The sequence below is a fragment of the Hymenobacter sp. UYCo722 genome (assembly GCF_040547115.1).
In the GTDB taxonomy this organism is placed as follows: Bacteria; Bacteroidota; Bacteroidia; order Cytophagales; family Hymenobacteraceae; genus Hymenobacter.
This window is the reverse complement of the sequence record NZ_JBEPPC010000001.1, coordinates 1,082,572-1,140,242: the sequence shown is the minus strand read 5'-3', so window position 1 is coordinate 1,140,242 and position 57,671 is coordinate 1,082,572. Positions and strand designations below refer to the sequence as shown.

47 protein-coding genes (2 of these 47 only partly in view) are annotated in these 57,671 nt (G+C 61.5%); 14 read left to right on the top strand and 33 right to left on the bottom strand.

Annotated elements, in window-relative coordinates:
- Positions 1-3,659, top strand: partial view of a putative type IX secretion system sortase PorU2 gene (porU2, locus tag ABIB44_RS05055; protein ID WP_354583529.1) — the 3' portion only. It extends 1,516 nt beyond the left edge of the window; only the last 3,659 of its 5,175 coding nucleotides appear in the window; the start codon falls outside the window, past its left edge; the stop codon is at positions 3,657-3,659.
- A gap of 83 nt (positions 3,660-3,742) precedes the next feature.
- Here porU2 and ABIB44_RS05050 read toward each other — a convergent pair whose 3' ends face one another.
- From ABIB44_RS05050 to ABIB44_RS05035, 4 genes are all read right to left on the bottom strand, one after another.
- Complete coding sequence (locus tag ABIB44_RS05050; protein WP_354583528.1) at positions 3,743-4,234, bottom strand: dihydrofolate reductase; 492 nt, start codon at positions 4,232-4,234, stop codon at positions 3,743-3,745.
- A gap of 43 nt (positions 4,235-4,277) precedes the next feature.
- Entirely contained in the window at positions 4,278-5,810 is a 1,533-nt protein-coding gene (locus ABIB44_RS05045) for a DUF6056 family protein (protein WP_354583527.1), read from the bottom strand.
- Between the two features lie 10 nt (positions 5,811-5,820).
- Positions 5,821-6,768 carry a methionyl-tRNA formyltransferase gene (fmt, locus tag ABIB44_RS05040; protein ID WP_354583526.1) on the bottom strand — a complete coding sequence of 316 codons (948 nt, stop codon included), beginning with the start codon at positions 6,766-6,768 and terminating at the stop codon, positions 5,821-5,823.
- Between the two features lie 156 nt (positions 6,769-6,924).
- Entirely contained in the window at positions 6,925-8,172 is a 1,248-nt protein-coding gene (locus tag ABIB44_RS05035; RefSeq protein WP_354583525.1) for an exo-beta-N-acetylmuramidase NamZ family protein, read from the bottom strand.
- A gap of 109 nt (positions 8,173-8,281) precedes the next feature.
- Here ABIB44_RS05035 and ABIB44_RS05030 point away from each other — a divergent pair, with 109 nt between their 5' ends.
- Positions 8,282-9,508 (top strand): ABC transporter permease, encoded by a 1,227-nt coding sequence (locus tag ABIB44_RS05030; RefSeq protein WP_354583524.1) that lies wholly within the window; start codon positions 8,282-8,284, stop codon positions 9,506-9,508.
- Between the two features lie 365 nt (positions 9,509-9,873).
- On the opposite strand, the gene ABIB44_RS05025 is transcribed toward ABIB44_RS05030, so the two are convergent.
- Entirely contained in the window at positions 9,874-10,566 is a 693-nt protein-coding gene (locus ABIB44_RS05025) for a peptidoglycan DD-metalloendopeptidase family protein (RefSeq protein WP_354583523.1), read from the bottom strand.
- Between the two features lie 210 nt (positions 10,567-10,776).
- On the opposite strand from ABIB44_RS05025, the gene ABIB44_RS05020 reads away from it, so the two are divergent.
- Both ABIB44_RS05020 and ABIB44_RS05015 read left to right on the top strand, forming a co-directional pair.
- On the top strand, positions 10,777-11,880 hold the full coding sequence (locus tag ABIB44_RS05020) for a 2Fe-2S iron-sulfur cluster-binding protein (protein WP_354583522.1): 1,104 nt from the start codon (positions 10,777-10,779) through the stop codon (positions 11,878-11,880).
- Between the two features lie 235 nt (positions 11,881-12,115).
- Entirely contained in the window at positions 12,116-13,858 is a 1,743-nt protein-coding gene (locus tag ABIB44_RS05015) for a M3 family oligoendopeptidase (protein ID WP_354583521.1), read from the top strand.
- Between the two features lie 82 nt (positions 13,859-13,940).
- Here ABIB44_RS05015 and ABIB44_RS05010 read toward each other — a convergent pair whose 3' ends face one another.
- From ABIB44_RS05010 to ABIB44_RS04980, 7 genes are all read right to left on the bottom strand, one after another.
- On the bottom strand, positions 13,941-14,108 hold the full coding sequence (locus ABIB44_RS05010) for a hypothetical protein (protein WP_354583520.1): 168 nt from the start codon (positions 14,106-14,108) through the stop codon (positions 13,941-13,943).
- Positions 14,109-14,206: 98 nt separating this feature from the next.
- Positions 14,207-14,830, bottom strand: coding sequence for a hypothetical protein (locus tag ABIB44_RS05005; protein ID WP_354583519.1), 624 nt, complete (start codon positions 14,828-14,830; stop codon positions 14,207-14,209).
- Positions 14,831-14,867: 37 nt separating this feature from the next.
- Positions 14,868-15,365: a 1,2-phenylacetyl-CoA epoxidase subunit PaaD gene (gene paaD, locus ABIB44_RS05000; protein ID WP_354583518.1), complete on the bottom strand. Its 498-nt coding sequence runs from the start codon at positions 15,363-15,365 to the stop codon at positions 14,868-14,870.
- Positions 15,366-15,378: 13 nt separating this feature from the next.
- Positions 15,379-16,128 (bottom strand): 1,2-phenylacetyl-CoA epoxidase subunit PaaC, encoded by a 750-nt coding sequence (paaC, locus tag ABIB44_RS04995; protein WP_354583517.1) that lies wholly within the window; start codon positions 16,126-16,128, stop codon positions 15,379-15,381.
- A 4-nt stretch (positions 16,129-16,132) separates the two neighbouring features.
- Positions 16,133-16,795 carry a phenylacetic acid degradation b gene (locus ABIB44_RS04990; protein WP_354583516.1) on the bottom strand — a complete coding sequence of 221 codons (663 nt, stop codon included), beginning with the start codon at positions 16,793-16,795 and terminating at the stop codon, positions 16,133-16,135.
- A gap of 82 nt (positions 16,796-16,877) precedes the next feature.
- Complete coding sequence (gene paaA / locus ABIB44_RS04985; protein ID WP_354583515.1) at positions 16,878-17,876, bottom strand: 1,2-phenylacetyl-CoA epoxidase subunit PaaA; 999 nt, start codon at positions 17,874-17,876, stop codon at positions 16,878-16,880.
- A 97-nt stretch (positions 17,877-17,973) separates the two neighbouring features.
- On the bottom strand, positions 17,974-18,564 hold the full coding sequence (locus ABIB44_RS04980; RefSeq protein ID WP_354583514.1) for a TetR/AcrR family transcriptional regulator: 591 nt from the start codon (positions 18,562-18,564) through the stop codon (positions 17,974-17,976).
- Positions 18,565-18,776: 212 nt separating this feature from the next.
- Here ABIB44_RS04980 and ABIB44_RS04975 point away from each other — a divergent pair, with 212 nt between their 5' ends.
- The 4 genes from ABIB44_RS04975 to ABIB44_RS04960 all read left to right on the top strand — a co-directional run bounded on the left by ABIB44_RS04975 (position 18,777) and on the right by ABIB44_RS04960 (position 22,429).
- Positions 18,777-19,937, top strand: coding sequence for a T9SS type A sorting domain-containing protein (locus tag ABIB44_RS04975; RefSeq protein ID WP_354583513.1), 1,161 nt, complete (start codon positions 18,777-18,779; stop codon positions 19,935-19,937).
- Between the two features lie 211 nt (positions 19,938-20,148).
- On the top strand, positions 20,149-21,180 hold the full coding sequence (gene thiL, locus ABIB44_RS04970; protein WP_354583512.1) for a thiamine-phosphate kinase: 1,032 nt from the start codon (positions 20,149-20,151) through the stop codon (positions 21,178-21,180).
- A 142-nt stretch (positions 21,181-21,322) separates the two neighbouring features.
- A complete protein-coding gene (locus ABIB44_RS04965) occupies positions 21,323-21,838 on the top strand; it encodes a YMGG-like glycine zipper-containing protein (RefSeq protein WP_354583511.1) in 516 nt (171 codons plus the stop codon).
- Positions 21,839-21,961: 123 nt separating this feature from the next.
- Positions 21,962-22,429, top strand: a complete 468-nt coding sequence (locus tag ABIB44_RS04960; protein WP_354583510.1) for a YybH family protein — start codon at positions 21,962-21,964, stop codon at positions 22,427-22,429.
- Positions 22,430-22,573: 144 nt separating this feature from the next.
- Here ABIB44_RS04960 and ABIB44_RS04955 read toward each other — a convergent pair whose 3' ends face one another.
- The 6 genes from ABIB44_RS04955 to ABIB44_RS04930 all read right to left on the bottom strand — a co-directional run bounded on the left by ABIB44_RS04955 (position 22,574) and on the right by ABIB44_RS04930 (position 31,908).
- The gene (locus ABIB44_RS04955; RefSeq protein ID WP_354583509.1) at positions 22,574-22,948 is read right to left on the bottom strand and encodes a hypothetical protein; all 375 of its coding nucleotides are present in this window, start codon (positions 22,946-22,948) and stop codon (positions 22,574-22,576) included.
- Between the two features lie 9 nt (positions 22,949-22,957).
- On the bottom strand, positions 22,958-23,374 hold the full coding sequence (locus ABIB44_RS04950; protein WP_354583508.1) for a hypothetical protein: 417 nt from the start codon (positions 23,372-23,374) through the stop codon (positions 22,958-22,960).
- A 17-nt stretch (positions 23,375-23,391) separates the two neighbouring features.
- Positions 23,392-24,819, bottom strand: a complete 1,428-nt coding sequence (gene rlmD, locus ABIB44_RS04945; RefSeq protein ID WP_354583507.1) for a 23S rRNA (uracil(1939)-C(5))-methyltransferase RlmD — start codon at positions 24,817-24,819, stop codon at positions 23,392-23,394.
- 148 nt (positions 24,820-24,967) lie between these two features.
- Complete coding sequence (locus ABIB44_RS04940; RefSeq protein ID WP_354583506.1) at positions 24,968-29,212, bottom strand: PKD-like domain-containing protein; 4,245 nt, start codon at positions 29,210-29,212, stop codon at positions 24,968-24,970.
- Positions 29,213-29,323: 111 nt separating this feature from the next.
- Entirely contained in the window at positions 29,324-31,597 is a 2,274-nt protein-coding gene (locus tag ABIB44_RS04935; RefSeq protein ID WP_354583505.1) for a GEVED domain-containing protein, read from the bottom strand.
- Positions 31,598-31,668: 71 nt separating this feature from the next.
- Positions 31,669-31,908 (bottom strand): hypothetical protein, encoded by a 240-nt coding sequence (locus tag ABIB44_RS04930; RefSeq protein WP_354583504.1) that lies wholly within the window; start codon positions 31,906-31,908, stop codon positions 31,669-31,671.
- Between ABIB44_RS04930 and ABIB44_RS04925 the strand changes: the two genes are divergently transcribed.
- Positions 31,907-32,713, top strand: a complete 807-nt coding sequence (locus ABIB44_RS04925; protein ID WP_354583503.1) for an SDR family oxidoreductase — start codon at positions 31,907-31,909, stop codon at positions 32,711-32,713. The genes ABIB44_RS04930 and ABIB44_RS04925 overlap by 2 nt on opposite strands.
- An 89-nt stretch (positions 32,714-32,802) precedes the next feature.
- On the opposite strand, the gene ABIB44_RS04920 is transcribed toward ABIB44_RS04925, so the two are convergent.
- Positions 32,803-34,458 (bottom strand): S8 family peptidase, encoded by a 1,656-nt coding sequence (locus tag ABIB44_RS04920; RefSeq protein WP_354583502.1) that lies wholly within the window; start codon positions 34,456-34,458, stop codon positions 32,803-32,805.
- Positions 34,459-34,704: 246 nt separating this feature from the next.
- The gene (locus tag ABIB44_RS04915) at positions 34,705-35,310 is read right to left on the bottom strand and encodes a transposase (protein ID WP_354583501.1); all 606 of its coding nucleotides are present in this window, start codon (positions 35,308-35,310) and stop codon (positions 34,705-34,707) included.
- A gap of 249 nt (positions 35,311-35,559) precedes the next feature.
- Between ABIB44_RS04915 and ABIB44_RS04910 the strand changes: the two genes are divergently transcribed.
- The 5 genes from ABIB44_RS04910 (at position 35,560) to ABIB44_RS04890 (ending at position 43,480) form a co-directional block, all read left to right on the top strand.
- Entirely contained in the window at positions 35,560-38,133 is a 2,574-nt protein-coding gene (locus ABIB44_RS04910) for a PIG-L family deacetylase (protein WP_354583500.1), read from the top strand.
- Between the two features lie 94 nt (positions 38,134-38,227).
- Positions 38,228-39,604 carry an aspartate kinase gene (locus tag ABIB44_RS04905; RefSeq protein ID WP_354583499.1) on the top strand — a complete coding sequence of 459 codons (1,377 nt, stop codon included), beginning with the start codon at positions 38,228-38,230 and terminating at the stop codon, positions 39,602-39,604.
- A 174-nt stretch (positions 39,605-39,778) separates the two neighbouring features.
- On the top strand, positions 39,779-40,417 hold the full coding sequence (locus tag ABIB44_RS04900) for a phosphatase PAP2 family protein (protein WP_354583498.1): 639 nt from the start codon (positions 39,779-39,781) through the stop codon (positions 40,415-40,417).
- An 81-nt stretch (positions 40,418-40,498) separates the two neighbouring features.
- Positions 40,499-41,386 (top strand): glycerophosphodiester phosphodiesterase, encoded by an 888-nt coding sequence (locus ABIB44_RS04895; protein ID WP_354583497.1) that lies wholly within the window; start codon positions 40,499-40,501, stop codon positions 41,384-41,386.
- A gap of 156 nt (positions 41,387-41,542) precedes the next feature.
- A complete protein-coding gene (locus ABIB44_RS04890; protein ID WP_354583496.1) occupies positions 41,543-43,480 on the top strand; it encodes a CocE/NonD family hydrolase in 1,938 nt (645 codons plus the stop codon).
- A gap of 195 nt (positions 43,481-43,675) precedes the next feature.
- Here the strand turns inward: ABIB44_RS04890 and ABIB44_RS04885 are convergent, their stop codons facing one another.
- The 13 genes from ABIB44_RS04885 to ABIB44_RS04825 form a co-directional block, all read right to left on the bottom strand.
- Entirely contained in the window at positions 43,676-44,560 is an 885-nt protein-coding gene (locus ABIB44_RS04885) for a DUF2911 domain-containing protein (protein ID WP_354583495.1), read from the bottom strand.
- A 93-nt stretch (positions 44,561-44,653) separates the two neighbouring features.
- Complete coding sequence (locus ABIB44_RS04880) at positions 44,654-45,280, bottom strand: hypothetical protein (protein WP_354583494.1); 627 nt, start codon at positions 45,278-45,280, stop codon at positions 44,654-44,656.
- A 93-nt stretch (positions 45,281-45,373) separates the two neighbouring features.
- Positions 45,374-47,218, bottom strand: a complete 1,845-nt coding sequence (locus tag ABIB44_RS04875) for an ABC transporter ATP-binding protein (protein WP_354583493.1) — start codon at positions 47,216-47,218, stop codon at positions 45,374-45,376.
- A gap of 219 nt (positions 47,219-47,437) precedes the next feature.
- The gene (locus ABIB44_RS04870; RefSeq protein ID WP_354583492.1) at positions 47,438-47,929 is read right to left on the bottom strand and encodes an energy transducer TonB; all 492 of its coding nucleotides are present in this window, start codon (positions 47,927-47,929) and stop codon (positions 47,438-47,440) included.
- 96 nt (positions 47,930-48,025) lie between these two features.
- Complete coding sequence (locus tag ABIB44_RS04865; protein ID WP_354583491.1) at positions 48,026-49,531, bottom strand: sodium:solute symporter; 1,506 nt, start codon at positions 49,529-49,531, stop codon at positions 48,026-48,028.
- A gap of 130 nt (positions 49,532-49,661) precedes the next feature.
- Positions 49,662-50,276, bottom strand: coding sequence for a carboxypeptidase-like regulatory domain-containing protein (locus tag ABIB44_RS04860; protein WP_354583490.1), 615 nt, complete (start codon positions 50,274-50,276; stop codon positions 49,662-49,664).
- A gap of 193 nt (positions 50,277-50,469) precedes the next feature.
- Entirely contained in the window at positions 50,470-51,483 is a 1,014-nt protein-coding gene (locus tag ABIB44_RS04855; protein ID WP_354583489.1) for an MBL fold metallo-hydrolase, read from the bottom strand.
- Between the two features lie 274 nt (positions 51,484-51,757).
- Complete coding sequence (locus tag ABIB44_RS04850; RefSeq protein ID WP_354583488.1) at positions 51,758-52,582, bottom strand: ATP-binding cassette domain-containing protein; 825 nt, start codon at positions 52,580-52,582, stop codon at positions 51,758-51,760.
- Positions 52,582-53,361 (bottom strand): ABC transporter permease, encoded by a 780-nt coding sequence (locus ABIB44_RS04845; protein WP_354583487.1) that lies wholly within the window; start codon positions 53,359-53,361, stop codon positions 52,582-52,584. Before ABIB44_RS04845 ends, ABIB44_RS04850 begins: the two co-directional genes overlap by 1 nt.
- A 139-nt stretch (positions 53,362-53,500) precedes the next feature.
- The gene (locus ABIB44_RS04840; protein ID WP_354583486.1) at positions 53,501-55,279 is read right to left on the bottom strand and encodes an OmpA family protein; all 1,779 of its coding nucleotides are present in this window, start codon (positions 55,277-55,279) and stop codon (positions 53,501-53,503) included.
- Between the two features lie 118 nt (positions 55,280-55,397).
- Entirely contained in the window at positions 55,398-56,393 is a 996-nt protein-coding gene (locus tag ABIB44_RS04835; RefSeq protein WP_354583485.1) for a PspA/IM30 family protein, read from the bottom strand.
- A 57-nt stretch (positions 56,394-56,450) separates the two neighbouring features.
- Positions 56,451-57,137, bottom strand: coding sequence for a hypothetical protein (locus ABIB44_RS04830; protein WP_354583484.1), 687 nt, complete (start codon positions 57,135-57,137; stop codon positions 56,451-56,453).
- Between the two features lie 313 nt (positions 57,138-57,450).
- Positions 57,451-57,671 carry the 3' end of a M61 family metallopeptidase gene (locus ABIB44_RS04825; protein WP_354583483.1) on the bottom strand. 1,642 nt of this gene lie beyond the right edge of the window, so the window shows 221 of its 1,863 coding nt (coding positions 1,643-1,863); its start codon lies off the right edge, out of view — the gene reads right to left on this strand; its stop codon occupies positions 57,451-57,453.

The window sequence follows — 57,671 nt, the reverse complement described above, 5'->3', positions numbered from 1 at the left end:
GCAAGGGCATTGTGCCCAACGAACCGGTCCGGGGAGCGTTTTATGCGCGCAGTGGCGAGTTTGGTCTCGACTTGGTTCCCAGCAGCTCCCGCGCGGTTTCCGATAACCTGCTAACAGCCGACTACAAGAATGACGACTACGTGGCCAAGCTGCACACGGGGCGCCTCACCGCAACGACACCGCAACAGATAATAAACTACCTGAATAAGGTGCGCACCCACGATGCCCTGGGCCCCGCGCCCTGGCGCAAGAATGTGCTGCACCTGGTGGGGGCCAAGGATGCCAACGAGACGCAGGAGTTTCGCGGCTACCTCGATGCCGAGAAGGCGCGTATTGAGCGGCCACTTTTGGGCGGGCATGTGACCACGGAAAGCCGCATGGGAGAGCTGCCGGTTTCGGTCGATATTTCGGCGGAGCTCAACAACGGGCTTTCGCTGATTGACTATTTTGGTCACGGCTCAAACAACATTTTTTCGCTTGATTTTGGGGCACCCTCCAAGGTTCCCACCTACAATAACGTGGGCAAATACCCGGTGCTGTTTCTGAATGGCTGCGCCGGCAATGCCACCTGCGTGCAGACCTACACCGTGGTGGAGGACTACCTGTTTGCTGACCAGAAAGGGGCAATTGGCTCATTGGGAGAATCTGGTTTTAGCTTTGCCTACCCCTTATCGCTGGCCCTTGATTCGCTGCACCGGCTCCTGTTCAACGACCCCGCCTGGTATGGCCGGCCGGTGACGGTGGTGCACGACGAGGTGGTGCGCCGGCTTCAACGCGACACTTTTTTCAGGAATGACATTGGGGTAGAGCAGCTGCTGTGTACAGGCTGGCAGGGCGACCCGACCATTGCCCTTTACTCGCCCGCACTACCCGATTTGGTGGCCAGCTCGGCCACCCTTTCGATTGTGCCGACAGCGGGCCAGGGACCGGTGACGGCGGCTTCGACCAGCTTTGTGCTGAACGTAGGGGTAGCCAACCCCGGCAAAGTCACGCTCGACCCAATCGAAATCCGGGTTACGCGGGTCACGCCGGGCAAGTCCGATAAGGTTTATACCTTTTCTTTCCCCCAGGCTTTCACGCCGGAAACGAGTTATGCCCTCCCAATTCCCAATGATTTTCCGGGCCTTGGCGTCGCCAGTACTTTTCTGGTAGTACTCGACCCTAATAACAAGATTGCTGAATCGAACGAAAATAACAATGCCGCGCAGGTCAGCTTCACATTCCTGACCGGAGGGCTTACGGTGCTGAATCCCACCGAGTTTGCGATTTCTGCTACTGAAAAGCCCCGCCTTGCGGTGCAGTCGAACAACCCGAACGAAACCTCACGCGCCTACGAGTTCGAGCTCGACACGGACCCCAACTTCGCCTCGGGACCTTCGCTGAAAAAGACGACCACCGTTACGGCCGGCGTGCTGGCCGAGTGGCAACCCACGCTGCCCATCACGGTGGCCAGCCGCGACAGCGTGGTATGGTACTGGCGCGCCCGCTTCCAGACCCCCGCCGCCGGCGAGGACGGTAACTGGGTTACCTCGTCGTTTCGCGTGATTCTGACCAGCCCGGCCGGCTGGTCGCAGAGCCATTACGGGCAGTTCCGGCGCGATGCCCTGACGGGCATTGCCGTGGGCGGACCCCAGGCCAGCTGGACGTTCGCTGCCCAGCAAATTCCGCTGGTACTGCGCACCCTGGGTGGGGGAGCTCCCCGCAGTGCGCCGCAGTTTGGTACCCTGCAGGGCGGCGGCATTTACCTGCAGTCGGCGGGCCTGCCAGTGGTAAGCAACTGCGGGGTGCAGTCGCCCAACCTGCTGTTTGCCGTGTACGACGGGGCCACGCTGCGCCCCCTGGGGTTGCCTGCGGCTTTCCAGCGTTGCGGCCAGGCACCCAACTATTTCTACTACTTCTCGGGTACCACTGCCGCCGATACCCTCGACAACCTCAACTACAGCGCCACCCGGCAGCAGCAGCTTGATGCTTTCCTGACGGCTATTCCGAACAACGCCTACGTGGCCGTGATTTCGACCAACCGCCTCCGCTATTCGCTGCTGCCGGCTGCCCTCAAAATCCGCTTGCAAACCCTGCTCGGCTCGCAGCTGATTACCACCCTGGCCGATGGCGAGCCCCTGGCCGTGGTGGGCCAGAAGCTGACGGCTACCACCGGCCGCTTGCTGCAGGAAAAGGGGCCCGACCGCACGGCTAGCACCCTGCCCTATAATCAGCGCATCGAGCTAACGGAGACACTGCAGTTGCCTGGTACTTCCGGCCGCATTGTCTCGACGCTGATTGGCCCTGCGCAGCAGTGGAATAATCTGTACGCGTCGATTCGCACGCGCAACACCAGCGGCCAGTACACCCTGAAAGTTGTGGGTATTGATGCCACGGGAACGGAGACGACCGTGATACTCACCGTACCGGTGCTGCGCGATGGTACGCTGTTTACGCAGCCGCTGGCTGGCGTTTTGGCTACTACCTACCCCTATCTGCGGTTGGACCTCACCCTATCGGACACCGCGCGGGTGGCCCCGCAATTGCAGCAGTGGCTAGTGACCTCGCGCGGCCTGCCCGAGGGCATAGTGCAGCGCGATGCCGTGCCCGCCAGTACCTACACGGCGGCGACGCTGGTGGCCCAGGCCACTTCCGGCAGTGGCACGGTCAGCTTTCCCGTGAAGTTTAAGAACGTGTCGACCGAGACGTTCAGCGGGCCACTGAGCACCCGGGTGCAGGCACGCGACGGCAGTGGCAAAATCGTGGCCGGCCCCGTTTTCATTCCTACGCCAGCACCGTTGCCGGGCGAAACGGCCACCATTAACGTCAGTATCAACCTGGCAGGCCGTTTCGGCGACCTGACGATTGAAGTCGTCGTAAACCCCCGCCTCCAACCCGAGCAAAACTATGCCAACAATGAGCTGATTCTGCCCACTTTCAACGTCATCAACAATAACGTGCCGCCCACGCTCGACGTGGCCGTCGATGGTCGCCACATCCTTAACGGGGAGTTGGTGTCGTCGACGCCGGTTATCGTGGTGCAGCTCAATGATGAGGACCAAATTGTGCACGTGCGCGACCGCAACGCGTTTACCCTCACGCTGCAACGGCCCGGCCAGGGAAGCCCCGTACTGGTGCCCCTCACTGGGTCCGACATCGGTTTCACCGTGGACTCGACGAGTGGTAGCCGTGCCCGCCTCACGTTCGAGCCCGGTAAAAACGGCCCTCTGGCCGATGGTAAGTACACTCTGCGCGTGCAGGGCCGCGACCCCGGCAAGGCCGCTGCCGCCGCGCAGGAGGTTCAGCTCACGTTTGAAGTTGTGAACGCCGCCACCATCACCAACGTGTATCCGTATCCGAACCCGGTTATCAGCAAGGCCCGGTTCGTGTTCACGGTGACCGGCCACGAGTTGCCGCGTAACATGAAAATTCAGATTATGAGCCTGACCGGCCGCGTAGTGCGCGAGATTTTCATGAGCGAGCTTGGGCCGCTGCACATTGGCAACAACATCACCGACTACGCCTGGGACGGCACCGACAGCTACGGCGACCGCCTGGCCAACGGCACCTACCTGTACCGCGTGGCCTACGACGATAGCAACGTCTCGTTCTCGCGCCGTGATACGGCCGGCGATAAGGCCTTTAAAAACGACTGGGGCAAGCTGGTGCTCATGCGTTAGCGCCTTGTTCAGTATCTAAAAAAGGCCGCCCACTGGGCGGCCTTTTTTTGTGTCTTCCGGCAAGCGTATTCTGCCGGCGGCAGCTAGCGCCGCCGTAGCATTACGAAACTATAAGCATAAGCGTGCTGCTCATCGGCCTCGTGACGCTCGCGGGTTTCCTCGCGCCACTCAGTGGGCGAGAGCGGGGGGAACGAGGCATCGCCCGCAAAGGCATGGTGGATTTCGGTGAGGTAAACCACGTCGGTCGCAGGCAGGGCTTCCCGGTAAATTTCACCCCCGCCAATAACGCAGACGACGTCAGCGGCCAGCTCGTGGGCCCGGGCCAGGGCCGACAGGACCGAGGCCGCCGTTTCGCAGCCCGGCGCGGCCCAGCCCGGCTGGCGCGTGACAACCACATTGGGCCGGCCAGGCAAGGCTTTGCCAATGCTGTCGAACGTTTTGCGGCCCATCACCACGGGGTGGCCCAGGGTGAGCTGCTTGAAATGCCGCAGGTCGGCGGGCATGCGGCCCCAGGGCAGCTGCCCATTTTGACCAATGATGCCGTTTTCGGCCACGGCCACTACTAATGCTACCATCAGAAACAAATTTGAGAGTGGAGTGAAAAGGGGAGAGCCGGCTTTAAAGGCCCGGGCCCATCGCATTCGGGGGGGCGGGTGGTGCCGCCAGCCGTACCGAATCGAGCCCGAACCAATGGGCTGTCGGGTCATTGTTGGAGCGCTGCACGGAGTTGGTAGGGTGGGGGTTGTAGAACAGATTTTCGCCCATAATGGCGATGCGGCGGGGCGAGATTCCCCCAAACGGAGCCAGCACTACCGTCGGCCTGCCGGCACGGGCGGCGGCGGCCATCCGGGCGAAGCGGGCCTCGTTCTGGGTGCGCCAGGTGGGAGCGTTGCGCAGCCATTCCGTCCAGGCCGTGCGCTCGAGGCCTACCGCCAGCAGGAAAAACGTGAGCACCGCGGCGACCCGCTGCATTTGCCCGACGGCCCGGCGCAGGCCACCCGAAATTTGGGTGGGCACGGCAGCCCACAGCACCCCAGTCCAGCTCAGCAGCATCCACAGCCAGATAAAGCTTTGAGTGCGGCCCGGCGGCGGGTTTTTGTTGACCAAAGCAAAGAACAGGAAACTCAACCCGCCACCCACTAGCAGCACCCCTATCCCGGCCGCCAGCGGCAGCCGAAAGCCGGCCGGCCGCCAGCGCCGCGTGTGCACCAGTACTGGCCCCAACAGGGCGGCCAGCAACAGCAGCACCAAAACCTGCGAGGGCTTGCTCAGAAACGTGGTGTAGTAATCGGTGGCGTAGCGAACCGCGCCCAGCACATTGAGCGGGGCATGAGTCTGGGTAGTGTGGCCGGCACCGTACATGCGGACCAGGTTGCCGGGGGCCAGTACTGCTACGGCACCTCCCACCGCGGCGCTGATGAGCAGGCCGCCCCACGCGGCGGCAGCGCGGCGGCGGCCGCCGCGCCAGCTGCAGACCAGTGCTACCAGCAGCGTCCAGCCCAGCAGCAGCAGCGCAATTTCGGTGAGGCCCACCGTCAGGATGACGCTGATGTGGGCCAGCCCGTACCAACCCAGCCGTACGGCTGTTGTGGTGGCCCGCAAGGCTCGGAGTCCCCCCAGCATGGCTAGCAGCATCAGAATAATGCCCGACTCATATCCCGTGGCCGTGGTGAACCAGTAAAACATGGGGTAAATGGTGGGCATCCCGGCCAGGGCCAGCAGAAGTAGCAGCGCCGCCGCTTGGCCGGCCTGCACGGGAGCCAGCCGCTGCTGGCTCAGCTCGCGCAGGCCCAGGTACAGCGCCAATAAGGTGCCGCCCAGCGACACCAGCGGCGTGAAACGGAAGCCTCCCAACCAGCCGTAAGTGAGTGGGTTGCCCACCGTTTGCAAAAAAGCCGTGCCGTAGCGCCCGCCCCACGTGTTATAAAATACTTGTTGCGCACCCCACAGCCCGTGCTCGCGCACCATCATCGCCATGCCGAAATCATCCCAGAAGGGAAAATTAGAAAATGCCAGCGCGAAAAAAGGCAGCAGCCCAAGCCCCAGCAAGGCAGAGGTCGTCCAGCGGAAGTAGCGCCACCCGACCCGCCGGGCGGCCGGGCGCGTTAGCAGGCGGCCGGGGGCCGCATCAGTCGAATTGAAATGGGCCATGAAGGCTGGGTTAGGCACCAATGAGCTTCAGGCTGGGCCCCGCGCCCCGCAGAAATTCATCCACGGGCATGCGCTTCTTGCCTTCGAGCTGCACGTCGAGCAAGTCGAGCCAGCCGTCGGCCGCCGCCACGCGCAGGTAGCGCCGGCCGTCCGAAGCCCAGGTGCCGGGCGCGGCGGCCGTTTCGTCCGCTTCGGCAGACAGCGCCTGGGCCCGGTAAACCTTGATAATGCGGCCGTCGGGCAAAGCAGCGAAGGCGGTTGGAACAGGTGAGAGGCCGCGTACCCAGTTCACCAGCTCAGTGGCCGGGCGGCTGAAGTCGAGCCGGCCGGTTTCCTTGCTTAGTTTGGGGGCGGGGCGCAGGTCGGCGCGCGGCTCCTGCGGCGTGCTCGGCGCGGTGCCGGCCGCGATGGCCTGCACCGTGCGCAGGGCCAGGGCCGCGCCCACACCTTTCAGCTTGTCATATACGCTGCCGAAATCGTCCTCCGGCGCGATGGCCAGCCGGTCCTGAAAAACCAGGTCGCCGGTATCAATCTCGTGCCGCAGGAAGAACGAGGTAACGCCGGTTTCGAGGTCGCCGTGCATCAGCGCCCAGTTGATGGGCGCTGCGCCCCGGTACTGCGGTAGCAGCGAGCTGTGGATGTTGATGGAGCCCAGCGGGGGCATGTTCCACACGGCTTCGGGCAGCATCCGGAAAGCTACCACTACCTGCAGGTCGGCCGCGTAGCTTTTGAGTTCGGCTTGAAATTCGGGTGATTTCAAATTGGTGGGCTGGAGCACGGGTAGGCCATGCGCCTCGGCCGCCACCTTCACCGCCGACGCCTGGAGCTGGCGGCCCCGCCCCGCCGGCCGGTCGGGAGCCGTGATGACGGCGACCACCTGCCCGCCGGGCCAGGCCACGAGGCTTTCCAGGGTCGGCACGGCGAAATCGGGCGTACCCATGAAGACGATTCTTAGCATTGAACAGTTGGTGTCGAATGGTTGATGTTCGTCGTGCTGAGCTTGTCGAAGCATCTCGACCGCAATGCTCAACCCAATCGAAAGGATTAGTCGCGCGGTATTGATGCTTCGACAAGCTCAGCATGACGGGCTTTTTATTGGCAACGGTGCGCAAACCTACCGCTCCGGATACAGCAGATACTTCTTGCGCAGCACCCGGAACTTGCGCAGTCCCGGCTCCCAGCTGGCGCGTATTTTGGCCTCGCTCTGCCCCGCAATAATCTGCTGGCGTAAGGTATCGGTGCCCGACAATTCCTCGAAATACTTGCCGAAAAAATGCGTCTTATCGGTGCTCTGCTGATAAAAATCGAGCAGATATTTCAGCACCAGGCCGCCGTTTTCGCGGGCGGGAGCCATGGCCAGGTCGAGGCCGTAACAGCGCTGGCCTTTCATCGGCGGGGTGGGCGAGCCGGCGTTGGGCGCGGGCGTGAACGAATACGGCCGCGTAGCCGGCTGGCTAGGACTGCCGATGACTTCGAACGGCGCGTCGGTGCCGCGCCCCACGCTCACGTTGGTGCCTTCAAACAGGCAAATGCTGGGATAAAGCGCCACGGCGTGGTCGGTGGGCAGGTTGGGGGAGGGGCGCACGGGCAGGTGGTAGGCCGTGGCGTGGGTGTAGCCCTGCTGCAGGGGTACCACCGTGAGGCGGCACGACCGGCCGCCGGCCAGCCATTTTTCCTGGTTTATCGTTTGTGCCAGCTCACCGACGGTGAGGCCGTGGGCAATGGGCAGCGGGTCGAGGCCGACGAAGCTGCGGTGGGCGGGTTCCAGGATGGGGCCATCCACGAGGTCGCCGTTGGGGTTGGGGCGGTCGAGCACCAGCACGGGCTTGTTTTGCTCGGCGGCGGCCTCCATCACATAGTGCAGCGTGCTGATGAAGGTGTAGAAGCGCGCGCCCACGTCCTGAATATCAAACACCAATACGTCCACGTCGGCCAGCATTTCGGGAGTGGGCTTTTTGGTTTTGCCGTACACCGAGCGCACCGGCACGCCACTGCGGGCATCCCGTCCGTCGGTGATGGTGGCCCCATCGGCGGCCTCGCCCCGGAAGCCGTGCTCGGGCGCGAAAATGGCCGTCACGTTCACGCCGCGCGCCCGCAGGGTATCCACTAAGTAGGCGTTGCCCACGCGCGAAGTCTGGTTGATGACCAAGCCTACGCGCTGGCCCTTCAGCTGCGGCAGGTATTGGTCGAGCCGGGCGGCCCCGACCACCACGGCCACCGGGGCAACGCGCGCGGGGGGCGTTTGCGTAGGGGGCACCGTAGTTGGCTGCGGCCCGGAGCCGCTGGCGACCGGCCGGGTGGTCCCGCAGGCGGGCAGGGCCAGCAACAAAGCCAGCATCATTTTAGCCGAAAAATCAATCATAATAGGTGCAGAAAATAGAAATTAACCGGCTGGTGGCGAACGTAACGCCGATAGCCCGGGCGCAACATGCGGCTGGTCCCGGTTCAAAACGTAGCTTTACGCTCGAACAATGAACGTCGCCCGCTACATCTCGCAGAAAATCGACGGCGGAGCCGATTCCGGCTCCTTCACGTCGTCGGTCACAAAAATAGCCATCATCAGCATTGCCATGGGCCTGGCGGTGATGATTGTGTCATTTGCCATCCTGCAAGGGTTTCGCAACGAGATTCAAAACAAGATTTTCTCGTTTGGCGCGCACCTGCAAATCTCGCGCTACGACACCAATAATTCGTTGGAGGTAGCGCCTATTCCCGGACCCCGGCTGGTGCGGCAGCTGCACGACGAGTTTCCGGAAGTGCAGTCCACGCAGCCCTTCGCCGTGAAAACGGCCATCATCAAAACCCCCGACGAAGTAATGGGCGTGGTGCTGAAAGGCATTGCCGAAACCGACGGCCCTTCGCCCATGCGCCAGAACCTGGTAGCTGGCAAGTTCCTCAGCTTCCCCGACTCGGTGGCCAGCGACGACGTACTGATTTCGCGCAAGGTGGCCGACAAGCTGCGCCTCAAAGTGGGCGATAAAACCCTGTTCTATTTCATTCAGAACCCGCCCCGCATCCGGCCCTTCCGGGTCTGCGGCATCTACTCGACGGGGCTTGATGAGTTCGATGAAGTGTACGTCATCGGTGACATCCGCCAGATTCGGGAGTTGAACTCGCCGGTTTGGGCCGACTCGCTGGTGGGCGGCATGGAAGTGGTGCTCAAAGACTTTAAAACCATCGATGCCACCGCTGACCGGTTCTACGAGCGACTGCCCTACGATTTGAAAATCGATAAAATCACCGACCAGTACGCCCAGCTTTTCGACTGGCTGCAGCTGCTGAACCGCAACGTGGTGATTTTCCTGATTCTCATCATTTTCGTGGCCACGTTCAACATGGTGGCCACCATCTTCATTATGATTTTGGAGCGCACCAACATGATTGGGATTTTGAAGGCGCTCGGAGCCACGGATAATCAGATTCGGCGCATGTTTTTCTTCCGGGGCCTCTCGCTCACGGTGCGCGGCATGCTCATCGGCAACGCCATTGCCGTGGGCTTCTGCGCTATTCAGTACTACTTCCACGTCATCCCGCTCGACCCCGAGAACTATTACATGGACCGCGTGCCGATTGCGTGGGACCCTAAAATGCTGCTCATTCTCAACGGGGCCACGTTCGCCGCCTCGCTGCTGGCCGTGCTCATTCCGACGTATTTGATTTCGCGCATCAAACCGGTAGTAGCCATCAAGTTCGACTAACTTGTCTGAACCGCGGATTTATCGGATTCGTCGGATTAACCGGATTTTGTGGCCGACTAATGTAGGTCTGCAGAAGTAATTCGGCATTGGCCCGGTCCGACCGCCCTAGGCGGTCCGACCGGTTGAAGCACCACCTGTTTTGCCCTGATGATAACCGGTCGGACCGCCTAGGGCGGTCGGACCGGAGCCAGGCGATGACCAGATTACTTTTGCACGAGTACTTAATTTCAACAGTCGATTACGGCCCCGGCTGCCCGGTGCAGGCGGCAGGGCCGTTTTCTACATCATTTAATAGTTAATAGCTCAATCAATTTTCAATCGGCCACAAAATCCGGTTAATCCGACGAATCCGATAAATCCGCGGTTCAAACAAGGTGGTCGCTTTGCAGCACGAGGTTCGGGTCGGGGCACTGCGTCGCCCAAATCTTCTGCTCCGAAGGGCGGGCCACCCCCGGGAAGTCGCCCACACGGCCCTGCATGTCGGCCATGAGCTGGAAATGCAGGTGCGGCGGCCAGTCGCCGTTTTCGGGAAAAGGGCCGACGGTGGCAAACGCTTCGCCTTTGGCCAACTGCTGGCCAACGTGCAACGCCCGCCACTCAGCCCGGCCGAGGTGGCCGTAGAGACTGTAGAAAACGGTGCCTTCCAACTCGTGCTGCAGAATGACGGTGGGGCCGTAGTCGCCGAAGTTGTCGTTGTCGGCTAAGCTGTGGATGGTGGCGGACAGGGGCGCAAGCACGGGCGTGCCGGCGGGCACCCATACATCCACGCCCAAATGCAGCGAGCGGGCCTCCTCAGCGGCCCCGGGGCCGAAATGTGGGCTGCGGCGATAAATGACCCGGTTTTCGAGGTAGCCACCCACGCCCACGGTGGCACCGGCTGCGGCCAGCATCGTATCAACCAGTTCATTAAAGGCGGCCGTGTCGCGCAGGTCGGCGTTTAATACAGTGGGATTGGTAGCCGAAAAATCGAGGCGGGTAACCGTAGCGGCATTCAGGTCGAGGGGCAGCACGGGGCCAAATTCGGCCTGGTGGCGTAGTAGGAGGGCGGGGAGGGGCAAGGTGGGTAAATTATGAGCTAAAAGGAAAGCGCGCGGCGGCAAACCGCGGGCGGGGTAGCGCTGTTGGGAGCGGCAGGCGGCAAGTTACCTTTGCGGGCGAAGTTGGCCCGGCGCTTGCCCGGCCGGCCGTTCATCTTTTTATTCATTTGCCCGCGCCGGATGGCCTCACCCGCCCAAATCTGTTCGCCCCGTTAGCCTCCCTTACCCCGCATGAGTTACCAGAACCTGACCGTAGTTGCGCTCACCCAGGAAACCGCCGATACCGTCACCATTCACCTCGAGCGGCCCGACCGCCAGCCCATCACCAGCCGGCCGGGCCAGTTCCTGACCCTGATTCTGCCCTGCGGCCCCGGCGGCAAAAAGGAGCGCCGCGCCTACTCGCTCAGCAGCACCCCGGCCGACGCCCCGCGCCTGTCCGTAACGGTGAAGCGCGTGCCGGGTGGCCTGGTGAGCAACTATTTGCTCGATACTGTACAGGTGGGCCAGCAGCTGGAGGTGATGGAGCCGCTGGGCAACTTCACGCTCGCGCCCAGCCCCAAGGCGGCGCGCTCGCTGGTGCTCATCGGGGCGGGTTCGGGCATTACGCCGCTAATGTCGATGCTCAAGGCCGTGCTGGCCGGCGAGCCCAATAGCCACGTGCTGCTCGTGTACGGCAACCGCAACGAGGAATCCGTGATTTTCCAGCAGCAGCTCGCCACGCTCGAAGCCGGCAGCGGCGGCCGCCTGCAGGTCGAGCACGTGTACAGCCAGCCGCTCGAGCCCATGGCCCCGCACCGCCACACCGGCCGCCTGAACCGGACTATGCTGCTTCGCATTCTCGAGCAGCGCCACCAGTTTCCGGCCGAGCAGGCCGACTATTTCATGTGCGGCCCCGAGGGCCTGATGGCCGAAGCCCGCGCCGCCCTCGACCTGCTGAATGTGCCCGAAACCCGCATTCGCCGCGAGAGCTTCGTGGCGGCGGCCGAAACGGCCGAAGCCGCCGCCGCCCAGCCCAATGGCCACGGCGACGTTTCGGCCAGCACTTCCGATGAGGTGAAGAGCACCCGCACGGTCACCATCCAATACGAAGGCAGCGAGTACCTGATTGAGGTGCCCAAGGGCCAAACCATTCTGGAAGTGGCGCTCGACCAGGATATCGACCTCCCGTATTCGTGCCAGGCCGGCCTGTGTACGGCCTGCCGCGGCAAATGCCTCAGCGGCCAGGTACACCTCGACGAGCGCGAAGGCCTGTCGGACTCCGAGATGAAGCAGGGCTACATTCTGACCTGCGTGGCGCACCCGATGACGGACGACGTGGTGATTGAGATTGGGTAGGCAGGAAGCTAAACGTTGAAAAAAACAACGTTATGCTGAGCCTTCCGAAGTATCTCTACCTCAATAGCAAATAGTTACTGGTGCGGTGGAGATGGTTCGGCAAGCTCAGCATGACGTTCTTTTTTGTCCTGATTACGCGCAGGCCTGCCCGTAATTCTCATCCCGGCCGCCCCCGTTCCTCGTATCTGACAGCCCACACCGGCACTACCCGTTGCCTGTCGTTTAATATTGTAAGATGATGCAACTCGTTGAACCTACCGCCGAGTCGGCCACCGATACCAGCCGCCCGCCGCGCCACTACCTACCCGAAGATTTCACGGTAACCGACTGGGCCACTATCGAGCCGTTTTTCCAGGAACTGCAAATCCGCTCCGTGCAAACGGCCGCCCAGCTCGAACGCTGGCTGCTCGACCGCTCCGAGCTGGAAAGCGTGCTGAGCGAGGACCTGGCCTGGCGCTACATCCGGATGACCTGCGACACCCAGGACGGCACCCGCGCCGAATCGTTCCAGTATTTTGTGAATGAGGTGGAGCCGCAGGTGGCCCCCTACGACCACGCGCTGAACGAGAAAATGCTGGCCGTGCCCGCCCTGGCCGACCTCGACGAGCGCCGCTACGGCGTGTTCCTGCGCTCGGTGCGCCGGGCCTCGGAAATTTACCGGGTCGAGAACATCCCGCTGAAAACCGACATCAGCACCAAGCAGCAGCAGTACGCCGCCACCGTGGGCGCGATGAACGTGACCATCGACGGCGAGGAGCTGACCCTGCCCCAGGCCGCCGACCGCCTCAAAAACCCCGACCGGTCCGTGCGCGAAGCTGCCTGGCGCGCCATTCAGGCCCGCCGCCTCCAGGATGCCGGGCCGCTTGATGCGCTGTTCAGCGAGCTCATCGGCCTGCGCACGCAGGTGGCTCTGAACGCGGGCTTCGCCAACTTCCGCGACTATATGTTTGCCGCCCTGGGCCGGTTCGACTACACGCCGCAGGACTGCTTCGACTTCCACGCCGCCATCCGCGAAACGGTGGTGCCATTGATTGACGGCTTCGACCTTGAGCGCCGGCAGGACCTCAACCAGCCCGCCCTGCGCCCCTGGGACCTCGACGTGGACCCCAGCGGCCAGCCGCCGCTCAAGCCCTTCGGCACCGGCGACGAGCTCCTGGAAAAAACCATAACCGTTTTCCAGAACCTCGACCCCTACCTCGGTGACTGCCTGCGCACCATGCGCCAGATGGGCCACCTCGACCTGGAAAGCCGCAAGGGCAAAGCGCCCGGCGGCTATAACTACCCGCTCGACGAAACCGGCGTGCCCTTTATCTTCATGAATGCCACCAGCTCGCTGCGCGATGTGGTGACCATGCTGCACGAGGGCGGCCATGCCGTGCACAGCTTCCTCACCCGCGGCCTGCCGCTGGGGGCCGACAAGCACCCGCCGTCCGAAGTAGCCGAGCTGGCCTCGATGAGCATGGAACTGATGAGCATGGACCAGTGGGACGTATTTTTCCCGAACCCCGCCGACCTGCGCCGGGCCAAGAAAACCCACCTCGAAAGCGTCCTCGAAACCTTCCCGTGGGTGGCGACCATCGACAAGTTTCAGCACTGGATTTACGAAAACCCGCTGCATACCCACGAAACGCGCCACCAGCGCTGGGTGCAGCTTTTTGACGAGTTCAACCAGCGCACCGTGGACTGGCGCGGCCTCGAAAGCTTTAAGCCCTACCTCTGGCAGAAGCAGCTGCACCTCTACGAAGTGCCGTTCTACTACATCGAGTACGCCATGGCGCAGCTCGGGGCCATTGCCGTGTGGCGCAACTACCGCCAGAACCCCGCCGAGGGCCTGGCCGCCTACAAGCGCGCCCTGGCCCTGGGTTACACCGCGCCCATCGGCCAGATTTACGCCGCCGCCGGTATCCGCTTCGATTTTAGCACCGAGTACCTGCGCACCCTGGCCGACTTCGTGCGCGCCGAGATGGAAACGCTGTAAGCAGGAAGATTCAAAGATATTGGCAACAAAAAAAGCGCCTGGCATTGCTGCCGGGCGCTTTTTTGTTGTGGCTGAATACCGCTTACGAGTTGCCGCCGGAGGCGGGGGGCGTAGTGGTAGTGGGCATTTTGCTGCCACAATTGCCGCGAGGGCGCGGGTCGTGCTCTTTGCAGCGCTCGCAGGAGGCCAGGGCCAAGCTGGTGAGCAGCACTACCGGCAGCAGCCGGCGGAAGAAAGTAGCGGTGGGCATGGGGCGAAGCGGTTAAGTGAAAGCCTGATTGGCTGCGACTTAAAGGTACATCCAGCCTCGGCCGTTTTGTGCACGACCACCTAAATAAACCCCGCCGTCTACTTTGCGCCGATGGTGAATAGCGGCAGCGGCTTCAGCCCAGCATACTTGCCGCCCAGCGACTGGAACTCGGCTTCGTGCAGCTGCAGGTAGTTGTTGTAGCGCTTGGCCGCGTCGTCATACATCACCCGGAAGCCGACTACGCCGGCATCCAGCTGCTGAATGCCTTCGACAAAATTGCGGGCGTTTTCGGTGGGTGCGCCGCCATCGGGGGCCGCCACTGGGTACAAGGCGTTCAGGAGCGAATCCTGGGCGGTGTCGTACTGGTCAATCAAGGCCGAGCTGGCCATCGTTGCCTGGTCGTAGCGCCGGGGTTTGAGGCGGGCGTTGGCCTGTTCCAGGCCTTTGAGTTGGGCTTCGGTGCGGCCGGGCTGGCCGTGCAGCTCGCGCAGCAGCAGCCGGGTGAGGGCCAGCTTCTGGTCGTCGCTCTCTACCATGTTGCGCCATTTTGCATCGACCGAGTCGCGCAACGCATCGAGCTGCAATTTGGAGGCGGCCGCCGAAGCAGGGTTTACGACCACCGCTTTAGCCCCATCGCGCTTGCACGAAGCCGCTACGCCGAGCAATAGTACGAGGGCCAGACCGGCCGATTTCAGCGAACAAAAAAAGGGGACAACACGCATAGAAGAGGAAAGAATAAGGAGTGCCGGGCCGGCAAAGCTACACCGGCTTGAACTGCTCGAACAACTGGCGGCAGTCGTGGCAGTAATGCACGGCCCGGCACAGTGTGGCCCCAAACGGCGTGCGCAGCTCGGTATTGTGCTGGTGGCAGTTGGGGCACTCGGCGTACTCCAGAAAGTCGAGGTCGAACACCACGTTGCCCAGCACCGGCGGCGGCGACAGCTTGTGCTGCCGCAGGGCCGCCCGCCCAGCGTCCGAAATCATGTCCGACGACCACGCCTCGCGCAGGCTGATGTCGACGTGCACCTCGGCCACGCCGTGCGCGCGTAGGGTGCGCTCCACGTCGCGCTTCATGTAGTCCATGGCCGGGCAGCCGGCAAAGGTGGGCGTGAGGTGCACCGCCACCGCGCCGGTAGCTTCGTCAATCTCCACGCCGCGCACCACGCCCAAGTCCACCAGCGAAATCGTGGGGATTTCGGGGTCTTTCACGGCTTGGAGCCAGTCAAAAATCTGCGCGGTGGTTAAGGTGCTGGTCATGTTCAGGTATGATTTACCAGTCGGCCGTGGGGTCGAGGCGGAATACCTCGGCCATCTCGTCCAGCAGCGGCTGTAGGTGCTCGGTGTGCTCGCCGTGGCGGCCACCTAGCACGGGCACCGTCAGGGTTAAGTCCGGCAGCGTCAGGGCCGTTTGGCCCAGCACTTTCGTAATGCTTTCCAGCCAGCGGCTGTGCAGCTCCGCTTCGCCGATAAACAGGCCGGTGCTGATGATTTCCGCTTCCGCCTCGGTTTGCTCGAAGATGCCCAGCGCGTAGGGAATGGTGAAGTCCAGGGCCGCCTGCATGCGCTCGATGGCTTCGTCGGTGGCGGTGCCGAGACGCTTCATCCAGGTGTTGGCGTGCAGGGCGTGGTATTTGAGTTCGCCGCGCAGCTTGCGGGCCACCTGGGCCAGTGGCTCATAGCTGCTGTCGGCCAGCGCCTGGAAGCGCAGCAGCTCGGCATGGTCGAACAGGAAGTGGCGTGTCAGGCTAAAATCGTACTCGCCGATGGGCAGCTCCACCAGCTGGCAGGAGTGGAACTGCGGCGCGTTGCGGGTGAAGGCCACCGTGTCGGACTCGGCTTCGCCCAGCGCGTGCAGCAGGCCGTAAAGCTGCAGCGAATGCCCCAGCTTATCCTGGGCCATGCTCGAAAAGGCAATGTCCTCTTCCAGAATCGGCCCGAGGCCGTTCCATTCCGAGTTGCGGTGGCCGAGGATTAGCTGGTCGTCGGCGAGGCGGTAAAGAAGGTCGAGTTTTGGGTCCATTAAACTAAGCTTGGGGGTTTTCGGCCTTGAATTTCTCGATGCGGTCCTGCACTTTGTAGGAGATGGCGTCGCGGTATTTTTTCTCCGGCGTCGTCGTCCAGATATCGCGGTCGTCATCCTCCGAGTGTAGTACGTCGGCCGAGCGCACGGCCCACACATTCACTACTGGCCGCTGCTCACCAAACACGGCCTTGGCCACCTGCAACGCTTCGGCGGGCGAAGCGGCGCGCACCTTGCCCACGTGCTGGTGGGCCTTGCCCCGCTTTTTCAAATGAAAAATGTCGTAATCTTCCTCACCAGCGGCATAAGCGACTTCCTCTTCCACCGACTCATCCACTGGCGCGGACGGGGCCGGGCGGGGCACCAGCGGCAGCGTGTCGTAGGCCGATTCGGTGTCGCCGGCGTACTCGGTTACCGTAATGGCCGAGGTGGGCACCACCCACATGCCGGTGCAGGCAAAGCGCCGGCTGAACTGCTCCTTAGCAAAAAGAAAGGCCAAATCGGCCTCCGGCGCGTGCACCGGGCCCACGTACACAAACGGCGCGCCCTCCTTTTTTTGGTGGAAAACTTCGTAAGTCTCGAATTGGTCGAGGGCTGCCTTGGCGGCCACCGGGGCCGTTTCAGACAGGCCCAGGCGGTTCATGCGCGGGTCGTGGGAGTGTATCACAATGAGCAATTAGAAATGAGCAATGAGCAATTCGCGGGAGAAACCCAGAATTGCTCATTGCTCATTGTTCATCAATAATTGACTAGGCCAGTGGGCGCACGTACTGGCGCTCGGTTTTGCCGGCGCTTAGGGCGCGGCGCACCCAGGCACCGTTTTCCTCGGCGGCGCGGCGCACGGCCAGGCGCTCGGCGTTGCAGGGGCCGTCGCCGTTAATCACGCGCTTGAAGTCTTCCCAGTCGGGCTCGGTGAATTCCCACTGGCCGGTTTCCTCGTTTTTACCCAGGTTGGCATCGGGCAAAGTCAGGCCGATTTCCAGGATTTTCGGCACGTACATGTCGAGGAACTGGTTGCGGCACTCGTCGTTGCTGGCCATCTTCACCTTCCAGCGCATCAGGATTTCGGTGTGCACCGACATCTTATCGCTCGGGCCGAAGAAAGTCATAATTGCCGGCCACCAGCGGTTCAGGGCCGCCTGCATCATGGCGCGCTGAATGGGCGTGCCGGTGGCCAGGTGCACCACGGCATCGTGCCCGTACTTGAGGTGGAAAGCTTCCTCGGCGCAAATCCGGTCGAGGGCGCGGCAGTAGGGGCCGTAGCTGCCCTTGGCATTGGCGAGCTGGTTCACAATCGCGCCGGCATCAATCAGCCACGAAATCACGTTCGAGTCGGCCCAGGTGGGGGTGGGGTAGTTGAAGACGTTGGAGTACTTGCTCTTGCCGTTGATGAGGTCCACCAGCATCTGCTCGCGGGTTTTGCCCAGCGTTTCGGCGGCCGAGTACAGCAGTTGGGCGTGGCCCACTTCGTCCTGCACCTTGGCCATCTGGGCCATTTTGCGGCGGAAGCCGGGCGCGCGGGTAATCCAAGTGCCTTCGGGCAGCGAGCCGATGATTTCGGAGTGCGCGTGCTGCTCAATCATGCGGGTGAGCTGCTTGCGGTAAAGGGCTGGCATCCAGTCGCCGGGCTCAATTTTCTCGCCCCGCGCGATGCGGGCCTCAAACTCGGCCAGCAGGATGGGGTCTTCGTTTTCCAGGCCGGTGGTGGCGGTGGTCGGCAGGTCGTGGGTGCTGGCGGAACCGTACATAGTGGTGGGAATTGGAGCGCACGCTTTGGCTTGCGCAGGGTGAGAAAGAATTAGGCTACGAGCAAACTACTGAAGCGGCAAAGGTCAGCAGCACGCGCTACGATTTAAGAAGCCCGCCCAGCAGCTGCTCGGCCAGGCGGTGGGCAATTTCATCGGGGCCGAGCTTGCCCTCGGGCCGATACCAGCTTGGTAGCCAGTTCAGGCTGGCCAATAGGGTGAGGGTGGCGAAAGCGGCATCGGGGGTATGCAGCTGGCCCTCGGTAACTCCCTGGGTAATCAGCGTACGAAAACCGGCTTCGTAGCGGTCACGCAAAACCAGGAACTCAGCCCGGCCCGGCTCGCTCAGATGCCGCCACTCGTGCAGAAATACCGCCGAGGCTGCCCCATCGCGGGTGAGTACCCGCACGTGGGCTTCGAGGGCTTGCCGGAGCTGAATGGCTACGGGTATAGAAGAATCGGAGATGGCCTGGTCGAAGGCCAGAAAAAAATCGGCCGCTAGCCCGAAGCATACGCGGTGGAGGATTTCCTCCTTCGATTTGATGTGGGAATACAGGCTGCCCGCCTCCAGGCCCAGCGCGGTGGCCAACTCGCGCATGCTGGTCGCGGCATAGCCCCGGGTCCGAAACAGCGCGGTGGCCGTGCGGTCAATCTGGGCTTTGCGCGAGCGGGTAGGAGCGGAGGATATCATTTACGGTACAAATATAGCCTTGCTAACGCTCGTTAGCAAGAGAAAGTTGCCCACCTTTAAGCCGGTGACCAGAATAGTGCGTCAAATGCTTATCGATTGACCAGCATTGACTTTCGTTCATCATTTTCGGAGATGCTAATGTTAACATAGCACCTTAATTCTTTCGGCGTCCCTATCTTTGCAAAGCATCGACTTTCTCACGCGCAGATATTATGAAAAAACATTACTTGCTACTCTCGGCGGCCCTTTTGGTGGTCGGCGCGGCTCATGCCCAAGGCACGGAGCTGTTCTTTTCTGAGTACGACGAAGGGTCGCATTCGTCAGGTACGGTCTACGGGGGGGCCTCGTCGCCCTCCACCGGCAGCGAGCGCGCCATCGAAATCTTCAATCCTACTACCTCGGCGGTCAGCCTGAACCCATACTCGGTGCGTCGCTACTCCAACGGCAACCTGAATTTCACCGAGGAAGAACGTTTGCTCCGTAGCAATGCCACCCAGCAGCCGGTCGGCACCAACTCGGTGCTTTCGCGCCAGACTTTCGTGCTGGCTTCGGGCGAAGCTACGCTGCCAACTATCCGCACCAAGGCCGACCAGTTTAGCGTGGGCCACGCCCCGCAGCCGATTGGTGGTACCGTCCTTTTTGGTGGTGGCACGGTTTATTTTAATGGCAACGACGCGGTGGCCCTGGTGCGCTATCCCGTAACGGCCGGCACGGGCATCGGAGTTATTGTCGACCTCATCGGCGTAATCGGGCAGAACCCTCCTAATCGCACCGGAACGACTTCGCCCGAAGGCAACTGGCGGGGCACCAACCCCCTCGACCCGCCCTTTGGCACCACCACGTTTGTGCCCGAAGTAGTTTCGGAAAATATGTCGCTTACGCGTCGCGTCAGCGTTTCGAAAGGCGTGCGTAGCACCACTGCCACTACCTATGGCCCGGCTCCGGGCGGTGCATATGCCAGCGGCTACAACATTGCCGACGAATGGGTTGCCTACAGCTACGCCACGCCTCCCGGCACGACAACGACCAATGCCGCTGGCCAGTCGTATGACCTCCTGGGCGAACACCTTGACTACAAAGGCCCTTTCGGTGCCTACCAAACGACGTTGGCTACGTTGGCTAAGTTCGATGCCAACATCAGTGTGTACCCCAACCCGGCTCATGGCTTGGCCACAGTTGAGATAAAGGATGCCAAGGTGGGCCGCGTCACCGTACTCAATAATCTGGGTCAGGCTATCAGCGCTGAGGCGAAGGGCCTGGGCCAGGAGAAACTCACGCTCAACATCTCAGCCCTGACGCCCGGCCTGTACTTCGTGCAGATTCTGAGCGCCGACGGCCAGACCAAAATCTACAAAGAGCTGGTGGTGCAGTAGGGGCAATGAGTGGGGCGCAGTTACGAGCGACCACGCAGGTTTAAGTAACGGTTCCCGGCTAAACAAAGGCTTCAGCAACAGTTAAAAGAGAGGGAAGTAATTCCCTCTCTTTTTTTGTGAACGTACTTTTGGGCCTGCCAAATCAGCCGCGATGCCCATTTCGCAAATAAACGTGGGCCAACTGCTCACGGATAACTGTTAATTGAAAAACATGCCCGAGAACCTCACTCCGCTCTCCGCCATTGGCGAATTTGCCCTCATCCGCCGCCTGCAAGCGGGCATCAGCACGCGCCAGCCCGGTACGGTGCTGGGCATTGGTGATGATGCTGCCATCATCCGGCCCACGGCCGGCACTGATACCGTGATGACCACCGACTTGCTCGTGGAAGGCATTCACTTCGACCTGTCGTTCTGCCCGTTGCGCCACCTGGGCTACAAGGCCGTGGCCGTGAACGTATCGGACGTGGCCGCCATGAATGCCCTGCCCACGCAGCTGGTGGTGGCCCTCTCGGCCGGGCCGCGCTTCACCGTAGAGGCCATTGAGGAGCTGTATGCCGGCATGCGCCTGGCCTGCGAGGCCTACAACGTGGACCTGGTGGGAGGCGACACTACGGCCAGCCGGGGTGGCCTCACGCTGGCCATCACCGTGCTGGGCGAGGTGGCGGCCGGTGAGGCCGTGCGCCGGAGCGGTGGCAAGCCCACTGACCTGCTGTGCGTAACCGGCGACCTGGGGGGGGCTTTCCTGGGCCTGCAGGTGCTGGAGCGCGAAAAGCAGGCCTTCATGGCCGACCCCGAAACCCAGCCCGAACTGGCTACCTACGAGTACATTGTGCAGCGCCAGCTGCGCCCCGAGGCCCGCCTCGACATTGTGCACGAGCTGCGCGAGCGCGGCATTCGGCCCACCAGCATGATTGATATTTCGGATGGGCTGGCCTCCGAGGTGTTGCACCTGTGCACGGCCAGCGGCACAGGGGCGCGGGTGTTCACCGAGTTCCTGCCCCTGGCAAACCCCACGCTCGAAGCGGCCGCCGAATTCAACCTCGACCCGCTCACCTGCGCCCTCAACGGCGGCGAGGACTACGAGCTGCTGTTCACGGTGCCGGTTACGGACCACGAAAAAATCAAAAATCACCCCGATATCACCATCATCGGCCACCTTACCGATAAGTCCGACGGGGCCAACCTGGTGACCAAAGCGGGCCAAGCGGTGCCGTTGCAGGCGCAGGGCTGGAGCAGCTTTTAATGACCTAACCAAGGCGATAGTCAACCTTTTGGGGCCGCTACCGTTTAGCCCGGCAGTTCGGGGCTTTTCGGAACTGGCACGCTCCTTGTCAAGTCGGCCTTTACGTTCCGAGTAATTCTCTCATTCCTTAATGATTTCGGCCATGAATAAGCTCCCCTATCTTTTCGCTCTGATTATCCTGCTCACTTCGTTTCACGCTCCCGAAGCCCGCGCTCAGTGGAGCCCACAGGCCAAGGGTGCCGTCATTGGTGGCCTGGGTGGCGCGGCAGCCGGAGCCATCATCAACAAGCGCAACCGGGCCGTGGGCGGCGTAGTTGGCGGCGTGGCTGGTGGCGCTATTGGCTACGGCGTTGGCAAGCACATCGACAACAAGCGCAAGCAACGGGCTGCCGCCGCCGCCCAACAGCGCGCCGTAGCTGCTCGTGAAGCCGAATACCGCCGTGAGCTGGCTTTGTCCCGCAACCGCCAGACGACGACTACCCGCACCACGCAAACGGCGTTGGTACCCGTTAACAGTCTGTCGGCTTCGAACGCCATGGTGGGCGGTATGCAGCCCGCCACGGTGCCCGCCGCTTCGAATACTTACCTGCCCAATACGTCGTACGGTGACGCTTCGCACCCCTATGGTACGTCGGAGTACCGTCGGAAAAGCTGGTAATTTCTGCTTTGCTTCCTCTTGCAACCCCTGGGCACCCGCGCCTGGGGGTTGATTGTTTTCTGACCAATTGCCACGGTGGGCATTGCGGCCCGCCACTATTTCTTTCACCAATTCCCCGGATGTATGAAATCCCTTGTTTGTAGCCTGTTGCTGGCCGCCGCCGCCCTCACTTCCTCCTGCTCGAAAGCACCCGCCGCCGATACGGCCAACGTGCAGAACCTGAACCGCGATTTTATCACGGCCTGGAATAGCCGTGACACGGGCAAAATTAGCGGCATGATGGCCGATGACATCACCTTCGTGCAGGGCAACGCCCACTGGAAGGGCAAGGACGAGGTAGGCCAGAAATGGGTGAGCGCCACGATTCCGACCATCGCCAACCTCAAAACCAGCGTGAGCAGCAGCAACACCGACGACAACAGCGCCTACGAGGCCGGCACGTTCTCGGTCGATGTGCAGCCCGCCGCCCCCGGCGAGCCCGCCGGCTTCGGCGAGGGCAACTACATTTTCCTTTGGAAAAAAGCCGCCGATAATACCTGGAAGCTGAGCTACGCGCAGCTGGAAGATTTGCCGGTGCAGCGCCGCAATTAAGATTCCGGTTAGATAGAAAACCCGAACGTCATGCTGAGTGAAGCCCAAGCATCTCTACCGCAATAGTAATTAGTTGTTGCTGCGGTAGAGATGCTTCGACTTCGCTCAGCATGACGTTCTTTTTTGCGCCTGAATTACTGGAAACTAATCCTCCGGATAGGGCACGAACACAAATTTTGTAAACTCCTTATCCAGCACGAAGAGACAGCAGAATTCGTCGGCATCCTTGTAATTGGCTTGGAAATAATTCACGCCATCGGGTTCGATGATGCCTTGCTGCACGAACAGCTCCAGGTAGCTGGCGAAAACGTGCCAGTCCAGGTTCAGGTCGTCGGCATTGACGAGGAGGCCGCCGAGAGGCACTTCCTGCTTGGCAAACACGAAAATGGGGTATTGGCTGAAGTCGCCCTTGCGAATCTGGGAAGAGGCTTCGAGCAGGGTGTCGGACACGACGACGAAATCCTTGGTGATGGTGCCGAGGTATTTGCCGTTGAGTTCGGGGTCGTTGAAGTAGTCCATTTTAATTATTTACGAAGGCGTAGCATACTTCCATAAGCGTGGAAAAAAGAATCCAAAGCCTAAACCAATGATGGCCGCTTGTGAATAGACAACTATTCCAAATGAGCGGTTATTGTCGTTATAAATAGCTTGAATCCATAACCAACCTATTAATATGGTAAAACATGCAAGGGCGTATAGAATAGAAGTCAAAATGAAATTTGACCGGCTAGTACGGCGGCAAAATTGGCTTATTGCACTTTGAGGTAATTGTATGAAAAACCCGTTTGCAAGCATCATAAACACGAAAGACCAAAAAGTAACTACGCCTAAATCTCCGCCCCGAAGGCTACCATATACCGAAATCGAGAAAATGCTGTGAAACAGTATTGCGGCAATCCACCCAATTACTAATGCAAGTGTGGAAGCAAGAGCGTAGCTTTTCATTTCGGCCAGGATTTACCTTACTTCAACTCCAGCGCCACCACATTCTCTACGTGGTGGGTGTGGGGGAACATATCCACCGGCTGCACGCGGGTGACTTTATAGGCGGCGTCGAGCAGCTCTAAGTCGCGGGCCTGGGTGGCGGGGTTGCAGCTGATGTAGACGATGCGGGGGGCGCGCAGCTCCAGGAGGCGGGCCACCACGTCGGGGTGCATGCCGGCGCGGGGCGGGTCGGTGATGAGGACGTCGGGGCGGCCGTGGCGGGCGGTGAACTCGGCGGTGAGGATGTCCTTCATGTCGCCGGCGTAGAACTCGGTGTTGGTGATGTTGTTGATTTCGGCGTTGACGTGGGCGTCGGCCACGGCCTGCTCCACGTACTCGACACCGATGACTTTGCGGGCCTGGTGGGCCACGAAGCTGGCGATGGTGCCGGCCCCCGTGTAGAGGTCGTACACCAGCTCATCGCCTTTGAGGTCGGCGAAGTCGCGGGCCACTTTGTAGAGCTGGTGGGCGCCTTCGGAGTTGGTTTGGTAGAAGGACTTGGGGCCGATGCGGAAGCGCAGGCCTTCCATTTCTTCCTCGATGTAGGGCTTGCCTTTGAAGGTGATGACCTCGAGGTCGTGGAAGGTTTCGTTGCCCTTGCTGTTGAGGACGTAGTTCAGGGAGGTGATGCCGGGGAATTTGGCGTAGAGGGCATCGAGCAGCGGCTCGATGCTGTCGTGGGGGCGGTAGCACTGCAGAATCACCATGATTTCGCCGGTGCTCTGGGCGGTGCGGATGATGAGGTTGCGCAGGTTGCCGGTCTGGCGCACCATGTTGCCGAATTCGAGGCCGTGCTCGCGGCCGTAGTCGCGGATGAATAGGCGGATTTCGTTGCTGGGCTCGGCCTGGAGGTGGCAGTGCTGCACGTCGATAATCTTATCGAAACGGGCGGGGGTGTGGAAGCCCAGCACGTGGCGGTCAAAGGTCTGGGTATCGTCGTCGATTTGCTCCTGGGTCAGCCAGCCGTTGTCGCTGAAGGTGTATTCGAGCTTGTTGCGGTAGTAGGTGCGCTGGGGCGAGGCGAGGATGAACGGAATCTCGGGCAGGGCCACCTTGCCGATGCGGGTGAGCTGGTCGATGACCTGCTGCTGCTTGAAGTGCAGTTGCGAATCGTAGCCGAGATGCTGCCACTTGCAGCCGCCGCAGACGCCGAAGTGCTGGCAAAACGGCGTAGTGCGCAGTTCCGAATATTTATGAAACGCCGTGGGCACGGCTTCGAGGAAGTTCTTTTTGGCGCGGATGATGCGCAGGTCCACGACATCGCCGGGGGCGACCTGCGACACGAAGATGACGAGGTTATCGAGGCGAACCATGCATTTGCCTTCGGCCACCATGTCCTGAATCAGGATATTCTGGAGAGCGTCGACGGGTAAGTTTTTAGAGGCTTTGGTGATTTTGCGGGACATAGCGTTGCGGGCGGTAATGCTGCAAAGGTACGCGGGCAGCGGGAGGGGTTTTGCCAAAAAAAAGGCCCGCCAATCGGCGGGCCTTTTCCAGTAAGCTAGTCGGCTACATAATTTGTGAAATCTGGTAAAATCCGAGCTAATCTATGGCCTACTTCACCACCTCAAACCAGTTTTTGCGGGTGCTGCCGTCGGGTAGTTTCAACAGGTAGAAGTAGTTGCCAGCGGCGAGGTTGTCGTCCTGGCCCCAGTTGTTCTGGTAGTTGGTGGTTTTGTACACCTCGCGGCCCCAGCGGTTAAAGATGGCCAGCGTGTTGCCGGGGTAAAGCTGGATGTTGTCAATCACGAGCACGTCGTTTTTGCCGTCGCGGTTGGGAGTGATGATGTTATAGGTGCTGATGGCATTGGCGAAGTTGGCCGCCGTCTCGTTCGAGTTCGAGCGCAGGGCCGTGGCATCGGTGCTCAGGGCCACCACCCGGAAGTTTTCGGCGAAGCCCAGGCCGGTGGCCGTGCGACCGGGGTCGGTGTTGGTAGTGGTATAGGTGCGGGTGGCGGCGGGCACGGAGGCCAGCAGGACGCTACTACCGTTGTCGAGGCGGCGGTATATTTCGTAGCCTTTCACCGCGAAGCCCACATAGCCATTCCAGGCGAGCGCGACGCTGCCCTGGTCGCGGCCGCCGGGTCCGGCCGTGGGCGTAGCCGTGAGGCGGATAGTCTGAGCCACGGTGGTGGGTAGCAGGGTGCCGCAGCCGTTGGTGAGGTCGAGCTGGTACTCATAGGAGTTGGCGTTGGCATCAAGGGCGTTGTTATCAGTGTAGGAAGTGGCCGAAGCCGCTACCGTGCCCACCGGAGCAAAGGCCGCGCCCGAGCCCGCCACGCGGCGCAGAATCCGCACCGGATTGGGGGTGTTGGCGCTGTTGGGCGCACTCAGGCTCACGATGACGCGGCTGTTGCTGGTGGCATCAACCGACACGTTGGTGAGTGCCAGCGTGGGGTTGTCGGGCAGAATAACGCGGGTAGCGGCGGGGCCGGCGCACAGGTTGGGCGCGGCGCTCACCTCCACGGCACTCACCGAGTAGGGGCCGGTAGGGTTGAAGGTGATGGTGACCTGCGGGCCGGTGCCGCCCGTCGTTACGCGGCCGCCCACCACCGTCCACTGGTAGGTAGCGCCGGGGCTGGGGTTGGCAATGGCATACTGCTGCGGCGTGGCCGTGTTGCACACGAAGCCCGAGCCCGAGATTACCGGGGCTACCGGCAGCGGGGCCACCACAAAGGGCGTAGTGTACAAGGGCCCCACGCAGCTGCCCGGGGCGGCCGTGGTTTCCTGCACCGTGAGGGTGTAGGTGCCGGGCGCGGGCAGCGTGGCCAGCGTGCGGGTGCTGCCGGTGCCGGGCAGGATGTTGCCATCGAGTTTAAACACGTAGCTGGAACTGGCGAAGCCACCGGGCAGGCTAAACGTAGCCGCGCCGCTGCCTGCGCACACCCGCGCCGGGGCCACGATGGCCAGGTTGGAACGAGGCGAGGGGTTGACAAGCACCCGGAGCGTGTCGGAAGTGCCGCGGCAGATGCCGCCCGACGGGTTGCTGGTTTCGGTCGCCACAATCTTGCCGATGGTGGGCACCAGGACCGGGTTCCAGGCCACCGTTACGGTGTTGCGGGTGCTGCTCACCTGCGTGCCGCCAATGATGGTCCAGGAGAACGACGAGCCGGTGGCGAACGTGCCGCTGGCGTAGGTGTAAGGGCCATCGGCCTGACACACGGCGCGCGGCAGCGGAGCCACGGCTACGATGTCGCCGGGGCCGGTGGGCCGCACCGTTTGCAGGCGCTGGTTGATGATAACGGGGAGCACGGTGGTGTCGGAGGAGCAGCCTTGGGCGTTGAAGCGGTACACCTTTACCGCTCCGCTGGGGCTGGCCGTGCCCCAGTCCACGGTGATGCTGGGCGTACCCTGGCCGCTGGCCAAGGTGCCGCCCACCACCAGCCAGCGGTAGTCAGTTGCCGCCGGGTTGGGCACCGAATAAGTTACGCCCGTCACGGTGGGGCAAACCGAAGTTGGCCCCGCAATGGATTCGGCCATTGGCCGCGGGTTAACGGTGATAACGACGGCATCCGAATTGGGGCAGCCATTGCCGCTAGTCGCCGTGAGGGTATAAGTCAGCGTGAGTACGTTGGCGGTGAGGTTCGCCCCCGTAAACACGGGCTGGGCGACGGTGCTGCTGCTCAGGCCAGTGGCGGGGCTCCAACTGTAGGTGTAGCCCGGCACCGCGGGCGTGCCCAGGGTTACCTGCTTGCGGTCGCACACGGCCACGTCGGGGCCGGCGTTCACCACGGGGGCCGGGTTCACGGTCACAACGACGGTGCCGGTACCCACGCAGCCGTTGGTCGTGGTTGCCGTGAGGGTGTAAGTAGTCGTAATGGGTGCGTTAGTCGTGTTGGGCAGCGTCACGGTGGGGTTGGCCACGGTGGGGCTGCTCAGGCCGGTAACGGGGCTCCAGGCGTAGGTAGTGCCGGCAATGGGCGTAGCACCAATGGCTACGGGCACGTCGGGGCAGGTAATGCGGGCCGGGCCGGCATCGGCTACGGCGGAGGGGTAAACGGTTACGGTAAAGGTGGCCGTGGTCGAGCAGGTGCCGTCGGTGGCCGTCACGGTGTAGGTGGTGGTGGCGGTGGGTGCCACGGTGATGCTGGTGGCGGTCGAGGTCTGGCCGCCGCCGGTCCAGCTATAAGTCAGGCCCGCCTGGCCGGCCACCGACAGCGTGGTCGAAGCGCCGAGGCAGATGGCGGGCGCGGTGGCCGACACGGTAATGGCCAGCGGGCGGATTTCAATGTTTTTGAAAACCGAGTCCGTGAGGCAGCCGCGGACCGACACGCCCTTCAGCGACACGCTGCCCGTGGTGGCCGTGCCCGGGAAGGTCACGTTGATGCTACTCGTGCCCTGCCCGCTGGCAATGGTGCCGCCGGTCACGCGCCAGCGGTATGAGGCCGAGGCCGGGCCGGTGGCGGTGTAGCTGAGCACCGTGGTGCGGTCGCACACCGTGGTCGGGCCGCTGAAGCCGGTCGGAGCCGCTGCCCGGTTCACCGTGATGCGAAATACGTCGGAGGTCAGCTTGCCGCCGCAGCCGTTGTCGCGCACGGTCACGCTCAGGTCGTAGGGCGTGACGCGGCCGTTGCCGCATACCGAGTTGAATACGAACGTGCCCGACACCGTGCCCGTGCCGGTAGCCGTGGCCGTACCCGTGAGGTTGCCCGGCTGCACGGTGCCCTGGCTGCCGTTGAAGGTGGCATTGAACGGCCCGCTGCCGTCGAGCAGGGCGCTGTTCACGGTCATCAGCAGCGGGTGGCCGCCGGTAGCCTGCGTGGCTGTAATCGGAATGCTCAGTGTTTCGCCTTCCTCAATAGTATAGTTCCGCGGCGTGGTCAGGGCCGGCGGCAGCACCGGCGGCGGCGTGGGCGGGCAGGTCGATACCACCAGCTGCAAGTCGCGCCGGGTGGTGCCTATCAGCACCTCGCGCCCGTTGATGGTGCGATACTCGGCCACGTCCACGGCGATGCCATAAAGGCCGTTGGTTTTGGCCCCATACTTGGCGATGCCCGTATTGGCATTGATGAGGGCGAAGTTGCCCGGCCCCTGCCCAAACGGCGCGGCCCCGCTATAGCCCGCGTTGTAGGGTACCGGCTGGGGCAGGGGCGGGAACGTAGCCGTGTTGGTAACGCTGCCGTAGGGCGTGCCAAAGGAGTACACCAGCCGGTCCCCGTCGGGGTCCACGGCATTGTTGAGCGAAATGGTGGTATCGTTCTGGCACACGATGGCCACCGCCGTATCGGAAAAAACCGGCGAGCGGTTAACAATCAGCGGCGGGGCCATGCTCACATACAGCGTCATGGGTACGTTGCCGCCCCCGTTTCCCCCGGGGTTGTTGATGTTGGTGAGCGTGGTGTTGCGGGCGGCCAGCGTGAATACCGCGTAGTAGCCGTCGAACGATACCGGCAGGTTCACTATCTGCACGTACTTAGACAGATAAAACGGCTGGCTGGGACCCTGCACGGCGCAGCCCTGCGGGGTAGGCGGGTATACCGGGTTGCCCAGCGGCCCCACGCGCGGGGCCGAAATGGATAAAATCCGGTTCGTCGTCGTCTTATTATACAGGTCAAACTGTATCTGGGCGGGCGGCGCGGCAATGCCACTCGGATTGGCCACCGTGTACAAGCCGTTGTAGTAGATGTTGGCCGTGATTTCGTAGCGGAACGGCGTGGCCGTCGGGCCATTGGCATCGAGGTAGCGGTAGCTCATCTCGCCGCCCAGCAGGTGGGTAGCCCGGGCCTGATAGCCGGCCGAAACAAGCAAAACCAGCAGCAGCAATGATTCCCGCAAGCGGCGTAGTAAGGTTGGAAGCATAAACAGGAATGAGGGGGAGGGATGGTCGTTGTCAGTTGCTCAGGTGGGTTTTGTGGTCAGGCACTCAGGACTAATAATCCTGAGTGCCTGACCACTAACAACCAATAACTATTACTGCCGCACCACGCGGCGCGTGGCGGTCTGGCCCAGGGCATCGCGCAGCTGAAGCACATACACGCCGGCGGGCAGGGCGCTCAGGTCGAGCTCGGCCTCAGCGGGGCTCAGGCGCAGGGTGGTGTGCAGCAGTATAGCACCCAGCAGGTTGCGCACTTCGGTGGTGTAGAGGCCGGCGGCGCGGGCATCGGTCAGGGCCAGGCGCAGGCGGCCGTCCAGCGTGGGGGTAGGGTAGAGGCTGAGGCTGGGCAGGGCCAGCTCGCTGCGCGTGGCCAGGGGCTGCACCCGCAGCAGGTAGTCTTCCACCTCGGCGTTCAGTAGGTTCACGCTGCACGGGTTGGGCACGTTGGTATTGGCGTTGGCTTGCACCAGCACCCGCATGCGGGTTGTGAGCGGGCGCGTGGCGGCGGGTACCGTGAATGAACCCGAGAAGGTGCCCGCCGCCGTGCCGCTGGTGCTGATGCCCGTGGCCACCAGCTCACTGTTGTCGAACACGCCGTTCTGGTTCAGGTCAATCCACACGGCCGTGCGGTGCACCACGCTTACGTTGGTGACCACCGTGAAGGGCACCGTAGCGCCGGGGTTGACGGTGATGGGGTTGGCCACGTAGCTGGCGTAGCCGCCAGGGGCATTGCCCGAGGTATTCACGTAGCTGGCCGCGGGCACGCTCACGCTCGTAATCCAGAACGGGCTGCTCTGCACCTGGCCGTTGGGGCCGAACGGGCCCGAGCCGTTCGCGCTGCAGTACGTGAGGCAGGGAACCTGCACGCTCACGGCGTTCGGGCTCGTTTTCGAGGCCGTGCCGAAGGTGTTGGTGGCGGTTAGTGTCACGTTGTAGCTGCCGGTGGCGGCGTACTGGTGCGCGGGGTTTTGCAGGGTGCTGGTGCCGCCGTCGCCAAAGTCCCACAGCCAGGAGGTGGGCAGGTTGGTACTCTGGTCGGTGAACTGCACCGGGTTCACGCAGCTGCCGGCCACGTAGTTGCTGCTGAAATCGATGATGGGCGGCAGCGTGTTGGCCCGCACGATGACCGTGTAGTCTTCGGCCTGGCCACTCACCGGGTTGGCGCAGGGGCCGCTGACGTTGCCAATGGCATCGGCCACCACGCGCAGGCGCAGGGGCTGGTTGAGCACGATGCCGGTGGGCAAGTTGAACGTGGTGGTGGCCCCGGGCGTGGCCGTGATGGCGCTGGCATAAACCTGCTCGGCGGCAGTCAATGTGCCATTATTATCCTTGTCGAGATACACCCGGATGTCGTGCGGGTTGGTGCCGCCCGTCGTAATAATCATCGGATAGTTGATGCCTACCGTCAGCTCGGTGCGCTGGGTGCAGGTGAAGTCCTGATAGCCGGCGCTGCCGTCGGCCGACGTATTATCGATGGAGCCCAGGCGAAAGCGGATGATACCGTAGTTGGCAAAGTAGCTCTGGGTTTGGGGCGTGCAGCTGGCCGCCACCGGCACCGTGGTGTTGTAGGTGATGGTGGTGGCGGCGCTGGTGGTGGCCCCAGCCGCGTTGGTGGCGCGCAGCGTCACGGCGTAGGTGCCGGCCGTGGCGTACTGGTGCGCGGGGTTTTGCAGGGTGCTGGTGGTGCCATCGCCAAAGGTCCAGAGCCAGGAGGTGGGCAGGTTCTGGCTGGCATCGGTGAACTGCACGGTGCCGGTGCAGGTAGTAGTGGCACTCACCGTAAATGCCGCCACCGGCGGGCTGGCATTGGCCGAAAGCCGCACGCTGTAGTCCTCGTCCTGCGAGTACTGGGGCGTCGAGCATGAGGTGGGTACCGTGCCGTTGGCGAAGTCGGCGGCCACGCGCATGCGCAGGTTGGTGTTCAGTACGGCGGTGGCCGGCGGAATGAAGGTGCCCGTGTGCAGGGTCGCGTTGTCGGAGCTGAACACCAGCTCGCTGGCCCCAACGAAGGCCCCGTCGTTGTTGTAGTCAATCCAGACGCGCACGTTTTCCGCCACGTTTGGCCCCGTGCGCACGCTGATGGCGTAGGGCTGGGCCACGGTCAGGGCCGCGTTTTTGGTGCAGCTGTTGTCTTTGTAGCCTTCGGAGTAGTTGGCCGAGGTGTTGTTGATGAGGTTGTTGCCCACCGTCACGTTCAGAATGCCCATACCAAAAAACGCTGCCTGCCCGCTGCTGGCATTGCCCGGCGTGCAGGTAGCGGCAATGGGACAGGTGGTTTGGGCCCGCGCCGTTTGCGCCGCGCCCACGGCTAGCACCATCCCGGCCAAAACCGGCCAGCCCCGCAACCAGAAACGTAGGTGTGAAGTCATATAAAGAACGAAGAAGAAAAAGAATAGAATTCAGTGGTTAAATGTAAGCATAAACCGACGACGGTAGCCACCTAATTGGCGAGTGCCGGGCCAAGGCCGGGATGCATGCTGGAAATCGACCCGCGCCCTCCGAAGAACGACGCAAATTGGCGGAACAATTGTCCTTCCGACGAAAGAGAAAGCCGGGTAAAGTCGGCGAGGGCGGTTGTCATTCCTCGTTCGGCGGAATGACAACCGCTCAGCCCTAATTTTGCGCCTGCAATTCGTTTCGACCAGCCCTCTGCCCGGTCGTTTAATTCCTTCGTTTTCATGCCCGCACCTATTGTTCTCATCACCGGCGGCACGTCCGGCATTGGCCGGGCTTGCGCCCTGGCTTTCGGCCGCGCCGGCTACCAGGTGGCCATCACTGGCCGCGACGAAACCAAGCTTGCTGATACTGCCGCCGCCCTCACCGCCGCTGGCGTGGCCCACCTCGCCATCCGGGCCGACGTGGGCGACGAAGCCGCCGCCGAGCGCGCCGTGGCCGACACCGTGGCCCGCTTCGGGGGCCTCGACGTGCTGCTCAACAACGCCGGCATCAGCATGCGCGCCCGCTTTCAGGATGCCGACCTCGAAGTCATCAAGCGCCTGATGCAGACCAACTTCTTCGGCACTGTCTTCACCACCAAGTTTGCGCTGCCGCACCTACTCAAAAGCAGGGGCAGCATCGTGGGCATCAGCAGCATCGCGGGCTACCGGGGCCTGCCGGGCCGCACCGGCTACTCGGCCTCCAAGTTTGCCATGAACGGCTTCCTCGAAGCCCTGCGCACCGAATTGCTCGACCAGGGCGTGCACGTACTCACCGCCGCGCCGGGCTTCACAGCCTCCAACATTCGCCAGACGGCGCTGGCCGCCGACGGCACGTCGCAGGGCGAGTCTCCGCGCGACGAAGGCAGCATGATGAGCAGCGAAGCCGTGGCCGATGAAATTCTGCGCGCCGTGCAGCAGCGCCAGCGCACGCTCGTGCTCACTGGCCAGGGCAAGCTGGTCGTCTTCCTGAACAAGTGGCTGCCCGGCCTGAGCGACAAGCTGGTACTAAGCCACTTTCGGAAAGAAGAGAAGGGCGTGCAGATTTGAATTAAAAATTAAAGTTGAAGAATTAAAAATGCCAGTCTGAATCGTCAGACTGGCATTTTTAATTCTTCAACTTTAATTTTTAATTCCTGTTACAACGAAGCTTTCTGCGCCAGCTTAACGGCTTCGTACATATCCACCACGCCGCCGCTCACCGAGAGGGTCGAGAAATCGACCAGCTTTTCGCCGCCGGGCGTCTGCACCTTGGTGTGGTGCACCTGGGCCGACTGCATGATGATGCGCTTCAAATCCGTGGCCGTGAGCTTGGGGAAGTACGACTTGAGCACGGCCGCCACGCCGGCCGTAACGGGCGAGGCCATGCTGGTGCCGCTTTCGTTGCCGTAAGTGCTGCCCGGCAACGTGCTATAAATCCCCACGCCGGGCGCGAAAACGTCCACGCCCTTGCGGCTGTAGTTGGAGAAGTCGGCGGTGAGGTGGCTGTTGTCAACCGGGCCCGATGCGCCCACCGTGAGCAGGTTGGGGATGGCGGTTTTGTTGAGGTAGAAGGAGGCCGGGTAGTTGTCTTCCAGGTCGAGGTTGTGGTTTTCGTTGCCGGCGGCGTGCACGAGCAGCACGCCCTTCTGGGCGGCGTACTTGTAGGCGGCCTCCACGGCCGGGCGCTGGGGCGAGAACTCCTTGCCGAAGCTCATGTTGATAATCTGCGCGCCGTTGTCCACGGCGTAGCGGATGGCGTTGGCCACGTCCTTGTCGCGCTCGTCGCCGTCGGGCACCGCCCGCACCACCATAATGCGCACCGGGTCGGGCGCGAGGCCCTGGATACCGAGGTTATTGGTGCGCACCGCCGCAATAATGCCCGCCACGTGGGTGCCGTGCAGCGGGTCGGGGCCGTGCAGGTCGTTGTTGCCATAATAGCGCTGGCTGACGTCGTTGGGGTTGTCCTTCACGATGTCGGCGCGCGGGTCGAAATTCAGGTTCAGCGAGTTATCCAGCATGCTGCGCTCCTGCTTGGCTCCTTCGTTCAGCTGTTTCAGTAGCTCGTCGGAGTCGGCGGCCCCGGTCTGGCGCATCATTTCCAGCATGCCGGCCACGGCGCGCTTCAGGGTGGGGTCGTCGGGGCGGGCGTTGCGCAGGGACACGGTGTCGAGCTTGTCGGTGCCCAGGGCCTGCTTCATGCCCGCAACCATGTCGGTGATGGGGCCGGTCATGCTTTCAACCTGCTGGTTGCGCTCCATCTCCTCTTTCAAGCGGGCCTTGTATACTTTTTCGGCCTTGGTGTAGAGCGCAAAATCGACCTTGTCGGCTGGCTTCACGGTTTTGGCCGTAATGCCCTTGAAGCGCTTGCGGCCGGCGGCCACGATGCGGGTCATCTCCAGGCTTTCGGCGTTCACGTTGCGGCCGTCGGGACCGCCGAGGAAGTTCCAGCCGTGCACGTCGTCGATGTAGCCATTCTTGTCGTCGTCGATGCCGTTGCCGGCGATTTCGCCTCGGTTCACCCACAGCACCGGCTTCAAATCGACGTGCGCCGTATCAATCCCGGAATCAATGACGGCCACCACCACGGGCGTCGGAATCAGGTTTTTGAGGATTTCCGAGTAGGCGCGGTTGGCCCCCACGCCGGGCACGTTGTCGAGCTGCGGGTCTTTGAGGTACCACTGGGCGGCGCTCATATCGCCGGCCGGCGGGGTAGCAGTAGTCGAAGGGGCATTTACCGATTGAGCCCGGGCCAAGGTCGGGCCGGCGAGCAGGGCCACGGCCAGCGGCCAGAGGCGGAGGGAAGGTATCGTCATGGGCAAAAGGGGCGCAGCCGGGTGGCCGCGATGGTGGGAAGTAAACCGAAGTCGGCACAAAGGAAGTTCGGCCACGGCAAAGACGTGGCCAACCGGCCCGGTGTTGCGCCGCCCGCCGGTCCGACCGGTCGTCGTTGCTAAGTAAGGCGTACCGGTACGTGCTGCTGGCCACCGGTCAAGGCAGGGCAACGTAACAACGACGACCGGTCCGACCGCCAAGGGCGGTCGGACCGGGGCAACGGCACGCTATAGCCAACGTCCGCGCATCCGCTCCGGGTCGATAGCCGCCGCCGACTCCTGCACGAAAATTAGCTTTTCACTCGGCAAGCCCAGCAAGTGCTGCCCCAGCAGTTGGTCGCACAGCATTCCGCTTCGCAAGCCAGCGTAGTCGCGGTAAGACGAATAGGGCCAATCTTCCAGCTTATTTGCCAACCCGGCGCGCACCGGATTCTGGTGAATGTAGTGCAGGCAAGTAGCGGCATAGCTCGCCTCACGAAAAGGGCCATCCAGCTGCTTGCCTTTGGTTTTGGGCTGGAACAGGCCGCCCTGGCGGCCCAACTGCTGATTGAGGCCTTGGCTATACGAGCTGAGCAGCTTGCCAATGGCCCGCGAAATGGGCTGCGTGGTGGTGCTGGTTGACGTTGCGGTGGGCTGGGTGCCCGCCGCCGTAGGGTGTAGCAAAAAGTGAAAATGATTGGGCATCAGGCAATATGCCAGGATGTTGGCGCAAGGCGCGAGGTGCTGTCGAACGAGCCGCAGAAAATGAAGGTAATGCTCCGGAATAAAGAACAGCTGCTGCCCATTATTGCCCCGGTTGTAAACATGGTAGAGCGCGTCGGGTTCGTAGTGCATGGCGTTGGTAGAAGTAAGGAGTCGCCCGCCGGTCTGACCGCCCTAGGCGGTCTGACCGGTTGTCGTTGTCGTGAGGAAAGTACGCCCAGTTGTCATCCGGAAATAACCTGCGAAATATACCCAGCATGTTCCTTTTCAATCGTTCGCTCTTCAACCGGTCAGACCGCCTAGGGCGGTCAGACCGGCGGGTGGCGCGGGCGACAACTGCTGTGCCGGTAACTTCACGCCCTCAACCCTGGTTTTTCGCGCATGATTCGTTCTCTTCGTCCGTTCCTCACGGCCTTACTGCTCATTGTTCATTGCTCATTGTTCATTGAAACAAAGGCTCAGACCTCCAAAACCTACACTTCTTCCGAAATCTTGCTGGGGCTGAAGAAGCTCAACGTCCTCGGCTCGGTGATGTATATTGCTGCTCATCCCGACGACGAAAACACCCGCCTCATCGCCTACATGGCCAACGAGCGCCTGCTCGAAACCAGCTACCTGAGCTGCACCCGCGGCGACGGCGGCCAGAACCTCATCGGCCCCGAGCTGCGCGAAGGCCTCGGCGTGATTCGCACGCAGGAGCTGCTGGCGGCCCGGCGGCTCGACGGCGGCCGGCAGTTTTTCACCCGCGCCAACGACTTCGGCTTCTCCAAAACGTCCGACGAAACCTTCCGCATCTGGGACCACGAGCAGGTGCTGGCCGACATGGTGTGGGTCATCCGCCAGCGCCGGCCCGATGTGCTCATCACCCGCTTCCCGCCCGATGCCCGCGCCGGCCACGGCCACCACCAGGCCAGCGCTATCCTCGCCGCCGAAGCCTTCGACGCCGCCGGCGACCCCAAGCGCTTCCCCGAACAGCTGCAATACGTGCAAGCCTGGCAGCCAAAGCGGCTGCTCTGGAACACCGGCAGCTTCTTCGTGAAGCCCGGCGAAAACATGGACGGTTACCTCAAGCTCGACGCCGGCGGCTACAACCCCCTGCTTGGGCAGTCGTACGGCGAAATCGCGGCCCGCAGCCGCAGCAACCACCGCAGCCAGGGCTTCGGCTCGGCCGCCCAGCGGGGCGAGGCGCTGGAGTATTTCCAGCCCGTGAAAGGCGACAAAGCCACCAAAGACCTGTTCGAAGGCGTGGACCAGACCTGGAACCGGGTGCCCGGCGGCGCGGCCGTGGGCAAGCTCATCGAGGAGGTGATTCGCAGGTACGACCCGAGCAACCCCAGCGCCAGCGTGGCCGGGCTGCTGAAGGTGCGGGCGGAAATAGAAAAGAATTGGTACATGGCGAATCACAACAAAGTGACTCCAGAAGCAAACTATTACTACCCGGATAAGAGTGAGCAAGTGGATGAATTGCTAAAAGCCTGTCTTGGGTTGTCTGTTGAAGTAATAGCGCCGGAAGCTACTATCGTTTCAGATACAGGTACTGTCTTTAATTACGAATTGATAAACCGCTCATCGCAGCCAATTAAGGTATTGGGAGTACAGTTGCTTAGTGAATTTAGCCATACTGGCACTCGTAATAAAACGCAAGGAGTTGTTCTGAATAAGAATCAGAAAAGCAATGGAAAAATTAAGACTGACACTTTCGGGTACACTATTTCACAGCCGTATTGGCTTCAAAAACAAGGTACAATTGGGATGTATGTCGTAGATGAACAGTCTTTGAGGGGTACTCCTGAAAATGCTAAGTATCCACAAAGGATTGAAGCGGTGTGCAGCATATTGATTGGAGATGGAACACCCAATTCGGCGCAGATTGATATAAAAGTCCCCGTCCAATACAAGCACACCGACCCCGTTCTCGGCGAGCTGTACCAACCGCTGGCTGTGGTGCCGCCCGTGGCCGTGAACCTGCCCGCCGCCCGCGCCTACGTCTTCGCCGATGCCCAGCCCAAGACCGTGCCCGTCACCCTCAAAGCCGGCCGCGCGGGCGTGGCCGGCACGCTGGCCCTCACCCTGCCCCCCGGCTGGACCAGCACCCCCGCCAGCCAGTCCTTCGCCCTCGCCGCCAAAGACGCCGAGCAAACCGTGGAGTTCCGCGTGCAGCCCGGCCCCGGCGCCGCCCCCGGCAAAACGGAGTTGCGCGCCGTGGCCACCGTGGACGGGCAGGCGTATAGCCGCGGCATCCAGCAAATCATCTACCCCCACATCCCCACCCAAACGCTGTTTCCCGAAGCCGTGGCCCCGCTCGTGAAGCTGGAGTTGAAGCGACGCGGCCAGAACGTGGCCTACCTCATGGGGGCCGGCGACGAAGTGCCCGAAGCCCTGCGCCAAGTCGGCTACAACGTGACGGTGCTCGAAGCCAAAGACCTCACCGCCGCCAACCTGAAGCAATATGATGCGCTGGTGGTGGGCATCCGCGCCTATAACACGGTGGACCGCCTCAAAACCCAGCAGCCCGAAATCCTTAAATACATGGAAGCCGGCGGCAACGTGGTGGTGCAGTACGTGGTGGACCGGGGCACGGTGCTGCCCGAAATCGGCCCCTATCCGATGACCCTCTCCCGCGACCGGGTGACGGTAGAAGATGCCCCCGTAACGCTGACGAAGCACCCGCTGCTGGCCGCCCCCAACAAAATCACCGAAGCCGATTTCAAAGGCTGGGTGCAGGAGCAGGGCCTCTACTACCCCTCGAAGTGGGACCCAAAATACCAGACCGTAATTTCGAGCAGCGACCCCGGCGAGACGGCCAAGGAAAGCGCCATTCTGGTCACGGACTATGGCAAGGGGCATTACATCTACACGGGCCTGTCGCTGTTTCGGGAGCTGCCGGCCGGCGTGCCGGGCGCGTACCGACTCATTACGAACATGATTTCCTACGGGAAAGAGAAGGTGCAGTAGCAGACTGAATTAAAAATTAAAAATGAAGAATTAAAAAGGGCTAGGGGTCTGCTTCAATTTTTAATTTTTAATTCTCAATTTTTAATTCATTTCAGTGCTCACAGTAGAAAAAATCGGCGGCACCTCGATGACCGCCTTCGCCGATGTCCTCGACAACATCATCCTGCACGGCCGCGAGGGCCAGCAGCTATACAACCGCATATTCGTGGTGTCGGCCTATGCCCACGTCACCAACTGGCTGCTGGAGAACAAGAAAACCGGCGAGCCCGGCGTCTACCACCACATCACCCAGCAGCAGGAGTTTCGGGCGGCGCTGCAGGACGTGGCCATCAAGCTCAAGGAATTGAATACGCAGTATGCCCCGCTGGGCCTCGATTTGGCCGTGGCCGATGCCTTCATCCAGCAGCGCATCGACCAGGCCCAGACCTACCTCGACAGCCTCGTGAACGTGCTGGCCTCGGGCTACGTCAACAGCGCCAACATTCTGCAGGCGGCCCGCGAAATCCTGGCCTCCATCGGGGAGGCCCACTCGGCCTTCAACGCCGTCAACATCCTGCAAAGCAGGGGGCTGAATGCTACGCTGGTCGACCTCAGCGGCTTCGACGATGCCCAGCCGCTGACCATCGACGAGCGCATCCGGCAGGCCTTTGTCGACATCGCGTTTGCCGATACCATCTGCGTGGCCACCGGCTACACCAAGGGCACCGAGGGCATCATGCGCGAGTTCGACCGGGGCTATTCCGAGGTCACCTTCAGCAAGATTGCCGTGGCCGTGCGGCCCCAGGAGGCCATTATTCACAAGGAATACCACCTGAGCTCGGCCGACCCCAACCTGGTGGGCGTCGACCAGGTGCGCCCCATCGGCTTCACCAACTACGATGTGGCCGACCAGCTCGCCGATGTGGGCATGGAGGCCATTCACCCCAAAGCCTCGAAGCCGCTGGAGATAAATGCCATCGACCTGCGCATCAAAAACACCTTCGAGCCCGACCACCCCGGCACGCTCATCACCCGCGACTACGTGTCGCCCACCAAGCGCATCGAAGTCATCACCGGCACCGATAAAGTCGTTATCATCGACATTCACGACCCGCTGATGGTGGGCGCGGCCGGCTTCGACCTGCACCTGATGCAGGTGTTTTTCGACCTCGGCGTCAGCTATATCTTCAAGGCCACCAGCGCCAACAGCATCACGCTGCTCATCTGGGAGCGGGACCTCAAGCCGCAGCTGCTGGCCGCCCTGGAGGCCAAGTACGAAAACGTGACCGTCGAGCCTGCCGCCCTGGTCTGCCTCATCGGCTCCAACCTCGACGAGCCCGGCCTGCTGGCCCGCGCCGCCGGCGCCCTGGCCGAGGCTGGCATCAACATCCGCAGCGCCGGCGTGGCCCTGCGCAAAGTCAACCTGCAGTTTATCGTGGGGCGCGAGGAGTACAAGCCCGCTATTATTGCCCTGAATAAGGCGCTGGGGTAAGGTTGAGTTAAAAGTTGAGAGTTAGGAATTAGGAGTTGAAAACAGCGAAGCTGTTTGGGGAGTCAAAAGCACGTTATGCTGATTGTTTTTGTCGACTTCCTAAACAGTTTCAGTTGCTCGTAACGGCTCTCCTTTAACTCTTGACTATCAAATCCTGCCGCTTAACCGTTTCCCATGCCGCTCCGCCAGTTCCTGCTTTTTACGGTCATTTCGCTGCTGGCCTGCGTGGTGCTCATCTTGCTGCTGGACCAGCCGCTGGCCGGCTTCATCCACGCGCATTCCGCGTGGTCGGCCCCGTTTTTCGCCCGCCTCACCGCCACCGCCGATTCCGCCCACGAGGCGCTGATGGCGCATGTTATCGGCCTGCCCATCATTTTCCTGCTGTTGGGGCTGGCCTTCGCCATTGGCCGCTACGTGCTTAAAAAGCGGGGGGGCACGCTCTTCCTTGTGCTGCTGCTCACCCACGAGTTCAGCATGGTGCTGGCCAACGTGCTGAAAGGGGCCGTGCATCGCCTGCGGCCCGAGGTGCAGTTCGGGACTGGCTATGCGGGCTCGGGCCTGTGGGCCGAGGGGCCGCACAACGACTCGTTTCCCTCGTACCACACGGCGGTTTATTTCAGCCTGTTCTGGCCGCTGGCGGTGGCGTTTCCGAAGTACCGATTGCCGCTGCTGGTGTTGCCCGGGCTCATTGCGCTGGGCCGGCTGGTACTGGGCGCGCACTACCTGAGCGACGTTTGGTTTTCGCTCTGGCTGGTAGTGGCCCTCACGTTCCTGTTCGGCCGGCTGGATAAGCCCAGGCCCGCCGCGGCGTAGAGTCGCGAATATGCGTCTCCACAACCTCCCGGCATCTTTGCCGTTCAGCCCCAACCGGCGCGTGCCGGCCCTCGCTTTCGCATGACCCCATACCGCTTACTCTCCACCACTGCCCTGGCGCTGTCCCTGATGCTGGCAGCCTGCACCGCCACCAAACCCGTTGCCAACCCCAAGCTGGTGGTGCTGGGCCATGCTGGCTCCGGTTTCTACACCGCTATTAGTCCCTTCAATTTCCGGCCGCCGAGCAGCTGGCGCGGCATCCGGCGCGCTCTGCTGCGCGGGGCCGACGGCGTGGAAATTGACCTGCAAATGAGCCGCGACAGCGTGATAATGCTCTATCATGACCAGAAGATGCAGGATGGTAGCACTGGCACCGGCTGCATCAGCGAGCGCACGGCGGCCGAAATTACCCAGGCGCGCTACCGGGGCGGCTTCCCCTACGACCTCATTCAGAAGGAGCACCCCATCAGCTTCGACACCCTGCTGGCCCGCCTCAACCGCCGCCCCACGTTTCCCTTCATCCACCTCGATTTGCACGAGGACGACCAATGCCTGCCCCCCGGCCACCAGCACGACCGCACCCCGCTGCTGGTCCGCCAGATTGCCGCCAGCCTGGCCCGCTACCATGTGCCACTGGCCAACGTGCTGCTCGTGACGGAGGAGGCCGCCACCGTGCGCCTGGCCCGGGCGGCCATGCCGGGCATCCGCGTTGGGCTGGAAATTGCGTCGGCTGAATTTGCTTTCGGCCTGCAGGTGGCAAAAACGGCCAAGGTGCATACCCTGGTGCTCGATGCCGACCGCGTGACGCCGGAGCAAACGGCGCAGGCCCACGCCGCCGGCTTCAAGGTGGTCGTATTTGGCGGCCGCTCGCCCAAAGACCTGCGCCGCGTGCTGGCCACCCAGCCCGATGAGATTGAGGTTGATAACGTGAAGCGACTGCTGCTCATGCAGGGCCGGGGCCAGGAGTAGGGTGGGGGAGAACGGCACGGATGGGAAAGGCGGTCATGCTTCGACCAGCTCCGCATGACCGTTTTGACGGTTTAAGCAGGTGGTTGGAGAAATGACAGTTCATTTGAGTGCGGCTTCTACCTTTACCGGCGTACTCCCACTCAAATTTCGCTCTGCATGAAATCAGCTCTTCTATTGGCCGTAGTATTTGGCGCGGCGGCCACTCCGGCCCTAGCCCAGCAGCCCGGTCCGGCCTATCCGGTGCCTTCCGAGGTCGAAAAGTCCCGCTACGCAACTGTTATGGCCGATACGGCCTATATTCAGCAGCACTACAAAAAGTCGGAACACCAGGTGGCCATGCGCGATGGCGTGAAGCTCTACACCATTGTGTACGCGCCGAATGACGCGGACAAGGTGCGCTACCCCATCATGCTCAACCGCACGCCCTACGCCATCGGGCCCTACAAGTCGGCCAGCATGAAGAAGGGGCTCGGGCCAAGCAGCGAGATGATGCACGAGGGATACGTCTTTGTGTATCAGGATGTGCGTGGGCGCTACATGAGCGAGGGCACCTTCGTGGATGTGCGCCCCGAAAAGGAAGTGCACAAGGGTAGAACCGACACCGACGAAGGCACCGACACTTTCGACACCATCGAGTGGCTGCTGAAAAACAAGCAGGCCCCCAAAAACAACGGCCGCGTAGGTCAGTGGGGCATTAGCTACCCCGGCTACTACACTGCCACCGGCCTGCTGGCCCGCCACCCGGCTCTGAAAGCCGCCTCGCCCCAGGCCCCCATCGCCGACTGGTTCTGGGACGATTTCCACCACAACGGTGCGTTTTTCCTGCCTCACGCTTTCAACTTCCTGGCCAGTTTCGGCCTGCCCCGGCCGCAGCCCACGCCCACCGGCAACCCCGGCTTCCAGCACGGCACCCCCGACGGCTACGACTTCTTTATGAAGATGGGCCCGCTGAAAAACGCCGATGCCCGCTACTACAAGGGCCAGGTCGCGTTCTGGAATGAGCTGATGCAGCACCCCAACTACGACGACTACTGGCAGGCCCGCGACCTGCGCCCCCACCTCAAAAACCTGCAGAAGGGCACGGCCGTGCTCACTGTGGGCGGCTTCAACGATGCCGAGGACCTGTTCGGCGCGCTCAACATCTACAAGAGCATCGAAAACCAAAACCCGGGCATGCGCAACGGCCTCGTGATGGGCCCCTGGGTGCACGGCGGCTGGGCCCGCGGCTCGGGCGAGCTGGTGGGCAATGTGGCCTACGGGGCCGCGCCGTCCATCTATTATCAGCAGAAGATTGAAGCTCCGTTCTTCAAATCCTACCTGAAGGACGGCCAGCCGGCCAACGTGGCCGAAGCCACCGTGTTCGAGAGCGGCACCAACGAGTGGCGCACCTTCGATGCCTGGCCGCCCCGGCAGGCGCAGGAAAAAACGCTCTACTTCCAGCCCAATGGCAAAATCGGCTTCGAGCAGCCCGCCGCCGGCTCCGAGTTCGACCAGTTCCTGAGCGACCCGGCCCACCCCGTGCCCTTCACCGAAGCCACCAACGTGGGCATGACCCGCGAGTACATGACCGACGACCAGCGCTTCGCCAGCCGCCGCCCCGACGTGCTCACCTACCAAACCGACGTGCTCACCGCGCCGCTCACCCTCGCCGGCCCCATTCAGGCGCTGCTGCAAGTGGCCACCACCGGCTCCGATGCCGACTGGGTCGTGAAAATCATCGACGTGTACCCTGACAACACTCCCGACAACCCGCGCCTCAACCCCAACGTGCACCTCGGCGGCTACCAGCAAATGGTGCGCTCCGAAGTGATGCGCGGCCGCTTCCGCAACAGCTTCTCGAAGCCCGAGCCCTTCACACCCGGTCAGGTCACGGCCGTGCCCTTCACCGTGCAGGACCTGATGCACACCTTCCGGCCCGGCCACCGGATGATGGTGCAAGTGCAAAGCACCTGGTTCCCGCTCGTGGACCGCAACCCGCAGAAATACGTCGACAACATCTACAACGCCGATGAGGCCGATTTCCAGGCCGCCACGCACCGGCTCTACCACTCGCCCGCTCACGCCTCGCAACTGGCCGTGAAGGTGCTGCCGTAACTGCCCAGACGCGGGTTACCTCACCCCCGGCCCCTCTCCCCAGGAGAGGGGAGCCACGGCGTTGCAAACGTTAATTCAAAGCCAAAGAAAAAGCCCCGATTCCATCAGGAATCGGGGCTTTTGCATCTGAAATCATCAGGCTCCCCTCTCCTGGGGAGAGGGGCCGGGGGTGAGGTGACCCGCGTTAGGGCCCGCTTACTTGCCCATCTTCTTGGCTTCAGCCATCAGCTCCTCATTCATCTTCACGTACTCACCGTTCGGCGGCGTAGCGGCCAGCGCAGCTTTCTTCGAAGCTTCTGCGGCTTTGGTAGCGCCGGCGTAATCCTTCATTTTCAGGCGGATTTTGGCTTCCGTGTTCAAGTTCCAGAACTTGGTGGGCTCGGCGGCGTTGGCTTTCTCCATCCAGGCCAGGGCCTGCTTGAGGTCTTTGTTGTTGTCGAGGTAGTACACGGCAGCAGCCGCCAGGTCGCCGGGGGCGGGGGTGGCTGCTTTGGTGATTTTCTCGTCAATCTGGGCCATTACCTTGGTGTCCACGTCGGCGGTTACCTTGAACTTGGCTCCAATGTTGGCCCACTCCATGGTCACGTTGGCCGTGGCCGGGGTAATATCGCTAAAGCCAATGGTGAAGGTCTCTACTTTGGCTGCTACACCATAAGGCTTCACGCTGAAGCGGGCCACGTCCTGGTCGTCCTTAAAACCGTCCACATCAGCGCCCAGCTTGGTGTTTTTGTTGAGCACCACCAGCCACTCCGTTTTGTTCGGGATGGTGTAGATGCCGTACTCGCCGGCGGCCACTTTCTTGCCCTCTACCAGCACATCATCCGAGAATTTGATGCTGGTGGTGGCATTAGCGCCCGTGCGCCAGCGCTTGCCAAACGGCACCACCGTGCCGAAGATGTTGCGCGACTTCACGCCCGGCCGCGAGTAGACGATGGTAATATCCGTGAGGCCCACGCGCTGCATCACGGTGCTTTTGGGGCTGGCTTGGGGTGTGGCAATCTGGGCGTGGGCGGCCGGGGCGGCCAGCAGGGTAGCCGCCGCTACTACGGCGACGGCGAATGGTGCGAAGTGCTTGCTCATCAGTAAGGAGAAAGTGAGAGGAGTTTGTTGTGGGGGTAAAAATACGAAACCCGCGCTTGAGGCGCGGGTTTTGAGGTTTAAATCCAGCAGTAGTTAACGCTTTGTCACATACTCAGGACTATCTTGAAGCTTTAAATTATACCGGTTGATTCCTTGCTTTTGTAATAAGCCAATCAAGTACATAACTTTTGATGCGCTGGTTTCAGCATGTATTAATAATGACACGTAACTGTTTTTGTGAACTAATGTCTGAATGACTTTTTTCGAAGTCATCAAACAGGCCACTAGCTGTTTTTCTTCAAGTGGGTAAAGCTTTCTGCTAAGCAAGGAAAACTGTTTGTCCGATTGTCTGTCCAGGACCGCGGGTAATACCCTGATGTCGACATCCAAATAGTCAATTTGACTCAGCTTGGAGCGTTGCAAGGCAGAAAAAGTAACGCCTTGAGTTGCGGCAACTTTCTGGATAGTTATCGACTGGAACATGGGACCACTAAGGGAAAACGAATAGCGTCCATCAGTATTAAGACCGATTGCGGCTTCGGCATTTTCGTGCAGACAGGATGAACCACTGCGGTATGGGAGTTCTTCAAGCGCCACATTGCCAATTCGCGGTTCTTTGAATTGTGTAGAAATTGCATAGAAGCAGACCATGAGAAATAAGACACCCGCAAACGGTGTCATGTCAGGCAGCGAAAGGCCTTTGGTCGGATGATTTCTCATTTTACTGCTTATAACGTGCTAAAATAATTACGGCCCTTGCTTCGTTAAATCTAACGAAGCAAGGACCGTAATCGTGTGTCTCTAAATCGAAACCTACGTCAACTCAAACTGCAGCCGCAGCAGGTTGGCGTACAGCCCGCCTTCGCGCTCGCTCAGCTCCTCGTGGGTGCCGGCTTCCACGATGCGGCCGCCGTCAATCACCAAAATTTTATCGACTTTGCGGATGGTGCTCAGGCGGTGGGCGATGATGAGGCTGGTGCGGTGCTCCATCAGCTCATCGAGCGCACCCTGCACCAGCTTTTCGCTTTCGCTGTCGAGGGAGGAGGTGGCTTCGTCCAGAATCAGGATGGCGGGGTTTTTCAGGATGGCGCGGGCAATGGCCACGCGCTGGCGCTGCCCGCCCGAGAGCTTAATGCCACGGTCGCCCACCACCGTGTCGAGCGCCTCGGGGAAGGCCTGGATGAACTGCCAGGCGTTGGCCCGCTGGGCCGATTCGATGATTTCGGCGTCGGAAGCGCCGGGCTTGCCGTAGGCAATGTTCTCGCGGATGGTGCCGCCGAAGAGCAGCGTTTCCTGCGGCACGATGCCGATGTGGCGGCGCAGGCCGGTGAGGTCGTAGTCCTGCACGTCGTGGCCGTCCACGATGATGCGGCCGCCGCTGAGCGGGTAAAACTGCATCAGCAGGCCGGCAATGGTGCTTTTGCCCGCGCCGCTAGGGCCCACGAGGGCAATTTTCTCGCCCGCCGCAATGTGGAAGTTAATATCCTTCAGCACCGCGATATCGGGCCGGGTGGGGTAGCGGAAGGCTACGTGCTCGTAGCGGATATCGCCCTGCAGGCGGGCCGGCACCAGCCCCACGGCCGGTTCGATGTGGGTGGGCTCGGGCGTCTCGTCCAGAATCTCGAGGATGCGTTCCGACGCGCCCAGGGTGCTCTGCACCTTGCCGTACATCTCGCCGAGGCCAGCGATGGACGCACCGATAAAGGCCGTGTAGAGCAGGAACGTGAGGAGCTGACTCACTTCGAGGTGGTCGGGGCCGGGCGAGTACACCAGGGTGGCGGCGCGCCACAAAATGAGGATAATGCCGCCGGTGAGGCCGATAATGATAAACGACACGAAGCCGCCCCGGAACAGGTTGCTGCGCAGCGCTGCCGCCACCACGCGGTTGAGTGAGGTCGTGTAGCGCTGGGTTTCGAACTGTTCGTTGGTAAAGGCTTTCACCGAATTGATGGCTTGCAGCGTTTCCTCCACGATGGTGTTGGTGGTGGCGAGCTCCTGCTGGGTAGTGCGGGCCAGGGTGCGGATTTTGCGCCCGAACAGCCCCGCCGCCAGCACAATGGGCGGGAACGTGAGTAGCATAAACAGCGAGAGCTTCACCGAGACGACCATGATGGCCGTGATGCCGATAACGAGCGTGAAAATCTGTCGGAACAGCTCGGCCAGCGTGAGCGAAAACGTGTCCTGAATCTGGCCCACGTCGGAAGTGATGCGCGAGGTGATGGCCCCCACGCGGTTCTGCTCGAAGAAGGGGATGGGCAGCTGCACGAATTTGGCGTAGAGCGCCTTGCGGATGTCGCGCACCGTAAACTCGCTCACCTGCGTGAAAAACCAGATGCGTCCGAACGAGAAAAAGCCCTGAAACACGATAATCACAAACAGCAGGATGGCAATGCGGTCGATGCCCAACTCAATACCGTTGGGCAAGACGACGGGCTTGTGGTTGGCCGCGTCGATGAGCTTGCCGGCCAGAAACGGAAAGGCCATAAACGTGCTGCTGCTGAGCAGCAGCATCATCAGGCCCACCGCGAACAAGCCCTTATAAGGCAGCACATAGCGGAAAATCCGCAAGCTGCGCTTAAGGGATTCCTTGTTTACTTTTGGTTTGGGCAGGTCGGCGGTTGCGTCGCTGCCGCTGCTGTTGAGTCCGCTACGGGCCATCGGGTCTTATCTAATTCTACTAATTATAACGCGGCAATTTCGGCCGCCGGGCATGAGGCGCGGGTGAAGCTGAACGTCATGCCGAGTACAGCCGAAGCGCCTCGCGTGCCGCTACTAATCAACGACGCTGTCACGATTGGTTTACCGCTGTGAGCGAGATGCTTCGATTGCGCGGACGCAAGTCAGGCCTGACGCTCTTTACCTCAACATGAATTGAAATTAATAACGCTTGCCGTGCGCCGGCTTCCGTTGCACTTGCTCCACGTGCATCACGCCGGCCTCGCCGAAGGGTACGGGCAGCTGCACCAGCACCGGCAGTGGGTGCCCCCGCCGCATGGCCGGCTGCCAGCCCGCGAGCAGGCTCACTACGCGCAGGGCCTCGGCGTCGCACTCGGGCGAGAGCGACCCGGCCACCACGGGGTTGCTGATGGTGCCATCCTCATTCACCGTGGCATTCACCAGCACTTTGCCGTAGGTGCCGGCGGCTTTGGCGGCAGCGGGGTAGTTGATATGTTCGAGGAAGAACAGGCCCATAGCCTGCTCGCCGCCGGGATACACCGGCGCGCGGTCGGGCCGGTTGGCGGCGGGGTTGCGCTGTACCTGCATGTGGCCGGGCTGCAGAACGATGGTCTGGCCGGTAGCCGGGGCGGGCTGTTGGGCGTGGGCGCTGAGGGCGGCCAGCAGCGCGAGGGAAACAAACAAAATTTTCATAAGCAACGGAAATGCAAAGACAGGGCCGGATGCGCGACCCGCAGCCCGCCCGTGGAGCAGCAGACGAACCAATCCCCGATATACCTCAACCCCGGACTAGGCCGTCAGGTTCGCGGGCTGCGGGACGGTATCGCCAGGGCGCGAAATCAGCAACAGGCCGATGTACACCAGCGCCCCATTCAACAGCAGAATCTCGAAGCCGAACTTGTAGCCATTCAGCCACTCCACGGAGTGCGACACGATGAGTAGCGTGAGGCTGACGGCGGCTACGCAGGTGGGCAGCACCAACTTATCGCGCAGTTGCCGCCCGGTAAGGATGCCAAAGGCAAACAAGCCCAGCAGTGGTCCGTAGGTGAAGCCGGCGGCCTTGTACACGGCATCAATCAAACTCTGCTCGTTGAGGACCCGGAAAATGAGGATGATGACGATGAGCACCACCGACCAGCCCAGGTGGGTGAGCTGGCGCAGACGCGTCTGCCGGGCTTCGGGGTACTGCTTGATGTTCAGAAAGTCGACGCAAAACGAAGTGGTGAGCGCGGTCAGGGCCGAGTCGGCCGAGGCGTACGTCACGGCGATGATGCCCAGAATGAAGATGATGCCCGCCGTGAGCGAGAACTGCGTGGTGGCCAGGAAGGGGAAAACCTTATCGGTATCGAGCGTGCCGTTGAGCTTGAGCAGCTGGGGCAATTCCGCCAGCTGCAGGCCGCGGGCGGCGGCATACTGGTACATGAGCACGCCCAGGGTGAGGAACAGAATGTTGACGCCCACGATGACGGGCGTGAACCAGAACAAGTTCTTCTGGGCCTCGCCGAGGCTGCGGCAGCTCAGGTTTTTCTGCATCAGGTCCTGGTCGAGGCCTGTCATCACGATGGTGATGAACATGCCCGAAGCGAACTGCTTCCAGAAGAATTTATCGTCCCGGAAATCAGAGAAATACATCTGCGACATCGGGCTGTCGCGCACCGAGCTGATGAGCTGCTTAAAGGAGTAGTTCAGCGCATCGGCCATGAAGTAGATGCTCAGGGCCACGCAGCTGAGCATGGCCAGGGTCTGGAAAGTATCGGTCCAGAGAATGGTTTTCAGCCCGCCCTTGAAGGTGTAGAGGTAGATGAACAGGATGCTGACGACCACCGTGACGGCAAAGGGCACGCCCATCGCATCGAATACGGCCAGCTGCAGCACGCCCGCCACCAGGTACAGCCGCAGGGCCGAGCCCAGCGAGCGCGAAATCAGAAAGAACAGCGCGCCCGTTTTGTAGCTCCAGTAGCCAAAGCGCTGCTCCAGATACGAGTAGATGCTCACCAGCTGCAGCCGGTAGTAGAGTGGCAGCAGCACGGTGCCAATCACGACGTAGCCCGCCACGAAGCCCAGCGCCACGGCCAGGTAGCTCCAGCTTTTGCCATACACGTTGCCCGGCACCGAGATGAAGGTGACGCCCGAGAGCGAGGTGCCAATCATGGCAAAGGCCACCATGTACCACGGCGCATTGCGGTTGGCCACAAAAAAGCTTTCGCTGGTCGCGCCCCGCGACGTAAGCATGGCAATGATGATGAGGACGACGAAGTAGCCCGCAACCAGGCTCAGAACTAAAGTTGGCGACATTTTTTAGCTGTTAGCTACTGGCTGTTAGCTGTCCGCTTTTTCGGCGACAGTGCAGCATGAAAGCGCAAAGCTAACAGGTTGCTGCTCCCGTATCGGTGGCTATTTTAGGAGGGCGTCCCGGCAATGGCTATTATTTCCGTCGGCCAAACCACCGTTTCAAGGTCCATTTGGCCCGCTCGGGCAGCGTGGGTTGGCCCACCGAAAACACGCTGAGGCTGCTGTTCGGGTTTATCTGCAGCAAGGCATCGTGATGCAGCGGGCCATCGTTTTGCAGCGGTAGCGGCCACTCGGCGGTCGTCAGGCCCATGCTCATAAACTGAATCCGGGCAGCTTTGGGCAGCGTTTTGTCATCTGGCAAGGCCAGCTCATAACGCCCCTCACTGTCCGTAGATACGCCTATCTGAGTGCCGGCCACCAATACCGTGGCACCGGGCACCGGCTTGGGTTTGCCTTTGTCAGAAAAATACATCACCGTGCCGCTAATTGTGCGGCCGCCCGGCGTCTGGGACGCCGCCGGAATAGCCGATAATGCCAGCGCCAGCGTAGTGGTCGCCGCAAGCTTGGCGCAGGTGCTGGGTGGAGGCATCTGGCCCCAGTGCTTCAGTTGGGCCGGCGTGTACATGCCACAGAGGGCGTTGCCGTGTTCGGCCTGGGTACGCGCAATGGCCGGCCAGGCCATGCCCGAAAAGTCGTAAATCTCTTTGTCGCATTGCCCGCAAAGGCGGCCGTTGGCCGTGGGATGCATGCCGAGCCAGTTTTGGCCGCACGGTTGGGGCTTAGGTATCATATTCATGTCTGGAAGGCCCCCCGCCCCACCAGGGGCCAGTGGCTGAAGTGAGCGTAAAGCTGAAGCTCGACCCCCAGCTGCCTTCGTTTCGTTCGGCCCTTTTTCGATGCTGGTAACGGCTGAATTACACACCGCCCCAAGCTAAAAAAAACTACTCCCAGTCCGGCCAGCGCAGGACCTCGCCCACAGCGGGGGCGTGCAGCTCGCCGCGCAGCATGCCGCCGGCTGCCACTTCCCTCATTTGCCGCAGAGGCTCCGAGGCCGGTTCATCGGCCAGGGCGAAGGTGCCGTAGTGCATGGGCACCACGTGGCCGGCGCGCAGTACGTTGGCGGCTTTGGCCGCTTCGTGGGGGTTGACGTGGCTTTTGGCCATCATGTAAGCCGGCTTGTAGGCTCCGATGGGCATCAGGGCAATATCAATTGGACCAAAGCGGGCCTCGATGGCCTCGAAATGCTCGGCGTAGGCCGTATCGCCGGCAAAATAGATGAGCCGGTCCTGCGCCCGAACCATAAAGCTGCCCCAGAGTATCTGGTTCATATCCGTCAGGCCCCGGCGGTGCCAGTGGGCAGCAGGCAGGTAGGTGATTTCGAGGGGCGAGTCCGGCCCCAGGTCGTACTGCTGCCACCAGCCGGCTTCTTGCACCGGTAGGTTGGGGGCCATGCCGCGCAACAGCGGTGCCATGCGCAACGACGACAGCACCCGCATCTGCGGATTCTGGGCGGCGAGCAGTTGAATGGACTGCTCGTCGCAATGGTCGCGGTGGCCGTGGGAGAGCAGCAGGTAGTCGATGCTGCGGATGGCTTCGGGCGGGCAGGGCAGGGGGTGGCGGTGCTTCAGCCCCAACGAGCTGAACAGCACTGGGTCGAAGAGCAGCGACACGCCGGCCACGCGCAGCAAAAAGCAGGAATGGCCCAGCCAAACCAGCATGTCCTCCGTTGAGGAAAAGGCGGCCGCGCAGTCCACTACTTCCGGAGCCCAGGTGTCGCGCTTCTTCTCTTCCTTCTGGGGGTTGGTGGCAAGCTGCCACTTCAGCAAGGTGCCGAAACTGGGCTCGAACAGCTCCTCGCCGTTGGCGAATTCTTTACCGAACAGCTTGTTGCCAGGGTAGCCGGGCCGCACGGTGGGCAAGTCGGGGTTGCGGAGGTAGGAAACGCGGGTGGCCATAAGGTGAGAATCTGAACAGCTTCGGGAGCCAAAGAAACGGGCTGGCGGCGCAAGTGTTTTGGTAGGAGCGGGGCTCGTCGCCGCCCGCCGCCCGCTCCGTTGCAACGGTTTCGTCCAACGGCAGACGGTGATGAGCCTCGCCTCTACCCGCAAAAATGCCCCACCGATGACCGATGGGGCGCTTTCAAGCAACTAAGTGCCGGCCGACGAGACCAAATCAGTCATCAACGAACTGGACACAGCTTGCGCAATCCGCGCATGGAGCCGCCCCCGCTCAGGTGTTTCGGATTTCCTCCTTCAGGTGCTCAATCAGCTGCACAAATTCCGGCCGGGCCTGAATGCCGTGCTGCCAGGCCAGGCCCATTTCGGCCAGGTTGTACTGATGCTTTTTGGTAATGGTGGCCCCGGCCAGGCATTGTCCGGCCGCGTCGCGCTCGGGCCCCAGCAGCCAGAGCGTATCCGAAATGGCGGTGGTCGTGGCCAGGTCGTGCGACACGATGACGACGGTATTGAGCTCGTCGAGCATAGTCACTTCCTGGATAATTTTTTTCACCTCGTCAATCATGGCGATGTCGAGGCCGGAGAAGGGCTCATCCAGAATAATCAGGTGCTCGGAGCAGAGCAGCTGCTGGGCAATGGCCGCCCGCTGCCGCTGGCCGCCCGAGAGCATGGCCGGGTACTTGCGCCGGTGCTGCGCTAGGTCGAACCGGGTCAGAAAATCTTCGACCCGGGCCTTGGCATCGGCCGGGGCGTGCTTACGGCCAGCGGCTACCAGCAGGTTGTCGAGCAGGGTGCGGTGGTTGAACAAGGGGTAGCGCTGCTGCACGAAGCCCACGTCGCCGGGGCACACGGGGCGCTGCGGGTCGGCCACCAGCACGGTGCCCGTAGTGGGCGGCAGCAGGCCCGCGATGATGCGGCACAGCACCGACTTGCCGATGCCCGAGCGGCCATAAAACCCCACGACCTGGCCCTGGCTCACGCCGGGCCGCACCACGTTCAGCACATCTAGGCTGATGTCGCGCAGAATGACTTCGCCCCCGAACTGCACCGAAATGTCGCGCAGCGTAAGTATCGGCTCTTTATATACGTGGTCGCCCATTATTTCGCAACGGTAAGCGCGGAGTACGGAAAGAACATGCGGCGCAGAAACTCGAACACGTAGTCCTGCACCGCGCCCGTCACCAAAATGACGAGCTGAATGGCCACTACCCCGGCTAGGTGCAGGTAGCGGTTCTGCTTATAAAGCAGCAGCCCGATGCCGCCTTCGGATTGGTAGAGCGTCTCGACCAGCGTAATCATCGTCCAGATGATGGCGAAGTTTTGGCGCACCACTTCGAGCATCTCATCGAGCTTGCCCAGCACCACTACTTCATAAAAGCTGCGCCATTCGCTCATGCCCAGGGTGCGGGCGTGGTCCATTTCCTCCTGGGTCGTGGTCAGAATCACGCTCGTCATGCCCGTCACCAGGTACACGGTGGCCCCGAAGATGAGCACCGAGAGCTTCACCTGGTGGCCCGAGCTCACCATCAGCGCCATGAAGAAGGTGAGGCCGGTGAGGGTGAGGTAGCGCATCTTGGAAGCCGCGTAGGCGATGGGCCGGAAGAAGGGCAGCGCCGTGAGGTAGGAAATGGCCAGCGCCAGCACCGTGGCAATGGCCAGCGCGCCCAGCGCGGTCGTCAGGCTGGCCCACAGCTCCTGAATGAGCCCTTGGGTCGTCACCAGGTCCTTAAAAGAGGCTACTACTTCCCCCAAAGTCGGGAACAGCTGCAACGGATAAAACAGCCACAGCAGCAGTAGCAGCAGCACCTGCCCCGCCACCATGGTGAGGAACACCGTAGGCCGGGGCTTGGCGTTGGGAATGAATAAGTCTTTGAGCATGGCAAAATGGAAAGGATGGGAGAAATGGAGCGGCGGTGAAAAGGCGTTGCCTCACCGACCTTAATAGCCAGTGCTTGGTAAGCATTACACGCTTGGTAGTTTCAGATACTCCCCTTCGCCACTTCTCTGCATTGGAAACTTAATTACCCAGCACGATTTCCACGCGGCGGTTTTTGGCTTTGCCGACGGGCGTGCTGTTGCTGGCCACCGGCTCGGTGGCCCCGTGGGCGTACACCTGGATGCGGCCGTCGGGGAAGGCGCTGCTGCTCTTGCGCTCCAGCCATTGGCGCACGGCCATGGCGCGGTCCTCGCTCAGCTGCTGGTTGGCCTGCGGGTCGCCGGTGTTGTCGGTGTGGCCGTGCACGGCCACTTTCAGGCTGCCGGCCACCACCAGGTCATCAAACAGCTGGTTTAGCTCCTTACTGGCCGAAGGGGTGAAAGTGCTCTGGCCCGAGTTGAACTCAATATTCCAGGCGCGCTTGCTCACGTTCTGGCGAATTTCGTCGCCGGCGGCAAATTTTTGGGTTTCGGCCGGGGCCACGGTCTTGCCCTTGTACTGGGCCTGCAGGTTTTTCAGCGGCGTGAGGTCGAGCATCTGGTCGAGGGGCACGTAGTTGGGCAGCTCTTTGGGGTAGAGCTTGCTCTGCACGTCGCCGAAAGCCTTGTACACCGAAGCGTAAATGTTGGTGCCGCCGTCATTCAGCCCGAACAAGGCCAGGTTATCACTGAAATTGAAGGCTTTGCTGCCGCCGAGCTCCACCACGTCGCCGTTGCGGTCGGCTTCGCTCACGCCCTTGTAATATTTCAGCCAATAACCGCCGTTTTTGTCCTTGTCGCCATACACGTCAGCCGAGATGTCGGCGGCGCGGCTCAGGGCTTCGGGGTGGCTTTTCACCTGGTCGCCGGCCACGGCGTGGGCCATAATCAGGCCTTCCACTTCCTTCTGGTGGGCATCGTACCAGCGCTTGGTGGTCACCATGATATTGGGCATCTGGTTCGAGTACTCCTTGGTGCTCACGATTTTCACCAGGCCGCCCTTTTGCTTGGCAATGTTCACATCACCGGGCGTCCAGGTGGCCACGGCATCGGCCACCACGTCGATTTTCACGCCGGTGTTTTTGCCATCCACAATCTTGTCGCGGCTTTCGGGCTTGCCGAGAATATACTTTTCGGCCGCCACTAGGAAGTCGCTGGCCGACATAAAGTTAACCGCCTGCGGGTCGTAGGTGGTTTCGTCGGGGTTCACCTTCAGGCCGTTGTCGGCGCACCACTTCAGGGCAATGTTCTGGTCGCCGTCGCGCAGGTAGCAGGCCACGGTTTTGCCCAGGGCCAGCTTGGGGTTGTCGAGCCATTCTTTCGGGCCCATCAGCTTGTCTTCGCCGAAGGATTTACCCACCGAGTAGGGAATGATTTGCAGCTGCGTACCAGCCTTCTTCAGCTCTTCCTGTACGGCCGAGAAGCCGGGCAGGCCGTCGCCCATAATGCTCACAATCAGGCCCGGGGTGGCGGGGTTGCTTTGCAGGTCGGCGGCGTTTTTCACCAGGTCGGCCTGCATCTTGCTCACGTCGTCCTGCCGCACAATCTGCATGTCGATGCCATTGGCGGCCATGGCCGAGCCAGTGGTCGAGCGCGGGCCGCCGTTGGCCAGCATGCCGGCCATCTGGGAGTTCCAGGCCATTACTTCCCAGGTAATGGGCGTGCCTTTTTCGGCCGGAGCCGTGCCCGGCAGCGCGGCCAGGGGCACCACGGTATTCACGCCGTTGCCGCCGGTGGCGGCTGGCAGCTCAATCGAGTTCAAAAGCACCGACTGGGTTTCAGCCTTCTTAAACAGCAGGTTGCTGGAAGTGAGTTTGTTGATGCCAAAATACAAGCCCGCGAGGACGATGATGGCAATAAGAATTTTACCGCGAGTGGTCATTTAAAGAAGGTGAAAATGTGTATAATGTGAAAAATGTGGAGACAATCAGATGTGTTGAATGGAAAAATAACGGAATAAAAACCGCTATTATCACACCAACCACATTCAGCATATTTACCTAGTCCAGGAGTTTGCCGTAGGCGTCGTCGGTGGCCTGGCGGCTGGGGGCCGCGTTCAGCCGCACGGGCGCTTCATTGTCCATAATGGCGTTGAACTCGCCCTTTTGGTACTTGTCGAGCAGGCGCTGGCCCTTCTCGCTCATCACCCCGTTCTGGATGTCCATCTCCTTCACGAATTCCTGCGAGTAGCGCATGGCCTGCTTAATCTGGCCTAGCTGCTGGGCCATGTCCTGGGCCACGCGGTCGGTGGCCAGGTCGAAGAAGTACTTCTTGTCGGGGTCGCCGCGCAGAATGTTCATGGCGGCGCGCATGCCCGAGCTGGTGCGTTTTACCAGGGTGTATTCGTCCTTTAGTAGGTTGACTTTGAACTTGCTGCCATCAATCTGGCGCAGGGCGGCTTTCAGAATCTGGCGCATTACCAGGCTCACGTTGGCCGTGGTGGTGGCCATGGGCTGGAGGCGGCGGTTGTAATCTTCGAGCTGGGCGGCGCGGCTGGCGTAGCTCTCGGCGCTGTCCTTTTCGCCCTGGCGCAGGGCCGAGTCGGCCAGGCTCAGGTACTCCTGCATCTGGGTGCGGTTGGCGTCCATCTTGCGCTTCACCAGCTCGTTGGCTCCCTCAATGTGGCCCACTTCCTCCTCCATGTTGCGGGCTTCCTTCTCGGTATTGCGGATGTAATCTTCCATAATGCCGATGGGGTCGGTGTTTACGAACAGGCTGGCGGCGGTGCGAAAAATGCGTTGCCCCAGGTACCACAGCCCCGTCTGAATCCGCTTGTTGGTCGCCAGCAAAAACAGCACGAACAACACGCCCAGGCCAATGCCCAACTTCACGGTATCAAATACAATATCAATCAGATAGGGCAGAATCTGACCCCAGTAGTACACGCCTGCGCCAACCAGCGCAGCCACGAAAACCCAGCCAGCTACTTTCTCGGGTTTTTGCCACGACGGCAGGCCGTCGGCGGGCGAAGGCGGGCCTAGTAAAGGAGTATTCATGACGCAGAAAAAAGTGAAGGGAAAGCCGGCGTGAAACCGGCAAAGTGGAGTAGTGTGCTATTTGGCAGCGTTCAAAAAAGCCTCCGCCGCTTTGCGATGAGCTTGCAGGTCGGCCAGTGCGGCCGAGTTGGCCAGCTCGTAGGAGGCCAGCGCGGCCTGGGTTTTCTGGCGCTCCTCGCCCAGCTGCTGCTGGGTCTGGAGCAGCTGCTGCTGCTTGGCCTGGAGTTGGCGGGTGAGGTCGGCGAGGTCGGCGGCCAGCTTTTTTTCCTGCGCGGCCAGCTGGGCTACGGGGCCGGGGGCCGCGCCGGGCGTGGTGGTTTCGCCAATTTTTTCGCGGTGGCGGGCCAGCACCTTATCGCGGTCGGTGGCCAGGGCTTGCTCAAACTGCGAGGCCGAGGCCAGCAGCGCCGGCACGGTGCCGCCATTCACCGCCGAAAAAGCGTTGAACGCCGTCTGATAAAGCATCGGGCCGTTCAGGCCGGCGGCGGCCATGCTCTTCACCATCTTCATATAAGCCCCGAAATCCTTGCCGTCGCCGGCCAGCAGGCCCGCAATGTGGTCGAGGTGGCGCTGCTCGGCTTGCACCACGGTGGGTGCGCCAAAAGCTGCGGCGGCAACGGAGCCGGCCGGTTGGCTGGGAGTGCCGTAGGGCACGGTAGGCGGAGCTGTGGGTGCGCCCGTCTCTTCGTCGGACTCGATGAAAAACTCCTTGGCGGCGTTGGTGAGCTTATCGAAAATGGGCATAGTGGTAATTGAAAAGGAAGTGAAGGCAGCGAGCTAATCCGTAAAAGGAGCTTTGCGTAGCATCAGAAGCCGTAAATCGCCCGCCAAAACGTTCAAAAGTAAAGATATTAAGTTGTTCGCTGGTGAAGATTCGCCGTCGGGCGTACAACAACCTGTCAGATTCAGCCCGAAAGCATCAGCGTGTCGTTGATGGGCGGCGGTTTCGGCCAGCTTTTGGCGTTGCAAGCGGATACCTTCAGCAAAAAGCCCCGGCGAGCCGGGCCGCTTGGGACGACGCCGGCCCGCCGGGGCCACACTACTTTCCTGCCAGCGCTTAGTTCGAGGCCTGCGGGGCCAGCCAGGCGTCGCGTAATGTCTTTTGCGCGGGCGAGAGCACCATTTTCTCCACGGCTTCCACCGGTTTTACCTGCACGGTGGGGTCTTCGGCCAGAATGAGCTGGGTGGTGCGCTCGGCCCCACCCCGGGTTTTTACTTTCACAAAAACCACGTCGCTGGGCGAGTGCTTGTGCAGCACGCCGTCCATGTCGCCACGGC

Coding starts and splice junctions, on each gene's coding strand:
- ABIB44_RS04920 (WP_354583502.1), bottom strand. CDS start 34,458: ATGACGATACCTTCCCTCCGCCTCTGGCCGCTGGCCGTGGCCCTGCTC.
- ABIB44_RS04885 (WP_354583495.1), bottom strand. CDS start 44,560: ATGAGCAAGCACTTCGCACCATTCGCCGTCGCCGTAGTAGCGGCGGCT.
- ABIB44_RS04980 (WP_354583514.1), bottom strand. CDS start 18,564: ATGATATCCTCCGCTCCTACCCGCTCGCGCAAAGCCCAGATTGACCGC.
- ABIB44_RS04870 (WP_354583492.1), bottom strand. CDS start 47,929: ATGAAAATTTTGTTTGTTTCCCTCGCGCTGCTGGCCGCCCTCAGCGCC.
- ABIB44_RS04890 (WP_354583496.1), top strand. CDS start 41,543: ATGAAATCAGCTCTTCTATTGGCCGTAGTATTTGGCGCGGCGGCCACT.
- ABIB44_RS05050 (WP_354583528.1), bottom strand. CDS start 4,234: ATGGTAGCATTAGTAGTGGCCGTGGCCGAAAACGGCATCATTGGTCAA.
- ABIB44_RS04860 (WP_354583490.1), bottom strand. CDS start 50,276: ATGCATCCCACGGCCAACGGCCGCCTTTGCGGGCAATGCGACAAAGAG.
- ABIB44_RS04935 (WP_354583505.1), bottom strand. CDS start 31,597: ATGACTTCACACCTACGTTTCTGGTTGCGGGGCTGGCCGGTTTTGGCC.
- ABIB44_RS04850 (WP_354583488.1), bottom strand. CDS start 52,582: ATGGGCGACCACGTATATAAAGAGCCGATACTTACGCTGCGCGACATT.
- ABIB44_RS04900 (WP_354583498.1), top strand. CDS start 39,779: ATGCCGCTCCGCCAGTTCCTGCTTTTTACGGTCATTTCGCTGCTGGCC.
- ABIB44_RS04865 (WP_354583491.1), bottom strand. CDS start 49,531: ATGTCGCCAACTTTAGTTCTGAGCCTGGTTGCGGGCTACTTCGTCGTC.
- ABIB44_RS05010 (WP_354583520.1), bottom strand. CDS start 14,108: ATGCCCACCGCTACTTTCTTCCGCCGGCTGCTGCCGGTAGTGCTGCTC.
- ABIB44_RS05020 (WP_354583522.1), top strand. CDS start 10,777: ATGAGTTACCAGAACCTGACCGTAGTTGCGCTCACCCAGGAAACCGCC.
- ABIB44_RS05015 (WP_354583521.1), top strand. CDS start 12,116: ATGATGCAACTCGTTGAACCTACCGCCGAGTCGGCCACCGATACCAGC.
- ABIB44_RS04915 (WP_354583501.1), bottom strand. CDS start 35,310: ATGCACTACGAACCCGACGCGCTCTACCATGTTTACAACCGGGGCAAT.
- ABIB44_RS04880 (WP_354583494.1), bottom strand. CDS start 45,280: ATGAGAAATCATCCGACCAAAGGCCTTTCGCTGCCTGACATGACACCG.
- ABIB44_RS04830 (WP_354583484.1), bottom strand. CDS start 57,137: ATGCCCATTTTCGATAAGCTCACCAACGCCGCCAAGGAGTTTTTCATC.
- ABIB44_RS04845 (WP_354583487.1), bottom strand. CDS start 53,361: ATGCTCAAAGACTTATTCATTCCCAACGCCAAGCCCCGGCCTACGGTG.
- ABIB44_RS04960 (WP_354583510.1), top strand. CDS start 21,962: ATGAAATCCCTTGTTTGTAGCCTGTTGCTGGCCGCCGCCGCCCTCACT.
- paaD (WP_354583518.1), bottom strand. CDS start 15,365: ATGACCAGCACCTTAACCACCGCGCAGATTTTTGACTGGCTCCAAGCC.
- ABIB44_RS04855 (WP_354583489.1), bottom strand. CDS start 51,483: ATGGCCACCCGCGTTTCCTACCTCCGCAACCCCGACTTGCCCACCGTG.
- ABIB44_RS04940 (WP_354583506.1), bottom strand. CDS start 29,212: ATGCTTCCAACCTTACTACGCCGCTTGCGGGAATCATTGCTGCTGCTG.
- paaA (WP_354583515.1), bottom strand. CDS start 17,876: ATGTACGGTTCCGCCAGCACCCACGACCTGCCGACCACCGCCACCACC.
- ABIB44_RS04955 (WP_354583509.1), bottom strand. CDS start 22,948: ATGGACTACTTCAACGACCCCGAACTCAACGGCAAATACCTCGGCACC.
- ABIB44_RS05045 (WP_354583527.1), bottom strand. CDS start 5,810: ATGGCCCATTTCAATTCGACTGATGCGGCCCCCGGCCGCCTGCTAACG.
- ABIB44_RS04835 (WP_354583485.1), bottom strand. CDS start 56,393: ATGAATACTCCTTTACTAGGCCCGCCTTCGCCCGCCGACGGCCTGCCG.
- ABIB44_RS04875 (WP_354583493.1), bottom strand. CDS start 47,218: ATGGCCCGTAGCGGACTCAACAGCAGCGGCAGCGACGCAACCGCCGAC.
- ABIB44_RS04950 (WP_354583508.1), bottom strand. CDS start 23,374: ATGAAAAGCTACGCTCTTGCTTCCACACTTGCATTAGTAATTGGGTGG.
- ABIB44_RS04840 (WP_354583486.1), bottom strand. CDS start 55,279: ATGACCACTCGCGGTAAAATTCTTATTGCCATCATCGTCCTCGCGGGC.
- ABIB44_RS05005 (WP_354583519.1), bottom strand. CDS start 14,830: ATGCGTGTTGTCCCCTTTTTTTGTTCGCTGAAATCGGCCGGTCTGGCC.
- rlmD (WP_354583507.1), bottom strand. CDS start 24,819: ATGTCCCGCAAAATCACCAAAGCCTCTAAAAACTTACCCGTCGACGCT.
- ABIB44_RS05030 (WP_354583524.1), top strand. CDS start 8,282: ATGAACGTCGCCCGCTACATCTCGCAGAAAATCGACGGCGGAGCCGAT.
- ABIB44_RS04965 (WP_354583511.1), top strand. CDS start 21,323: ATGAATAAGCTCCCCTATCTTTTCGCTCTGATTATCCTGCTCACTTCG.
- fmt (WP_354583526.1), bottom strand. CDS start 6,768: ATGCTAAGAATCGTCTTCATGGGTACGCCCGATTTCGCCGTGCCGACC.
- thiL (WP_354583512.1), top strand. CDS start 20,149: ATGCCCGAGAACCTCACTCCGCTCTCCGCCATTGGCGAATTTGCCCTC.
- ABIB44_RS04925 (WP_354583503.1), top strand. CDS start 31,907: ATGCCCGCACCTATTGTTCTCATCACCGGCGGCACGTCCGGCATTGGC.
- paaC (WP_354583517.1), bottom strand. CDS start 16,128: ATGGACCCAAAACTCGACCTTCTTTACCGCCTCGCCGACGACCAGCTA.
- ABIB44_RS04895 (WP_354583497.1), top strand. CDS start 40,499: ATGACCCCATACCGCTTACTCTCCACCACTGCCCTGGCGCTGTCCCTG.
- ABIB44_RS05035 (WP_354583525.1), bottom strand. CDS start 8,172: ATGATTGATTTTTCGGCTAAAATGATGCTGGCTTTGTTGCTGGCCCTG.
- ABIB44_RS04930 (WP_354583504.1), bottom strand. CDS start 31,908: ATGAAAACGAAGGAATTAAACGACCGGGCAGAGGGCTGGTCGAAACGA.
- ABIB44_RS04975 (WP_354583513.1), top strand. CDS start 18,777: ATGAAAAAACATTACTTGCTACTCTCGGCGGCCCTTTTGGTGGTCGGC.
- ABIB44_RS04910 (WP_354583500.1), top strand. CDS start 35,560: ATGATTCGTTCTCTTCGTCCGTTCCTCACGGCCTTACTGCTCATTGTT.